A 46,300-nucleotide genomic window follows, 5' to 3' on the forward strand; every position below is an offset into this window, starting at 1 on the left:
AGCCGCCGCGCATCCGTCACCCGAACCCTCGCCACCATCACCCGATCATGCCACATTTGCCTTACGGATCAATAACCCGAATCGCCACTCACGACCACCTGGACCGACGACCTTGCTGGCGCCCCCATCGCGACTGGTGGTGCTGTCGAGGCTGGTGATGGCCTCACAGCCCAGCCGCTGCCCGCTCCCGTCAACTCCACCACGGCACGTTTGACTTACCGCTCAATAACCCTCTGAATGCGGGAGGGAAGACGTGGAGCGGGCCCGCACCGTGCAGCTTCGGTGCGGGCCCGCAGTTCGGGGATACTTCGGGGGAGGGACGTCAGAAGCCCGCGGTGATCCGCGTGAAGTCCCAGTCGTTCTGTGCGATACCACTGCAGTTCTCGGCGACGCCGCCACCGGGACAAGGCCGGTCACGGTTGGTCGACCAGAACGCGAGCCTGGCGATCTTGTTCGTCTTGGACCAGTTGGTGATCTTGGTCCAGGTGTCGAGACTCGTCAGCTCCTGCTGGTCCGACAGACCGTTCATCCCGCTGATGCCCAGGTGGCTGTACGCCGTGGCGTCGGTCCACCCGAACGTCGACTTCAGCTTGTCCCGCAGGCCGTTCGCGGCCTTGATGGTGTTGCCGTACATGTCCGCGCCGCCACCGAAGTCGAACGGCATGATCGTGTAGACGTCGATCCCGGCGTTCAGTGCCTTCGACTGGTCGATGAGCCGGTTGCCCCAGGAGTTCGGGCCGCTGGTCGTCGTGCCGAAGGTGAGAATGGTCTGGATACCGGGGTTGTTCGCCTTCACGATCTTCAGCGCGTTCAGGACGCGATCCTGCACGGTCGCGTTCTCGAACTCGTCGGTGTTCTCGATGTCGATGTCGATCGCCTTGAGACCGTAGGCGTCGATCACCTTTTGGTAAGCACCGGCGAGCGCTTCCGGCGTCGAGCAGTTCGGGCCGAGCTTGTTGCCGCTCCACCCGCCGAAGGACGGCACGATCTGCCCACCCGCGGCTTTGATCTGCGCGATCGCGTTCGCGTCGACGCCGCCCTGCAACGGCCTGCTGCCGTCCCAAGCGGGATTGCAGCCGCCGGACGACAGGATGAACGCCATCGTGAACCACTTGATCCCGGTCGCGTTCATGACCGTCTGCGGGTTCGGCGGGCTGCCCCAGCCCATGTACAGATACGGCGCGCCACGGCCGCCGGGCAGCGGCGGGTTGCTCGTGGTCGTCGTGGGCGGGTTCGACGTCGTGGTGGTCGGTGTGGTCGGCGTCGTGGTCGGGGTGCCGCCACCCGGATCGCAGGAACCACCGTTGATCTTGCAGTTCGCCGGGGCGACGTAACCCCCGGAGTACTTGACGTTGAAGCCGAAGCTGGTGGAACCGCCGTTGGAAAGGTTGCCGTTCCAGGTGTTCTTCACGGTCACGTGCTGGCCGGAGACGGAATAGCTGCCGTCCCACAGCGAAGCGATCGAATGTCCCGAGGGGAGATCGAATTCGACCGTCCACGCGGGAAGGCTCGATCCCGAGTTGTTGCTGATCGTGTACTTGCCTTCCCAGCCTGAGCCCCAGTCGGAACCCTTGCTGAAGGCCGCACCGATACCACCGGCCGCGGAGGCCGGCGCGATCACGAGGACCGCGCCGACCGTTGCGGCAGCGGCGGCCAGGCCGACGGCCTGGATCCAAGTCCGCTTGCCCACTGTCAAACCTCTCAGTTCAGGCCGTTGCGCATGGCCGTTACGAGTTCACCGTTGGAGGTGTCGCCACTGAGCTCCCAGAAGAACGCGCCGCCGAGACCCTGGTTCTTGGTCCAGCCCATCTTTCCGTTGATGGTCGCGGGAGTGTCGTAGCTCCACCAGTTGTTGCCGCACTTCGCGTACGCGGTGCCCGCGATCGTGCCGGTCGACGGGCAGCTGTTCTTCAGGATCTTGTAGTCCTCGATGCCCGCCTCGTAAGTGCCCGGTGCCGCGCCGGTCGCGGTGCCGCCCGGGGCGTCCTGCGTGACGCCGGTCCAGCCGCGGCCGTAGAAACCGATGCCCAGCAACAGTTTGTTCGCCGGAACGCCCTTGGCCTTGAGCTTCTGGATGGCTTCGTCGGAGTTGAAGCCCTGCTGCGGGATGCCGGGGTACGCGGTCAGCGGCGAGTGCGGGGCCGTCGGACCCTGCGCCGCCCACGCGCCGAAGAAGTCGTACGTCATGACGTTGTACCAGTCGAAGTACGCCGACGCGGGGCCGTAGTCGGCGGCGTCGATCTTGCCGCCACCGCTGGCGTCCGCGGTGATCGCGGCGGTGATCAGGAACGAGGAGCCGAACTTGGTGCGCAGCGCCTGCGCCACGTTCTTGATCGCGCCGGGGCCGCTGGTGTCACAGGTGAGCCCGCAGGCGTTCGGGTACTCCCAGTCGATGTCGATACCGTCGAAGACATCGGCCCAGCGCGGGTCCTTGATCAGCTTGTAGCAGGATTCCGCGAAGGCGGCCGGGTTCTTCGACGCCTGGCCGAAGCCGCCGGACCAGGTCCAGCCACCGAACGACCACAGCACCTTCAGGCCCGGGTACATCTTCTTCAGCTTGCGCAGCTGGTTGAAGTTGCCGCGCAGCGCGCCCGCGTCCCAGGTGTCCGCGACACCGTCCACACTGGACCCGGCGTCGTAGAACTTGTCGTAGTCGGCGTAGGTGTCGTCGTTCGCGCTGCAGGAGCCGTTGGTGACGTTGCCGAACGCGTAGTTGATATGCGTCAGCTTGGCCGCGGAACCGGAGGTGTGGATGTTCTTCACGTGGTAGTTGCGGCCGTAGACGCCCCACTGCACGAAGTAGCCGAGGTTCTTCTTCGCGCCCGGGTTCGGGTTCGAAGTCGTCGTGGTCGGCGGGTTGCTCGTGCTCGTCGACGTCGGGGGATTCGACGTGGTGGGCACAGTGGTGGTCGGTGTGGTCGGCGTCGTGGTCGGGGTGCCGCCGCCCGGGTCACAGGAGCCGCCGTTGATCTTGCAGTTGGCGGGCGCGGTGTAGGCGCCGGAGTACTTGACGTTGAAGCCGAAGCTGGTGGAACCGCCGTTGGAAAGGTTGCCGTTCCAGGTGTTCTTCACGGTCACGTGCTGGCCGGAGACGGTGTAGCTGCCGTCCCACAGCGAAGCGATCGAGTGTCCGCTGGCGAGGTCGAATTCAAGGGTCCAGGAGGTGAGGGCGGCCCCCGAGTTGTTGGTGATCGTGTATTTGCCCTCCCAGCCGGACCCCCAGTCCGACCCCTTGGTGAGTGTGGCGCCGACCCCGCCCGCCGCGTTCGCCGGGACGGTCACCAGACCGACGGCCAGCGCGGCGACGGCCGTGAACAGGCCGATCAGATGCCATCTTTTTCTCGACATTTCACTCCTTACAACCCGGTGCAGGGAAATGATCTTGGAGAGGATTTCGTCAATGCGAAATCAGCGACATCGCGTTGCCTCGGCCGAAGCCGGGCAGGCGGGGATGCGTCTTCATCGACCACCTCCATGGCGGAACGCTTTGTTGCCGGAGACGGTACGTGGTCTGGACCAATATGGGAAGCGACACTACGGAGAGTGGTGATTTTCCTGCGAACGGCCTAATACGTTCGACAGCGTTAGTCGTTCACTGGTTCGGTGCCGTTATCGGCGAGGTTCGTCCATTTCCCCGAGCCGGGCGATATTCGCCGATTCGTCGGGATCCGGCGTGATCCCGGAAAGGAACACGTCGGTGATTTCGACGGCCACATCGGGGGCGAGCCGTTTGAGGCTCAGCGCCAGCACATTGGCGTCGTTCCATTTGCGCGCGCCCGCGGCGATCCAGGTGTCCCAGGCCAGCGCCGCGCGGACGCCGGGAACCTTGTTGGCCGCGATGGCCGTGCCTGTCCCCGTCCAGCACATGACGATGCCGTAATCGGCCTCGCCGTCGGCGACCGCCTTGCCCACCGCCGCGCCGAGTTCCGGCCAAGCCTCCGACGTCACCGGCAGGAGCACCTCGTGACCGGCCTCGGCGAGGAAGGCCCGGACGGCGTCCGTGGTCGAGTTCCGGTCGTCGGCCGCGAAGGCGATCTTCATGCCCGGATCGTACGCCGCGTCGACAGGTGACGAACCGGAACTCGTGGGAGGATCGCGACGTGGACTCGTCTGCCGAGGAGCACCAGGTCCAGCGCGATCAGGAGATCGCGAGGAGGCGGATTCTCGACACCGCCGCCCGCCTCATCGGCGAGGGCGGATTCGCCCGGCTCAAAATCGGCATGATCTGCGCCAGGACCGGTTATCCCAGCGGTGTCGTCTACCAGCTGTTCGGCTCGAAGGAGACGCTGGTGCAGCGGCTCGTCGAGTTCGCCGCGGAGAAGTTCGCCGACGCGTTCAGCGCCGCCGTCGCCACGAGGACCGGCGGTCTGACGCCGAGCCCGATGGACATGCTGCGCGCGCTGCTGGACATCTTTTTCGAGCTGCTCACCGACATGCCGCCGCTGAACCGGGCGTTCGTGGTGCTGTGGACGGACGCGACCGTCGGTGATCCGGCGGTGCGGTCGGCGATGACCGAGGCCGATCGCCGCTACCGGTTCGCCATCGCGCAGACCGTCGCGGCCGGGATCGCGGACGGATCGATCTCGGGCGTCCGCGATCCCGACGCGTACTCGGCGGCGCTGGTCGGGCAGCTGCGGGGGATCGCCGTGGCCTCGATCATCGATCCGGGCGGTATCGATCTGCGCGCCGTTCGCGCGGAGATGGAATACGCCGTGGACCGGCTGGCGGCCTAGACGTTCTTCGTCAGCGACGCCGCACCGAAAGAGACGCTGAACCGCTCACACCAGATGGTCACGCTCGAATAGCGCGCCAGATCGGTGCCCGACGGCAGGGTGTAGTTCTGGCTTCCCTTGTTGCCCTTGAGTTTCCCCGCGCTCACGTACGCGCCGTCGTCGAACACGGACCAGCCGTCCTTGCCAGGCCGGACCGGCGCGTCGGTGAGCCAGACCCGCAGATCCGGGCCGTTGCTCGTGTCGAGGTTCTCGAGGCGCAGCACCAGTGATCCGTCGGCCGCGCGCAGGATCCTGACGCTGCCGCTGGTCGCGTGCTCGTGACTGATCAGTTCGCCGGTCGCGACGACGGCGGGCTCTTTCTGTGCGGGAGCGGCACTGGCGGAAGGCGGGGTGGCGGTCTGGACGGCGGGCAGCGCCTCCTGGACCGTCTCGTTCACCCAGAGCTTCCAAGGCTGGAACCAGTACAGCCCCGCCGCCACCACCACTACCAGTCCGGCCGCCAGGACGGTGAGCACCCGCTTGCGATTCATGGCCGTCATTCAACCGTGAGCGGCGTCCGGAATGCCTGGTTGGCGCGATTACCGATCTCTTACGGCGTGAGCGCGACCCGGCTCAGCGGCGCTCCTGCGGCTCCGGGATTTCGGCGTCTTGACGGCCCTGTCGCCGCTTGACAGGATGAGCGCCGAAAAGGGCATATCGGACGGAGGCCCCCTGATGGGTTCGGCGATGTTCTCGATCCTCCTGCCGATAGCGCTGGCGCTGGTCATGTTCGGACTGGGGCTGACCCTGACCGTCCGCGACTTCACCCGGGTGCTGAAATATCCGAAAGCGGCCGTGGTCGCACTGGTCTGCCAAATGATCTTGCTGCCGGCCATCTGCGTCGGCCTCATCGTGCTTTTCGGCCTCGACGGGGTGCTCGCGGTCGGGATGATGCTGCTCGTCGCCTCACCCGGCGGGACGTCGGCGAACCTGTTCAGTCACCTGGCGGGCGGCGACGTCGCCCTCAACGTCACGCTCACCGCGATCAACTCCGTGCTGGCCGTGTTCACCTTGCCCCTGGTAGTCGGTCTTTCGATGGCCGTATTCCTCGACGGCGACGCGTCGCTCGGCCTCCAACCGGCGAAATTCGTGCAGGTGTTCGCGATCGTGCTGATCCCGGTCGTGCTCGGGATGGCGGTGCGGGCCCGGTTCACCGACTGGGCGGAGCGGATGCGCAAACCGGTCAAGATCGCCTCCGCCGTGGTGCTCGTGCTGGTGATAGCGGCCGCGATCGCGCAGGAATTCCAGACCCTGCTGGACAACATCGGGACGCTCGGACCGGTGGCGCTGGCGCTGTCCGTGCTCAGCCTCGCGATTGGGTATTTCGTGCCCAGGCTGTTCCGGGTGGACCGTGGGCAGTCGATCGCGTCCGCCATGGAGATCGGCATCCACAACGCCACCCTCGCGATCGCGGTGGCGATCTCCGTGCTCGGCGACGAGGCGATGGCCGTACCCGCCGGGATCTACGGCGTGCTCATGTTCTTCCCCGCCGGGATCGCCGCCTTCCTGTTGTCCCGCAGCCCGGAGCGCGCGCCGGTCTGAGTTACTTTGGGGCGTGCGACGTTTCCCGATCGGCGACATCCTCGACGCGAACGGCGTCGCCGTCCACGTCCGACAGGACGGAGCGGGCGCGCCGCTGGTGCTGCTGCACGGCTATTGCGGCTCGGTGCACTGGTTCGACCGGCTCACGCGGGACCTGTTCTCGGAGCATCGCGTGATCCGGGTGGATCTGCTGGGCCATGGTTGTACCGGTGGTTCTTCCGGGCTTGACGCGGTATCGCAGGCACGCATGGTGGCGGACGTTCTCGACTTGCTGGGCGTCGACGACGTTCTGGTGGCCGGCCATTCATTCGGCGCGGACGTCGCCCTCGCGCTCGCCGGGATTTCGCCGCGCGTGCGCGGAATCGTCGTCATCGCCCAGGCGCCGGACTACAGCTACGCGTCCTTCCCGCCGGGCAGTTCGGTGCTGTTGCCGATGGCGAGCGCGGTGGTACGGATGATCGCTCATCGGCGATGGGCCCGGTTCGCGGTGAGGTTCCGGCGCGGGGTCTTGTTCGACGATCCCGCGCAGGATCTGGTCGATCACGCCGTCACGGCGCCCGCCATGGCCAGGGTCGTTCTCGTGGACCGGGCACGATTGCTGGCGGCGCGGCCCTTGGATGCGCAGATCGTCGAGCTCGGGTTGCCGTGTTTGGTCGTTCTCGGGCGGCGAGACCGTTTTTACGACTGTGAAAGGACTGCTGCCCGGTATTCGGCGGTGGGGGCTCGGGTGGAGATCGTGGAGGGTGCGGGGCATTCTCCGTTTTTGGACCGGCCCGGTGAGGTGGCTCGATTGCTCAAGGAGTTCTCGGTCTCTTGTAATAGATAGTGGTCATTCTGGTGGAGTGAATCACTCGGGAGTGGTATTCATGCTCCTTCGTTGTCGCGTAAAATTACGAATACATGTTCGAGCAGATTTGGTATTATTGGGTGGTTTCAACTGGTGAGTGCACCACCTCTAGTCCAGCAACACTTTACTGAACGCTTCGATCGGTTTAAGCCATCCCAGTGTTTGCCGCGGCCGGTCGTTGAGCTCGTCCGCGATGGCATCGAGTTCGTCCTGTGCCCACCGATCTGCGGAATCTCACCTTGCTGTGCGGTTCCCACCGTGTGTCTCGAATGCGATTGAGAGGTTCTGATGTAGAAGCCAGAGTCGCTTGAAAGCAATGCTGTGTCGAAGATGAAGGTAGGTCCTTCGGCATCGTTCTGCAGGGGATGATGTCAAACCGCCCTGAGCTGCTGCGGTGAATGAGTTGTGGTGGTGAGCGTCAGGGAAACGTCACGCAATGATGTGGCAGGTGCGGTCCGGGAAGGCGAACGACAGTGAACCATCGACGACGCGTCGTAATGCATGAGATGACATCAAAACCGGGGATTGGTGGTTTTCCCGGGATGAGCCAGGCGGGTGCCTGTTTATTGGCCTGGCGGTGTCCGGCGTATAGGTGGCGCGAGCCCGGAATCAGGCTTCGATATGGAACGAGAGAATCCCTCGCCCGGAAACAGTGATCGGCTGGTTGTGTCGATGACGAGAGGGAGAGTCTCAAGTGGTGAAGAGCTGTGAGAGACGTATGAGTACCGGTTGTCGGGCAGGGAGGCGGACCGGCTCGTAGTAGCGATGAAGTGCCTGTAATGGGTGTGGAGCGAAGGGGTCGGGTTGTCAGATGTGAATGTCGTTGATCAACCACAGGTTGGGATGAGTCAGATCGTCACATCAGGATCGTCGGGTAAGGCGTTTGATATTCCGAAAACGCTGGTATGGGAAGCATATCTGAAGGTGAGGGCCAACAAGGGTGCTGCTGGGGTGGATCGGCAGTCGCTGGCGGATTTTGCGCGGGATGAGAAGAAGAACCTGTACAAGATCTGGAACCGGATGTCGTCGGGAAGCTATTTCCCGCCGCCGGTCCGGGCCGTGGAGATCCCGAAAGCAGGCGGAGGGGTGCGGGTGCTCGGCGTGCCGACCGTAGCTGACCGGATCGCCCAGACGGTGGTGGCCATGGCGTTGGAACCGTTGGTGGAACCCGTGTTCCACGACGATTCCTATGGCTACCGCCCGGGGCGGTCAGCGTTGGACGCGGTCGCGGTATGCCGGGACCGATGTTGGCGAAGTCCATGGGTGATCGATCTCGACATCCGGGGTTTCTTTGACAACGTGCCGCATGTTCCGATCCTGCGTGCGGTCGGGAAGCACACGGATAAACCGTGGGTTCTGTTGTATGTTCAGCGGTGGCTCACGGCACCGGTCCAGCGGGCTGACGGAACCCTGGAAACCCGGGATCGGGGGACTCCTCAGGGGTCCGCGATCTCGCCGTTGTTGTCGAACCTGTTCATGCACTACGCATTCGATGATTGGTTAGCTCGGATGCAGCCGTTGGTCAGGTTCGAACGGTACTGCGATGACGCGATCGTGCATTGTGTGACCGAGAAACAGGCTCACTACATCCTCAGGTCGATCAAGGAAAGGCTGGCACGGCTTGGGCTGGAGTTACATCCAGAGAAAACCAAGATTGTGCAGTGCGTTCAAGAAGGCAGAGACCGCGCGCAGTATGGTGTGGAATTCACCTTCCTGGGATACACATTCCGGCCCCGATACGCTCGACTACGGGACGGTCGCTGGAAATCCGGGTTCTTACCCGCGGTGAGCAAGTCCGCCAAGAAGTCGATGGCGGCTGTGATTCGTGGGTGGCGACTCGGGCGCCGCACCGACTTGACCTTCAGAGAGATCGCCGCGATGATCAACCGCGTTGTGGCGGGCTGGATCAACTACTATGGGCGCTTCTACAAATCGGAGTTGATCAGCTTCCTCGGTAACCGGATCAATCCTCATCTGGTCCGGTGGGCAATGCGGAAATTCAAACACCTGCACCGGTGGCCATCGAAAGCCCGGAAGCGGATCGCCCAGATTGCTACGCAATACCGGAGCATGTTCGTGCATTGGCGACATGGTGCACTCCCGGCAGGTTCGACAACGGGAGCCGTGTGACGCGAGAGTGTCACGCACGGTTCTGAGAGCGGCGGCGGGGGAAGTTCCCGCCGCCGACTCACCACCGGCTGATCCACCACGGCGACTGGGAAGTCCGCATGGCCCCCGACGGACTACCGGAGTTCACGCCACCGCAGTATCTGGATCCGCTACGAAGACCCCGGCGCAACATCCTTCATCGCGCCGCCGCTTAACCCCGCGTCACCCGAGGAGCCCGCCAGCCACGTAGGCGACGGGCCCCTCGCTATGCCCACGTGCCGCACAAAGGTCGCGAGAAGCACGACATGAGTAGTCCGCATTTATTGAGGGGTAAGGCGAGGGTGGCGTGGTGGGTGGTAAGTCCGTGAAGGCCTCCTTGAGGGACTCTGGGTCCCTCAAGGAGGCCTTCACGGACTTCAAGACGGGACGTTGATGTCACAGCCGTCCCACTGTCACCAGGGATCACGCCTGACGGTAGTGAAGGGCTCCTTCACTACCGTCAGCGTAGGCAAGGAAGCCTTCACCACCAGGGAAACGCGTAGGCAGCAGCGACCACAGCCCGCGACACGACACGTTTGACTTACCCCTCAAATAAATGCGGAGTCAGCGGACACAACATTCAAGACTCAAAGGCCGAATTGAACGCAGGCGTCCCCGATGGCCTCATCCAGCACGGCGATCCCCTCCGCCAGTTCCTCTTCCGTCGCCGTCAACGGCGGAGCGATCCGGAACACCCCGCCCATCCCCGGCAGCTGCACGATGTTCATGTGCAGCCCCAGTTCCAAGCACCGTCGCGTCACCAGTGCGCCCAGCTCGTCCGAACTCCGCTTCGTCTCGCGGTCCACGACGAGTTCGACGCCGACCAGCAGGCCTCGACCGCGGATGTCGCCGATGACGGGATGACGGACGGCGAGGTCGTCGAGGCCTCGGCGGAGGAAGGCGCCCAGTTCGGTGGCGCGTTCGTCGAGACGGTCGCGGGTGAGGACGTCGAGCACGGTGTTCCCGACGGCCGCCACCAGTGGGTCCGCGACGTGCGTGGTGAAGAAGAGGTAGCCGCGGTCGTGCGCCTCCTGTTCGATCTCCGCGCTCGTGATCACCGCCGCCAGCGGGAGTCCGGCGCCCAGTGTCTTGGACAGGGTCAGGATGTCGGGGACGACGCCGTCGCGTTCGAAGGCGTACCAGTTTCCCGTGCGGCACAAGCCGGTCTGGGCTTCGTCGAGGATCAGCAGCATCCCGCGTTCTCGGCACTTCTCCTGCAGAGCGGCGAAATACCCCACAGGCGGTTCGACGATCCCGCCCGAACTGAGGATCGGTTCGACGACGCACGCCGCGAGACTGCCGACGGACTGGGCGTCGATCATTTCGAACCCGAAGTCCAGCTGGCGCCTCCAGTCGAGCCCGCCGTCACTGTCCACGAAGTCCGGACGGTAGGAATTCGGTGCGGGGATCGCGAAGTTGCCCGGCGCCGAGGGTCCGTAACCCTTGCGGCCCGCGCTGTAGGTAGCGCTCGCCGCCGCGTGCGTCATCCCGTGCCACGACCGGGCGAACGAGACGATCTCGTGTTTCCCCGTCACCAGCTTGGCCATCCGGATCGCGGCCTCGTTCGATTCCGCCCCGGTGGTCAGCAGCAGCGCTTTTTCCAGCGGTGACGGCACAGTCTCGGCCAGCCGTCGGGCGAGGTCGACGACGGGACGGCTCAGCATCCCGCTGAAGAGGTGGTCGAGCGAGCCGATCTGGCGCCGCACGGTGGCGACGATCTCGGGATGCGAATGGCCGAGGATCGCGCTCATCTGCCCGGACGTGAAGTCGAGGATCCGCCGCCCGGATTCGGTGAACAGATAGCTCCCGGCGGCGTGGTCGATGATCTCGCGGGTGAAGTCGCCGGCCCCGGCGTAGCGCACGAGGTGCCGGTCGGCGTCGGCCCAGAAACGGTCGGCGGTGGACAGGTCGGTGGTCGGAGCAGCCATGTCTCGACGGTAAGGCGCGGCCGAGCGACACGTCCAGCTCACAATTCCGGCTGGGCTGTTCGGCTGATCCGTACAACAATGGTGCGATGCTCAACCCGTGGAGGCTCAGCCTGCTGAGCCGGCTGGACACCCTCGGCACCGTCCGCGCGGTGGCGAAGGCGGCCAACCTGAGCGCGTCCAGCGTGTCCCAGCAGCTCGCGGTCCTCGAAGCCGAGACGCGCACGCAACTGCTGGAGCGCACCGGCCGACGCGTCCGGCTCACTCCGGCCGGGCTGATGCTGGCCCGCCGGGCGAGAGCGATCCTCGACCATATGGAGACCGTCGAGGCCGAGTTGCGCAGCCTCGGTGAAGCACCGGCGGGGCTGGTCCGCCTCGGTGCCTTCCAGAGCGCGATCCACACCATCGCCGTCCCCGCGGTGACCCGGCTGGCGCGCTCGCACCCGCAACTGGACATCGAACTGCTCGAACTCGAACCGCACGCCAGCCTGCCCGCCCTCCGGGTGGGCGACGCCGACGTCATCATCACCACCACGGACTTCGTCGAGCAGCCGCTGGGGCCGGACGTCGACCTCGTGCCGATCGCGACCGATCCGATCGTCCTCGTGGTCCCGCCCGGTCATCCGGCCGCCGGCCGTGGTCCTGCCGACCTTTCCGCCTACGCGAATGAACCCTGGGCGTTCGACATCCCCCAGTCGTACATGGCGAACCTCGCCACCCGGCTCTGCCGTGAAGCCGGGTTCGAGCCGCGGGTGGTGTGCCGGTTCAGCAATTACATGCTGACGTTGCAGCACGTCGAGGCCGGGCTCGCGATCGCATTGCTGCCCGGCCTCGCCGTCGACAAGCGCTACCGTGTCGCCACTCGCGAGCTCGCGACGCCGGTCACCCGCTCCATCACCGCGGCGATCAGGCGCGGGTCCGCGCCTCGCGCCGCTGTCGACCTGGTTCTCGAGGCGATCCGGAGTCATCCGGAACTGCCGCTGTGAACCCGTTCCGCCGTGCGAGCAGGACCACGGCCAGCGTCGGTACCAGCAGTACCAGCACGCTCCAGGGGAACGCCCCGGCGCCGAAGCCGTCGAGGAGGACACCGCCGGCGATCCCGCCACCCGCCATCGCGGCGTTCCACAGGGTGACGAGCATGGCTTGCGCGATGTCCGCCGCGCCGCCTTTGTCGCCTGCCTGCGCGGCCGCGGTCTGCAGCAGCGTCGGGACGCCGCCCCAGCCGAGCCCCCACAACGTCACCGCGACATAAACCAGAACCGGACTTTCGCCCAGCAGAGCCAAAATCGTCGCGCCGAGGGCGAAGAGGAGGGTGCTCGCGACGGTCAGGAAGCGCAGCCGCCGGTCGATGAAGAGCCCGACGACCCAGATGCTGACCATCGAAGCCAGGCCGAACACCAGCAGGATCCGATCGACCGCGCCACCCATCGACACGGATTCGAGGAAGGTGGCGATGTAGGTGTAGAGGACGTTGTGCGCCAGTACGAAAGTCAGCGTCACGAAGAGAACCGCGGCCACACCGGGCACGGCGAGGGTCGCCCGCACGGGGAGCCTGCCGCCCTTGCCCTGTCCCGGGAAGTCGGGCACGGCCAGCGCGATCCAGCCGAGCAGGCCGAGCGCGATCACCGACATGATCGAGAACGTCACCTGCCAGCCGAAAGCACCACCCAGGAACGTGCCGGCGGGAATGCCGAGCGAGAGCGCGAGCGGGATACCCGTCATCACGACGGCGATCGCCTTGCCCTGCACCGGCTCCGGCGCGAGCCGTCGCGCGTAACCGGCCAGCAGCGCCCAGACGACGCCTGCGGCGACACCGGCGACGAAGCGCGCACCGAGGGTCAGCGGGTAGTTCGTGGACAGTGCCGTGACCGTGTTGGCGACTGCGAACCCGGCCACTCCGGTCAACAGCAAGCGTTTGCGCCGCCAGCCCGACGTGGCCGCGGACAGGGGGATCGCGGTGAGCGCGGTGCCGATCGCGTACACCGTCACGAGCTGGCCGGTCGCGGCTTCGCTCACGCCGAGACCGGCGCTCATCGCGGGAAGCACGCCCGCGGGCAGGGCTTCGGTGAGAACGGTGACGAACGCCGCGGTGGTCAGCGCGAGAAGCGCGCCGAGCGGGAGTTTCGGAGTCATGATCCGTATGCTCGAACCATCACATAGATGTGAAGGTCAAGTCGGCCGGGGTGAGGTGGCGCACATGCGGATCGGAGAGCTTGCGGAGCGGACGGGGACGTCGCGTCGTTTGCTGCGGTACTACGAAGAACAGGGGCTGATCGTCTCGCAACGGCAGGCCAACGGCTACCGGGATTACGACGAGTCGTCCGTCGACCGGGTCATCCAGGTCCGCGGCCTGCTCGACGCCGGGCTGCCGACGCGGATCATCAAGCAGATCCTGCCGTGCCTCGACAAGCCCCGGCAGATCTACTTCCCCGACGCGACCCCGGAAATGCTCGAAACCCTGGAGGCCGAACGCGACCGGATGACCCGGCGCGCCGAATGCCTGCTCCGCAACCGGGACGCCATCACCGAGTACCTCGACGCCGTCCGAGCCTACGACCCCGCCGTTTCTTGACGGACCATCGTTGATCGTTATTCTCAGCTGAAACGGTCAAACGAACAGGCGGAGCGATGCGAGAGCTGGGTGGCGACCGGCGCCGGAGGATTCTGGCGGCCGTCGAAGCGCGCGGAGAGGCGCGGGTGGTCGATCTCGCCGCCGAACTCGAGGTCTCCGTGGTCACGGTGCGCCGTGACGTCGAAGGACTCGCGCGCGAGGGCAGGCTCCGGCGCGGGCATGGGGTGGCGAGGGCGCTGGTGCCGCATGTCGTGGCGCAACCGGCGCGCGAGGACGGCAGTGGCACGGTCGCGCTGGTGGTCCCGGAGCGGCACGCGTACCTGAACGAGGCCGTGCACGGCGCGAGGTCCGCGCTCGAAGAGGCCGGGATGCGGGTCGTCCTGCACATCGCGCCCCGGATCGAAGGCGGCGCCGAACACTCGATCGTCGAGCGGGTGCTGGCGGACGACGTGCGCGGCCTGCTGATCGCGCCCCGCTGGCTCACCGTCGAAGCGGAAGAGGCGGACTACGGCTGGATCGCGGAAATGCCGGTACCCACCGTGGTGATGGAGCGGCGGCCGCGCCCCGGCAGCGTTCTGCACGCGACGGATTCGGTCTGCACCGATCACTGGTACGGCGTCCATCTCGCGGTCGATCACCTCATTTCCTTGGGGCACAAGCGGATCGTCCTCGCCGCCCGCGACGACAGCCCGACCGCGCGCGCCTTGCGGACCGCGTTCGCCGAGATCGCGGTCAGGCCGGAGATCGAAGAGAGCACCGTGATCCTCAGTGCTCCGGACGCCGGGCCCGGCCATCCGGCGTCACCGCGTGACGAGCGGGAACTCGCGGAACTCGTCGGCGAGGGCGGGTTCACCGGCGCCGTCCTGCACGGGGACGTCGACGCGTTGATGCTCGTCGAGCGGCTGGCCGAAGCCGGTCTCCACGTGCCGCGGGACTATTCGGTGGTGGCCTACGACGACGTCGTCGCGGCGCTCGGCAGCACTCCGCTCACCGCCGTCGCGCCGCCGAAAGCCGAGGTCGGGCGGGTGGCCGCCGAACAGCTGCTCCGCAGGCTGGCCGTCGGCGGCCGTCCTCGGCGCGTCCAGCTGATGCCGGAACTGAAGATCAGGGGCTCCACCAGGGCGATCTGATCGTTTGACCGTGTTAACCGAAACTATTGACCGTAAAACGCTCAGGCGATCAGAATGCGCTATCCGAATCGCAGGAGGCATCGATGCCTGGTCGACCGAGCCGACGGTCCGTTCTCGCCGCGAGTTTGGCGCTCCCACTCGGAGCGGCACTAGGGGCCTGTACGTCGACGGCGGCGCCCACACCGGCCTCGGGACGGGCGACCAGGATCGTCTTCTGGTCCGCGCTGCGCGGCAGCCAGCAGGTCGTCGACGCGTTCAACAAGGCGCAGAACCGCATCCAGGTCGTCTTCCAGCAGATCCCGTCGGCCGACTTCGGCGGCTACGCGAAACTGAGCAACGCCGCCCGCGCCGGTAACGCCCCCGACGTCGCGACGATCGAATACCCGCAGGTGCCCGGGTTCGCGATCGACGGCGTGGCAAGGGATATCACCGATCTCGTCAGTGATTCCCTGCGCGCGAAACTGCTGCCGCAGGCGCTGAACCTGACCACGTTCGCGGGCAGGGTGTTCACCGTTCCGCTCGACATCGAGCCCATGGTCTTGCACTACCGCAAGGATTTGTTCGACCAGTTCGGCTTCGCGGTGCCGCGCACTTGGGACGAATACGCGGCCTTGAGCCGCAAGATCCGCGAGAAGCTGCCCGCCTCCCGGGTGGGTGTGTTCCCCACGGACGGCGCGACACAGTTCGCGGCGTTCTCCTGGCAGGCCGGCGCCCAGTGGTTCGACACCCGTCAAGGCGCGTGGAACGTCTCGATCGCCGACGCGCCGACCCGTAAGGTCGCGGACTTCTGGCAAAGCCTGGTCGAACGTGGCGACGTGTTCATCAACGCCGCCTCCGGCAGACAGTACGACGCCCAGCTCGCCCAGAACCTGGTGCTCACCAAGCTCAGCGGTGCCTGGGACGCGGGTGCGCAGATGAAGTCACGGCCGGGCCAAAAGGGAAAGTGGCGGATCGCGCCGATGCCCCAATGGGATCCGGCGAACCCGGCCGTCGGCACGCATGGTGGTTCGACGTTCGCCATCACCAAGGACAGCCGACATCCCGAAGCCGCCATGGAATTCATCGAGTGGCAGGTCTCGCATCCCGACGCCCTGCGCGCCAGGCTCTCCAGCGGTGCCAGCAGCCAGTACCCGGTGGCGCCCGCGCTCATCGACGTCGGCAGGCAGGCCTTCGACCGCGCCTACTACGGCGGCCAGGACATCTACAGCCTGTTCTCCGAGGAAGCGGGCAAGGTCCGGGACGGCTGGACCTGGGGGCCGCGGATGTCCGCGACGAACCGGGTCATGCAGGACGGTTTCGCGAAGGCGGCAGGCGGCGACAGGACGATCCTCGACGCCGTCCGCGACGCGCACGACGGCACGATGCCGGACCTCAAGGCACTCGGCCTTGCCATCACCGAACTCGGTTCCTGAACCGCCGGAAGAGAAAGGTGGTGCCCCCTCGATGACCGCGACCCTGTCCCCACCAGTCGCGCGGCCGCCCGCGAAGAACGGGCCACGCGTGAAATCGCGACGCCGCGAGCATTTCGCCGCCGGTGTGCTGATGACACCGTTCTTCGTCCTGCTCGTGACGATCTTCCTGATCCCGGTCGGCACCGCCGTCTGGCTGAGTTTCTTCGGCGACGACCAGCCAGGGCTCGGTTTCGGCCCGGAGGCCACGGTGTTCGCCGGGTTCCGCAGCTACGCCGCAGTCCTGTCCGATCCGACGTTCCTCAGCGGACTCGGCGTGGTCGCCCTGTACTGCTTGATCTACATCCCGCTATTGGTCCTCGGCTCGCTCGTGCTGGCGCTGCTGCTGGATTCCGGCGCGGCACGGCTGCGCGCGTCGGCGCAGCTCGCCTTGTTCATGCCGCACGCCATCCCCGGCATCATCGCCGCGCTGATCTGGGTCTACCTCTACACACCGGGACTCAGCCCGGTGGTGGAGCTGCTGGGCAAGGCCGACATCGAGGTGAACTTCCTCGGGGTGCACGGTGTCCTCCCGTCGATCGTGAACATCGCGCTGTGGAGCAACCTCGGCTACTACATGGTGGTCTTCTACGCCGCGCTGCAGGCGATCCCGCGTGAGGTGATCGAGGCCGCGGTGGTGGACGGCGCCGGCCCGGTCCGGACGGCGGTGCGCATCAAGGCGCCGCTCATCCGGTCCTCGGTGGTCATGGTCGTGCTGTTCGCCCTGATCTGGGCACTGCAGTTGTTCACCGAACCGATGCTGCTCAGTCAGTCGACGCCGATGGTCGGTGCCCGCTTCTCGCCGAGCATGTACATCTACGACGCGGCCTTCACCCGCAACAACTACGGGCTCGCCGCGGCGGCGTCGGTGATCCTTCTGGCCTGCACCATCGCGCTGTCCTACGGCGTGACGCGCTGGTCCAACCGAGACCGGGGAGAGAAAAGCCGATGACCGCTCCCGCCTTGAGGCCGCGTCTGCTCGGCCGGTCGGCCGTCAACGTCGTAGTCGGCGTCTCCGTGCTGTACACCGTGCTGCCGATGCTGTGGCTGGTGCTCGCCGCGTCGAAGGATCGCGACGCGCTCTTCGGCAGCGATCTCTTTTCCGCCAAGGGTTTCTCGTTCATGCAGAACGTGGGCGACCTGTTCGCGATGGACGGCGGGATCTACGGCCGCTGGTACGCCAACAGCCTGCTCTACGCCGTCGTCGGCGCCGCGGTCGGTTCGCTGGTGAGCGTCGCCTGCGGCTACGCCTTCGACAAATACCGGTTCCGGCACAAGGAGAAACTCTTCGGCCTGGTGCTGGCCGCGGTGATGGTGCCGCAGACGGTGCTCGCGCTGCCGCTGTACCTGATGGCTTCGGAAGCGGGTGTGGTCAACACCTTCTGGGCGGTGTTCATCCCGGTGCTGTTCAACCCGTTCGGCGTGTACCTCGGCCGGATCTTCAGCCAGGGCTACGTACCCGACGAGGTGCTGGAAGCCGCGCGGATCGACGGCGCGAGCGAGCTGAAGATGTACTGGACGGTCGCCCTGCGCATGCTGGCGCCCGGCGTGGTCACCGTCTTCCTCTTCCAGCTCACCGCGATCTGGAACAACTTCTTCCTGCCGATGGTCATGCTTTCCGACCAGAAGCTGTACCCGGTCAGCCTCGGCCTCTACTCCTGGAACAGTTCCGCGTCGGTCTCGCCCGAGTACTATCCGGTGGTGATCATGGGTTCTCTGCTCGCCGTCATCCCGCTCATCGTCGCTTTCGCGATGCTGCAACGGTTCTGGCGATCCGGGCTCACCGCGGGGGCGGTCAAGTGACCGTTCGCGCCGCGCTGGCGATGAGCAAGGAGGCCGCGACCGCCGTGCTCACCCCCGCACCACTGGCCGAACTGGGCCGGGTCTGCGACCTCGTCGCGGACCCGGTGCTCGACGACTTCACCACCCCCGAAGCGCTCGACGTGCTGCGGGACGTCGAGGTACTGGTCACCGGCTGGGGCTGTCCGCCGCTCGACGCTGCCGCGCTGGCGGCCGCGCCCCGGCTGCGCGCGGTCGTCCACACCGCCGGATCCGTGCACGGGCATGTCACCGGCGATTGCTGGGACCGGGGGATCGAGGTGTCGTCCGCGGCGTCGGCCAACGCGCTCCCGGTGGCCGAGTACACGGTGTCGATGATCCTCCTGACCGGCAAGCGCGTGTTCGAAAGCGCCCGTGAGTACCGGCGGACCCGAGAGCGGAAAGACTGGCTTTCGACTCCGGCCGACGTCGGGAATTTCGGCCGTACCGTGGGGATCCTGTCGGCCTCGCTGATCGGCCGCCGGGTGATCGACCTGCTGCGGCCGTTCGACCTCCGGATCCTGCTGCACGATCCCTACGTGACCGACGCGGACGCGGCGGCGCTCGGCGTGGAGCGGGTCGGGCTCGCCGAGCTGTTCGCGCGCGGCGACGTCGTCAGCGTGCACACCCCGCTCCTGCCCGAGACCCGTGGCCTGGTGAGCCGGGAGCTGCTCACCGCGATGCGCCCCGACGCCGTCCTGATCAACACCGCGCGCGGGGCGGTCGTCGACCAGGACGCCCTCGCCGACGTCACCGCCGACGGCCGGATCAGGGCCGTCCTCGACGTCACCGATCCCGAGGTGCTGCCTAGTGACCATCCTTTGTGGACCATCGAGAACGTCTTGATCACCCCGCATCTGGCCGGATCGCAGGGCAACGAATGGCGGCGGCTGGCCGATCTCGCCGTCGCCGAGGTCGCACGCTGGGCTTCGGGTGAGGGCTTCGCCCATCCGGTCAAGCGCGAAAGGCTCGGAAGGATCGCATGAAGCTCCCCGCTGAAGACAGGGAACTGAGCCCGCACACCGGGTACACGCGACGGCATTGGGAGGCGGCTGCGGACGGTCTGCTCGCGGCGGCGTGGCGCTGGGCGAGCCCGGGCGGCGCGTTCCTCGATCTGCCGGGCAGACCGTCGGGCAGCGGCGTCCGCTCGGACGGGCTGGAGGGGTACGCGCGCACCTTCCTCGCCGCGGCGTTCCGGGTGGCCGGTGCCAAGGGCGACGATCCGCACGGCTGGCTCGGCCGCTACGCCGAGGGGATCGCCGCGGGTACCCGCGAACCCGGCCGCGAAGACGCCGAATCGTGGCCGCTCATCCTGAACCACGACGTCCAGGGACAGCCGATGGTGGAATCCGCGTCAGTCGCCCTGGGGCTGCGACTGACCAGGGAATGGCTGTGGGACCGGCTCGACTCGGGCGTCCGGGACCGCGTCGAACACTGGCTGCGGGGCGCGCTGCGGCATGTGCCCGCGCCGAACAACTGGTACCTCTTCCCGTACGCCGTGGCGGGGTTCCTGGAGGCGGTCGGCCGGGGTGACGCCGAAACCGCCCGCGTCCGCGAACGGGCGCTGACCCTGCTGGAGACCTGGTATCGCGGCGACGGCTGGTACGCGGACGGCGACGGCCGCGCGTTCGATCAGTACAACGGCTGGGCCTTGCATCTGTATCCGGTGCTCGACGGGTATCTGGCGGGGGAGACGTCGGTCCACGGGCAACGGCTGCGTGAGCATCTCGAGGGTTCCCGGCTGCTCTTCGGCGGCGACGGCGCGCCTGTCTACTTCGGACGGTCGATGGTCTACCGGTTCGCCGCGGCCTCGGCGATCGGTCTCGGGGCGCTCACCGGGCATACGCCGCTCGATCCCGGTGTCTCCCGGCGCCTGATGAGCGGGACACTGAAGTACTTCCTCGATCGTGGTTCGGTGGGGGAAGACGGGCTGCTGAGCCTCGGCTGGCACGGCCCGCACGACGCGTCGTTGCAGCACTACTCGGGGCCGGGCTCCCCGTATTGGGCGTCGAAGGCGTTCGTCTGCCTGCTGGCACCACCGCATGATCCTTTGTGGACAGAGGTCGAAGGCAGAGCGCCGAGCGAGGGGCCGGATACGGTGCTCGCCGTGCCGTCCGCCGGTTTTCTGGTGCAGACGACGCGCGCCGACGGGGTCGTCCGGCTGTACAACCACGGCAGCGATCACGTCCGCCCGTACGAGCCGGACTCCGCCGAGGGCGAAGACCCGCTGTACGCGCGGCACGCCTACTCGACCAGGACGGGGCCGACGGCGGTGGGCAATGTCCGCGACAACCATTTCGCCGTCGTCCTCGGCGGTGTGCGCAGTGCCCGGCGCCGGATCCAGCCGCTCGGAGCCGGGAACGGGGACGGCTGGGGTTGGGCGGCGTCGTGGCACAAGCCGGTTTTCGTATCCGGTCCGCCGATGGTCCCCGGCCTGCGGGTCGAGAGCGTGACGGTCGCGCGAGGCCGGTACGAACTGCGGGCGCACCGCGTCCTCGGCGCGCCGCCCGGGGCCAAGGTCGAACTCACCGGCTGGGCCACCGACCCTGGCGAGTCGGTGCTGCGGCCGCTGCTCGGCTGGACCGGGCAGGACGAACTCCGCGCGCCACAGGGCACGGCGTTCACCCGGTGGGCCGTGGTCCCGCGGCTGACCGCGGAGGCCGAAGGCACCAAGATCTACGTCGCCCTCGCGGCTCTTTCCGCCGAACAGCCGGAGGACGTCGAGGTCGTCACCGGACCGGCCGGTTTCGAGGTCCGCTGGCCCGACGCCTTCGTCACCCGGGTCACCTTCGACCCGATCGAGGTGACCAGTCCCTCACTTGACACCATGAGAAAGCGCTTTCAAGATTGAGCGGCACCGGTCGAGGGAGGGTATGTGAACCGACGGTTCGCCGTGAGCACACTGGGGATGCCCGGTGTGCCCGTGGCCATGGCGGCCGAGGTCGCCGCCGCCAACGGCTGCCACGGGATCGAACTGCGGGCACACCCCGACGAAGCCGTCCATAGTGGACTTTCCGAACGCGGAACGGCGCAGGTACGGGCGCTGATCGCCGACGCCGGTCTGGAAGTGGCCTGCCTGGCCGGGTACGCGAAGGTGTGCGCTCCCGGCCCGGACGAGCCGGTGATCGCCGAACTGCGCGCGCTGATCGAACTCGCGCACGGTCTCGGTGCCCCCTCCATCCGGGTCTTCCCCGGCGGTGACGGCCCTTCGTACGACCGGATCGCCGCGGTGCTGGACGAACTGGCGTCCGCCGGCGTCCGCCTGCTGGTCGAGACGCACGACTCCCATCCGACCGGCAAGGCCGCGATGGGGCTGGTCGAACCGTTCGGCGACCCCGCCCGCGTCGCGGTGCTGTGGGACGCGCTGCACCCGTGGCGTTCCGGCGAGACACCCGCCGAAACCCGGGCGGCGCTCGGCGATCATCTCGGATATTTCCAGGTCAAGGACGCCGTCTCGGCCGTGGACACGACACCCGTCCCGCCGGGGGAAGGCGCGGTCCCGCTCGGCGAATGCGCCGGACTGCTGCGGGATTGGGCGGGCTGGATCTCCCTGGAGTGGGAGAAGGCGTGGTACCCGGACATCGCGCCGGTGGTCGCGCCGTTGCGCGCGGCCGCCACCTGGTTCTTGAGTCTCGACAGTGAGAAAGCGCTTTCAAAGGAGAACGGATGACCACGCGGACACTCGGCGTCTTGATGAACGGCGTCACCGGGCGGATGGGCTACCGGCAGCATCTGGTGCGCTCGGTCCTGGCGATCAACGAGGCGGGCGGGGTCGAACTGTCCGACGGGTCGCGGGTCCGGCTGGAGCCGGTACTGGTGGGCCGCAACGCGGACAAGCTCGAAGAGATCGCCACGCGGCACGGGCTGACCCGCTGGACCACCGACCTCGACGCGGCGCTCGGCGACGACGACCTCCCGCTCTACTTCGACGCGCAGCTGACCGCCGTCCGGGAGAAGTCGATCGTCCGCGCCATCGACGCGGGCAAGCACATCTACACCGAGAAGCCGGTCGCGGAATCGGTCGAAGGCGCGCTCGCCCTGGCACGGCACGCGGAGGCGGCCGGGGTCAAGAACGGCGTCGTCCACGACAAGCTGTACCTGCCCGGGCTGCTCAAGCTGAAGCGGCTGCTCGACAGCGGCTTCTTCGGCCAGGTGCTCTCCGTGCGCGGCGAGTTCGGGTACTGGGTCTTCGAGGGCGACTGGCAGAGCGCGCAGCGGCCGAGCTGGAACTACCGTGCCGAAGACGGCGGCGGCATCGTCGTCGACATGTTCTGCCACTGGAACTACGTGCTGGAGAACCTCTTCGGCGCCGTCAACGCCGTGACCGCGAAGGCCGTCACCCACATCCCGGAGCGCGTCGACGAGAAGGGCGAGCGGTACACGGCCACCGCCGACGACGCCGCGTACGCGATCTTCGAGCTCGAAGGCGGCGTCATCGCCCAGCTCAACTCGTCCTGGTGCGTGCGGGTCCACCGCGACGAACTGGTGGAGTTCCAGGTCGACGGCACGCGCGGGAGCGCGGTCGCGGGGCTGCACCGGTGCGTCATCCAGCCGAGGGAGGCCACGCCGAAGCCGGTGTGGAACCCCGACCTGGCCGAGACCCAGTCGTACCGCTCCCAGTGGCAGGAGGTGCCGGACAACGAGGAGTTCGGCAACGGCTTCCGCGCACAGTGGGAGCAGTTCATCCGGCACGTCGTGGAGGACGCACCGCATCCCTACGACTTCATGGCGGGCGTACGCGGCATCCGGCTCGCGGAGGCAGGCCTCGAGTCGTCACGGGAGAACCGCCGGATCTCGCTGGTCTAGCGACCGAACACGGCGTCAGGGTCTTCGGCGATCAGCCCCGAGATCTCCCGGATCTTCCGGTTCGTGTGCTGTGACGCCTCCGTGAGCCAGCGGAACGCCTCGTCGGCGTTCAGTCCCAGACGCGCCATCACGATGCCCTTCGCGGTGGCGATGGCGTCCCTGGTCTCCAGCGCGGCGACCAGGGTCTCCGCCTGCTTTTCGGCGGCGGCCCAGCGGGACGCGGTCAGGACGATCGCCGAGATCGCCGAGGTGAACATCGCGATCAACGCAGACTCGACCGGGGCGAACGCGTCCTCGGTATAGCTCCAGATGTTGAGCGCGCCCGAGAGCGGCTCGGTGTCACGCCGCCGGTAGCCGTGGCCGTCGTCGGGGAGGAACAACGGGCAGGCCAGTGCGGTCCGGACACCGAGTTGCTCGGCGGCGGCCGCGAAATCGGGCCAGCGGACGGACGCGGTCTCCAGCCGGGTGCGGACGATCGTCCCGGTTTCGGCCGCAGTCAGGCACGGCCCCTCGTCGGCGCTGTACTGGGTCTTGTCCAAGGGGAGCAGGGACTCGTCGGTGGCGGCGATGGTGCTCGGTTCGTCGTTCTCGTAGAGCGTGACGGTGGCCGCGTCCGCTTCGGGCAGCAGGTCGACCACCTTCTTCGCCACCCGCACCAGCAGTTCGTCGCGGGACTCGTCGAGCCGGATCGACTCGGTGAGCTCTCGCAACGCCGAAGTGGTGTCGCGAAACTGATCCATCATGTCCCTTTCCCATGGCCGGCCCGGTTGCGCCAGCCTTCCGAACCTACCCGGTCCGGGTCCGGGGGCATTGCACGATTCGGCCTAACCATCGGCCGGTGGCCGCCCGGCTCAGTGGTCAACAGACCCTCGCCGTGGGAAAGCCCGGGAAGTCGCCGTTCGAACCGGGTGACCTGCCCGGTCGGGAGAATTCCGGTCAGTTCGGCCCGGTCGCCGCGGAGCACCGAACCGGTGACGACCCCGCCGAGTTCGATCAGCCCGGACAGTGTCACGTTCACCACATCGGCGGGTAGTTCCAGTTCGACGCGGCTGATCGGTTCCAGTACCTCCGTCCCCGCCTCCTCCAGTGCCTCCCGCAACGCGAGCGGAGCGACCTTGCGGAAGTCGCCCGCCGCGCTGACCGGGCTGAAGTAGCCGGTGTGGGTCACGGTCACCGCGCAGTCGACGACCTCCCAGCCGGACGGCCCGTGCCGCAGCGCCGCCTCGACCGCCTCCTCGATGGCCTTGTGGAAGGCGAGGGGGAGGGAGCCGAGTTCGACGTCGAGGCCGAAGGTCAGTCCCGACCCGGGAGCGCCGGGTTCCACACGGAGGCCGAGCGTCGCGAAGTACGGGTTCCGCGGCTCGGTGATCTCCCACCGCGAGGATCCGGTGCCGACCGGCCGCTCGACACAGATCGTCCGCGTGGCGGCGAACCCGACGTCGAGGCCGTGCTGTCCGGAGAGTGTCTCCGCGATGATCTCCTTCTGTACCTCGCCGTAGAGCCGTACGGAGATCTGGCGTGTCTCGTCGTCCTGCCGGACGGAGATCAGCGGATCCTGTTCCGCCAGTTCCTGCAGGGCGGCGAAGACCGAAGGCGTTTCCCCGGGCCGGGCGGGAACGACCACGGTCTCCAACGCGGGCGGCGGGAACTGGGCCGCGGCCCCCTGGGCGTCGAAGACACCGACCTGGTCGCCGATCCGGATCTCCTTGAGGCCGGTGACCTTGGCGATCCGCCCGGCACTGGCGCGGGCCTCCACGGTGCCGTCGCCGATCTCGAAGACACGCACCGCGCTCACCTTCGCCTCCGTCGTGATCGCCCCGCCCGGGCTTCGGCGATGGAACCGGACGACGTCCCGCGCGCCGATCTCGCCGGAGAACACGCGGAGATAGGCGATCTTCTCGTGGGCTCGGCCGCGTTCGATCTTGAACACGGTGGCCCGCAGCCGGTCGTCGATCGCGGGTTTCGCCGTCTCCGCGAGGAATTCGCGGATGCCGTCGGTCAGCTCGGCGATCCCCTCGCCGCTGTGCGCGGATCCGAAGAAGACCGGGGAGACGACACCGCGCCGGGTCTGACGGACGACTTCGGCCCGGTAATCCTCGGCGGTCGGCATGCCGTCGAGGTACGCGGACAGGAAGTCGTCGCTGTGCTCGGCCAGCGTTTCGGCGAGCGCGGCCGACGGTGAGAGCGGTCGCGGCCGGGTCCTCGCGGCCGCCGTGCCGAGGTCGTCGACGTCGGACATCGGCACGCACGCGACGCCGAGGCGTTCGGTGAGGTCGGCGAGGAGCCCGTCGTAGCGGGCGCCGGCGCGGTCGATCTTGTTGGCGAAGATCACCACGGGGAGCCGCAGCCGGGCGAGGGCTCGCATGAGTACGCGGGTCTGCGCCTGCACCCCCTCGACGGCGGAAACGACGAGGACGACGGCGTCGAGCACCCGGAGCGCGCGCTCGACCTCGGCGATGAAGTCGGGGTGCCCGGGGGTGTCGATCAGGTTGACCCGCAGGTCACCGACGCGGAAGGCGACCACGGCCGAGCGGATGGTGATGCCGCGGCGGCGTTCCAGTTCCATCGTGTCGGTGCGCGTGTCCCCGGCGTCGACGCGGCCGAGGGTGCCGATGGCACCGGTGTGATGGAGCAGGCGCTCCGTCAGGCTCGTCTTACCGGCGTCGACATGGGCGAGAATTCCGATGTTCAGGTGTTCCATGGATGAACGGCTCCAGGGCTGTCGAAAGGTCCGTACGACTCGGGGACTCGACAGCGCACCGCACGCCGTTCTCCTTCTCTTGAAAACACCTGGCCGGGCCGGACGTTAGCAGTGTGTTTCCGGCCGGTCACGCGATTTACCGACGAAACGCGGCGTTGCTGAAGTGCGGAATCCGTGCTTCACTCCTTGCGTGCCGTACCGACGTACCCCGAAGACGCAGGCCAGGCTGGACTCCCAGCGAGGGGAGATCCTGGCCGCCGCCATCGCGTTGCTGGCCGAGACCGGCTACGCGGGCTGCTCCATGGCCGCGGTCGCCGCACGGGCGGGCGTCGGCACCGGCAGCGTCTACCGGCAGTTCCCGTCCAAGGCAGACCTGGTCGTCGAGGTCTTCCGCGAAGTGGTCTCCCGGGAGGTCACCGCCGTCGAGGCCGCCGCGTCCCGAGGCGACGTCCGGGAACGGGTGGTCGCGGTGATCGAGACGTTCGCCGGCCGGGCATTGAAGGCGCCGAGGCTGGCGTACGCGTTGCTTGCCGAGCCCGTCGACGCCGTGGTGGAGGCCGAACGGCTGGTGTTCCGCCGCGCGTTCCGCGAGGTCATCGCCAGGAACATCGCCGACGGCGTGGCCAGGGGATTACTGCCCTCGCAGGACGCGGAGGCGACCGCCGCGGCGCTGGTCGGCGCGGGCGCCGAAATGCTCGTCGGCCCGCTAGCCGGGGACGGCGGCCCGGACACGATCCCGCATCTGGTCACCTTCACCCTCCGCGCGCTGGGAGGCTCCGATGGCCTTTGAGACGCTCACTTATCGCGTCGAAGACCGCAAGGCCTACCTGACGTTGAACCGCCCCGAGCGGCTCAACGCGATCAACGACGTGATGCCCGACCTCAAGCAGTTCGCCGAGGGAGACCGCGAAGGCCGCTGGAATCAAGGCCCGGTCTGGGATCCGGTCAAGGACTACCGGGTGATGAAGCGCAACACCGACGACTTCTTCAGCCTGTGGCGATCGCTGAAACCCACGATCTGCATGTGGGTCTACCGCGTCGGTGCCCAGCGCGCGAAGCGGATGCTGCTCACCGGCGACACCATCGACGGCACCACCGCTGCGGACTGGGGGCTCGCGCTCGACGCGGTGGAACCCGATCGGCTCGAAGCCGCTGTCGAGGAACTCGCCGACCGCATGGCGGGCGTGCCGACGAACCAGCTGGTGATGCAGAAGCTGATGATCAACCAGGCCTACGACAACATGGGACTCTCCGGCACCCAGACCCTCGCGACCTTCTTCGACGGCGTCACCCGGCACACCCCGGAAGGCCGCTGGTTCCGCGAGTTCGCCGAACGCGACGGTTTCCACGAGGCGGTGGCCTACCGCGATTCCGGACAGGTCATCCCGGACGGCGGCGGACCGCTGCCGGACAGTACCGATTCGAGGAGGTCGTCATGACCGCGAACACCGAAAGCGAACGGGTCGCCGAACGCCTGCAACGTTCCTCCGCGCGGCTTTCCTACGATCCGGACATCGACGTCGACTGGCAGGCACCGCTGGTCGAAGGCGCGTACGGCAAAGCGCCGGAACGCTGTTCCTTGTACGGCACCGAATTGTGGGAACGCCTCGACGAAGACCAGCGAGGCGAACTGAGCCGTCAGGAGGCCGCGGCCGCGGCGGCGTCGGGGATCTGGTTCGAGCTGATCCTGATGCAAGGCCTGGTACGGCACGTGTACAACAGCGACCCGACCACGCACAACGCCCAGTACGCGCTCACCGAGATCGCCGACGAATGCCGTCACAGCACCATGTTCGCCCGCTCGATCGCGAAGACCGGCGGCGTCGTCCGGCGCCCCAGCCGGTCGGCGCACCGGGCGGGCAAGGTGTTCGGCGCCCTCTGCGGCCCGGCGTTGCTGTTCGCCGGAGCCATCTACGTCGAAGAACTCGCCGACGGCATGCAGCGCGAGATGATGCGTGACTCCGACCTGCAACCGATGATCCGGATGATCTCGCGTATCCACGTCCTCGAAGAAGCTCGGCACATCAGCTTCGCCAAGGACGAATTGGGCAGGGCCTGGGCCCGCCACGGCCGCGTCGGCCGCGAACTGATCCGATGGGCGATCGCCGCCATGGCCTATGTCGCGACGTCGGAGTTGTTGCACCCCAAGGCATACACCTCTGTCGGACTGGACCCCCGCGAAGCCCGCCAGGTCGCCGCCGCGAACCCGCACTGGCGCCGGACCAAGGCGACGTGGGCGGCCAAGGCCGTCGACCACTTCACCGAAATCGGCCTCATCGGTGGCCCCAGCCGTCGGCTGTGGCGACGCGCAGGCGTCCTCGACTGAACGCAAAACCCAGGAAGGTAGCCCATGTCCGCACGTACCGGCCAGGTCCTCGGCCTCACCATCGCCGCGACCGGTCTCGCCCACTTCGCCGCCCCGGCGGCCTTCGAACCCGTGACGCGGATGGCGTTCGCGGACGACGTCCGTAACTGGACCTATCGCAATGGCGCCACCGAACTCGCCATCGGACTGGCGATCGCGGCCCGGCCCACGCGGAAGGCCGGTGCCGCCGGGCTGGCCGTTTACGCCGGATGGCTGGCGAAGCGAGTGCTCGCCCGGCGCTGAGACCATTCAGGCGGAAGGTCCGTGAAGGCCTCCTTCCCTACTCTCAAAGTAGGGAAGGAGGCCTTCACGGACTTCGCAGGGAGAGGTCAGCCGGTGACGTCGAGGTGGGCCTTGGCCGGGGTGGGGGTGGGTGCCTTGCCGTCGGCGGTGGGCCTGTCGCCGGCGGGCTTCGTGGTGGTCGAGGTCGCCGGGGTGCCCGGCTTGGAGGTGGTCGGCTTGGCGTGGGTCGGCTTGCCGGAAGGCGGCTCGGTGGTCGAGCCGTCGCCGTCTCCGTTGCCCGCGGCGCAGGTCACCGAGGCGAGGTCGAGCGTCTGGATTCCGTCGACACTGATCGACAGCGCGGTGACGGTGAGCGAGCCGTCCTTGTGCTTGACCTGCTTGTTCAGCGTGACCGAGGCCAGTCCCTCGACGCCGACGGCGGTGTTCGGTGCGGCGGCGACGTCGAGCTTGGTGGCGCCGATGGACGCCTTGGCGAGCGACGAGCTGCCCTTGCCGTTCTTGCACTCCGCTTCGATGGCCGATGCGCTGACCAGCGGCTTGCCCTGTTTGCCGATGAGCCCGCCGGGGTTCACGCTGACTTCCTTGATACTGGCCTTGGCACTGTCCTCGCTCGCCCGCGCGTTGAGCAGGTTGAGCTTGACCAGCTGCATCGGCAGCGAGAACTCCGCGAGCGACTTCTGCTGGAAGCCGTCCGAGCCGTCGACCGCGGGGACCGGGTCGATCTTCAGCAGACCGGAGGCGGACAAGGCGAACGCCGAGCTGCCGTGGCCGGTGGCGCCTGCCGCGGGCGCGATGGCGGTGAGCGCCACCACGCTGAGGGCGACTCCGCCGACGAGAGCTTTTCTGGTGAACAAATCATTACCCTTTCAAGAATTGTTCAGACGATGTTGACAATGGCGCCCAAAGGAACCTTCGCGAGCTCGTCGAGCGCCGCCTTCGGGACGCGGATACAGCCGTCGCTATTCGCTTGCCCGAGGAAACTGTCATCCGGCCAGGTGTGGATGCCGACCGTGCCGGGACCGCCGCCGAAAGTCTCGTGTGATTCCGAATGCGCACTCAGCGGCAGGACTATCGGGCTGTACTTGTTCACGGTTTCTTCGATGGACGCCAAGAGGAATGCCCGGCCTCGCGGGGTCGGATATTCCGGTTTCCCGGTGCCGATGGTCCACTTGCCCAGTGCCTCGCCGGAACGCGTGAGCTCGAGTGAGAAGGCCGCCCGGTCGACGTTGATGGTGTAGTCGTTCTGGGCGATTTCGATCTGGGCCGGGTCGAGGTGTATCCAGCCCGCGGAAGCGTTGGGCCTGGTCGGGAGCAGGATCTCCGCCCACGGGCCCTGTTCTGCGATCACCGGGACCCAGGTGGGGGAGCCGACCTGGATCGACGGGAGCTTGGCGACGGCCTTGCCGCCGATGCTCTGGTAGACGACGAGGTCGTCCTTGGGGTGCACGACCTTGCCGGTGGCCGCGCCGCCGGAGTCCTTGGCCGCGTCGGCGAGCGTGCCGAACGTGGTGGCCTCGGGTAGCTGGGTCAGATCCTCTTGACCGACCGCTGCCGGGGCCGGGAGTGCCGGTTCGCTGCCGCAGCCCGCGGCCAGCAGAACGATCAGCGAGGCGAAACCGAGGATTCGCGCCCGGCGACGGTTTCGCGGCCGAGGGTAGGCGACATCACTGCTTTCCATACATCCCAATCCCTGAACGGTGAGAATTGACGAGCAGGCAAAGAAAGTGTGGCCTGATCAGGCGACGCGACGAGAGCGTAGCGCCATCGAAATCCGTGTCCAACCCGGGGCGCGTAAAAAGTGAAAGAAAGGTGTTTTTGTTATGTGTATACGAAAGCGCGGAGTGGAAATACGCACATCCGTTTGCTCATCGATCTTCTCGGGAAGGGCCGGAAGCGACGGCGTCGAAGATGAGGGGGAGGAACGCCCGGTCGAGGCTGCCCGGGGGCAGCTTGCCGGGTTCGACATAGCTCTGCGCCAGGCCACCTTCCCGGATGGCGATGAACAGCCGGGCGAGCTGCTCCAGGTCGACTTCGGTGGTCCGGCCGGTCCTGTTGAGCAGGGCCTCCAGGACGCGGACGATCTCGGCGCGGATGCGGGCGTCGTGCTCGGCGAGCCGTGCCGCGGCTTCGGGGTCGCGGATGGCGTGGAGGGTGAACTCGGTGCTGACCAGGTACCAGCTACGTTCCTCCTCGTCGGTGTGCGCGATGAGGGCCGCGAGTTCGTCGAGCGTTCGCGCTTCGAGATCGGTGGTGATCGCGGTCAGCCGGTCGATCTCCTTGGCCGCGTGCCGGTCGAAGAGGGCGAAAAACAGCTCGTTCTTGCTGGCGAAGTTGGAGTAGAAGGCGCCGTGGGTGTAGCCGGCCCGGCGGCAGATCTCCGGGATCGTGGCGGCGTGGAAGCCGAGTTCGGCGAAGGCGTCGAAGGCCGCGTCGAGCAGGCGGGCGAGCGTTTGCGGTCGCCGTTTGGTCGGTCCCTTCGGCACGGCGCCCTCCCTCTCGACTTGACAGCGGTGGCAGTACCGCTCACGATACAACAACCAATCGGATTGGCTTACCAATCCTTTAGCGCCGACTCTGAACCGGAGATCCGCTCATGACCGAATTCGAACCCGATGTCATCGTGGTGGGCGCGGGCCTGGCCGGATTGGTCGCGACGCACGAACTCGCACTGGCGGGCCGCCGGGTGCTGGTGCTCGACCAGGAGAACCGGGCCAATCTCGGTGGGCAGGCGTTCTGGTCGCTGGGCGGACTGTTCTTTGTGGACAGTCCCGAGCAGCGCAGGCTCGGCATCAAGGACTCCTACGAACTGGCGTTGCAGGACTGGCTCGGTTCGGCAGCCTTCGACCGGCTCGGCGATGAAGACGTTTGGCCGAGGAAGTGGGCCGAGGCGTATGTGCGGTTCGCCACCACGGAAAAGCGCCAGTACCTGAGGGACCTCGGCCTGCGGGTGCTGCCGGCGGTCGGCTGGGCCGAACGCGGCGACGGCAGCGCCGACGGGCACGGGAACTCGGTCCCGCGGTTCCATCTGACCTGGGGCACCGGCCCCGAGGTGGTGCGGGTGTTCGCCGAGCCGGTGCAGCGTGCCGAACAGCGCGGCCTCGTCAGGTTCGGCTTCCGGCATCAGGTCGACGAACTCCTCGTCGAGGACGGCCGCGTCACCGGCGTGCGCGGCACGCTGCTGGAAGAAAGCGACCGGTCGCGCGGTATCGCCTCGTCACGACGGAAGACCGGTGAGTTCGAGAAGCGCGCCGCGGCCGTCGTGGTGACCTCCGGCGGCATCGGCCACAACCACGACCTCATGCGGGCGAACTGGCCGGCCGAGCGGGTGGGCCCGGCGCCGGAACACCTGATCAGCGGCGTACCCGCGCATGTGGACGGCCGGATGCTCGCGATCACCGAACAGGCGGGCGGCCGGGTCGTTAACCGCGACCGGATGTGGGCCTACGTCGAAGGCGTCCACAACTGGGATCCGATCTGGCCCGACCACGCGATCCGGATTCTGCCCGGACCGTCGTCACTGTGGTTCGACGCGAACGGTCACCGGCTGCGGGGGATGTCCGGTGTCCCGGGCGCGGACTCGATCGGGAGCATGAAACAGATCCTGGCCACCGGATACGACTACTCGTGGTTCGTGCTCACCCAGACGATCCTGGAGAAGGAGTTCATGCTGTCGGGTTCCGAACAGAACCCCGATGTCACCGGCAAGGACGTCAAGGACCTGCTGCGCGCGAAGCTGGGCAAGGGCGCGCCTGGCCCGGTCGAGAAGTTCGTCCGGCACGGCGAGGACTTCGTCGTCGCCGACAACTTGGCCGACCTGGTCGCTCGCATGAACAAGATCACCCGCGGGCCCGAACTGGTCCTGGAGGACCTCGAACGGCAGATCGTGGCGCGGGATCGCGAGCTGGACAACCCGTTCGGCAAGGACCTCCAGCTGATGGCGATCCACAACGCCCGCCGCTCCCGTTCGGACAAGCTGGTCCGGGTCGCCAAACCGCACAAGATCCTCGACCCGGCGCACGGGCCGCTGATCGCGGTCCGGCTGAACATCCTCTCCCGCAAGACACTCGGCGGGCTGGAGACCGATTTGGACAGTCGCGTCCTGCGGGCGGGCGGGGACCCGGTGCCGGGGCTTTACGCGGCTGGCGAGGTCGCCGGCTTCGGCGGAGGCGGGGTGCACGGCCACAACGCGCTCGAAGGCACCTTCCTCGGCGGCTGCATTTTCTCCGGCAGAGCGGCCGGCCGCGCACTCGCGAAGGCTCTGCCCTGACAACGGTCTTGCCGGACGGTAAGGCGGCTGTGGAGACTGTCGGCCTCGCCCGTGAACTGAGGTCAGAGGGCGACGCTGCCCGGTCGGCGGCGACCGGGCGAGGGATAGGGACGTTAGTAGGTAGTCTTCGCCCATGAGCCGCGCCCGGCAGACAGTAACCCTCACCGCTGACCTGGTCATTCTGACCATTCGAGGTGGTGTGCTGTGCGTCCTGCTCGTGGAGCGGAAGAATGAGCCGTTCCGGGGTCGCATGGCGTTGCCGGGCGGATTCCTGCGTGGTGACGAGTCGCTGGAGGAGACCGCTGCGCGGGAGTTGGCCGAGGAGACAGGACTCGATGCCGGAGCGTTAAAGCTACAGCAGGTGGGTGTGTACTCCGCGCCGGATCGGGATCCCCGGCGTCCGCGGGTCGTAACTTGCGCCTACCTTGCGATCGCGCCGAACCTGCCGGTGCCGGTCGCCGGGTCAGACGCACGAACTGCTCGGTGGCTGCCAGTCGACGAGGCCGTTGATGTGGGCCTGGCCTTCGATCACGATCGTATTTTGGCCGACGCGGTAGAGCTGGCGCGTACGTTGTTGCAGTTCAGCACCATCGCCACGGCCTTCTGCGGCCCCGAGTTCACCATCGCCGACCTGCGCGAGGTCTACGAGGCCGTGTGGGGTGTCGTGCTGGACAAGCCGAATTTTCATCGCAAAGTCACCGATGCCGACGGCTTTGTCGTGCCTACCGGCGACAAGCGATCTTCCCTCACCGGCAGGCCTGCTGCCCTCTATCGTGCGGGCGAGGCGGCTGAGCTGGTTCCCCCGATGATGCGGTCGCGCTTCGGGGCTTGAGGCGGTTTTTGTCACGATGACTATTGGCTCTGTTTAGGGCTTGCCCTACTCGTCGATTCGTGTCACTCTGACAATAAGCGTGGTGGTGGGACTTCGGTCCAGTGCCGTTGCCGGGCCACGTCGATCTCGTCGGACGCCTTGTGGGGGAGTCCGTTCCTGAAACACCCTGACCGTGTTGGAGTGGAAATCAGTGAATGTGATCATGACTGCTTTGCCCGTGGAACACGCCGCCGTGCTGGAGCACCTTGTGGACGTGCACCCGCATCGGCACAGGTCGGGCACCGTGTTCGATGTCGGCACTGTCGCGGGTCATCCGGGACACCGCGTCGCGGTGGTCGAGACCGGCGCGGGCACCACGACCGCCGCCACCCTCACCGAGCGGGCCAATGTCGAGTTCGCCCCGGCGGCCATGGTATTCGTCGGCGTCGCGGGAGGGCTGCGTGACTGGCTTATGACCGGCGATGTGGTCGTGGCCACCAAGATCTACTCCTATCAGGGCGGCCGCATTGAGGACGACGAGTTCCTGGTGCGCCCCTCTGCTTGGTCTGTCTCGCATCGGCTCGACCAGGAAGCGCGACGGTTGCCGCGTGGTGACGCATGGCATTCGTTCCTGCCTGACCAGGCGGAGAGCGGCGCTCCGATGGTTTACTTCGAAGCCGTCGCGGTGGGCGATGTCGTCCTCAACTCCCGTGTCTCCGAACTAGCCCAGAGGCTGCACAAGTCGTACAACGACGCCGTGGCCGTCGATATGGAGAGCTCCGGTTTCGCGCATGCGGCGCATCTTGGCCACCAGGTCCACGCCGTGGCGGTGCGTGGTATCAGCGATCTCGCGGACGGTGGCAAGGCCGCAGCGGATCGTAAAGGTGGACAACTGCTCGCAGCTCGCAACGCGGCGGCGTTCGCGATCGCGTTGATCACCGCCCTCGAATCTGACGAGGACACCGCCGGAGGCGACGAGTCACCACCGTCCTCGGTCCCCGCCATTCGCAACAAGAACATCGCGCGGGGCAACGCCCGGGTGGGGCAGCAGAACGGCGTCAACTTTGGCTCCTTCCGGGGATTTCGATGAGCGGAGACACGATCGTCGAGGGCATCGAGAACGAGAATGTCGCTTCCGGCAACGCCCAGGTCGGCCAGCAGATCGGTGTGCAGAACGTGGAGAGCGTCTTCCACGACGCGACTATCTACACTGTTTCCGACGAGGATTCCGCCGAGCGCAAGCACGATGTCGCACTCGCGTATCTCACTGCCGGTTTGCCACGCCGTGCCGAAGAACTGTTCGGAGAGCTCGTCTTCAACGGTCATCAGTCGACCGAACGCATCTACTTCTACGTGCTCGCGGTCTTCAGCGAACGTGGTTTCGGGGATATACCGGCGGATCTCGTCAGAAGAATTCGCGAAGCAGGAAAACTCTGTGTCTCACTGCCGGAAGACGAATGGTCACAAGCTCACCGTGTTGTCCGGAGCCTCGTCGAGCTCGTCCGGTCCGATGCCGTTGACCGGTCGTTCACCACCGTGACGGCGTTCGGTGATCTTCCGGCCGAGCGGCAGGACGAGATTAGCCGGCACCTGGCCCTGTTGGTCACCGGTGTCATGGATCAACAGCTCGATGCTGAACGAAAGCACAAGGTCGGTATCGAGCGCTTCACTCGAGCCCGTGAGAAGCGGGCCTGGAAGTTCTTCGAACCCGATCCTGCGGAGCCCACCAGGTATCGAATCCGAACGTCCACTTCGGACGTTAATGACCGGCGGCCCGTAATCATCGGAGGCGCGGTCGCGGTGCTGTCCCTGGCTGGACTGTACTTCGGGCCGATGAGCCTGCTCTTCTGGGGCGGATTGGTCCTGCTGATCGCGGGTAGTGCCGTGACGACCCGCTATGGCATCGAGTACACCGGCCACGTACTGCACCTCGCCTCCCGGCGTGATGCGGCGCGGCCTGCTGACGTGCCAGCCGAGCCGAGCCAGGTCGACAAGCTCATTGACCGGTGCTTTCGTGACGCCTGCCCGCCGGATGCCCAAGACTGGCTTGAGCACTCGGCCGCACGCCGCTGGTACTTGCGGCGCAGGTTCAACGATCGGCTCAGGTACGACCAGGACTACGGTCAGACCGTCAAACGGCTGAAATGGCTTTTCGACTGGCACGCCCGCCGAGTTGCCCAGCAGTGGTCGAGCCTTGACTCGCAACCTCAGCCAGAGCCCGCTGTCCCAAGCGGGGCCCGTAGCAGGCAGGTGGTCGGCGTCTTGGTGGCCGTGTCGGGGTTGGTCCTGCTGGGTGGCGCTTATCGCTGGCAGGTCGTGCCGATCGCGGCGGGTGGCTGGTTCGTGTTGCCCGCGGTGATCGAATATTTCGCTGCCCGCAAGGCGACTCGACTCCTTTCGGCCGACGCGGACGCGCTGTTCGAGCAAGAGATGGCCGAGTACGTGCGATGGCGGGATGAGCTGTCCGATCGCCCGCAGGACACTGACATGGCCTGGTGGCTGGCTTTGGACAAGGCCTACATCAAGGCAGAAGCGTTGCGTAAAGGCGAGATCGCCGAACGGGATCTTGTCTCGCACGTCGTCCACAACGAGCGAGCTCCTGGGGCTCGGCGTGGGGTGGTCCCGCATGGCCCACCGCGCTACGAGGCATACCTGGTCACGGTCGTCTTGTTGACCCGGCATGGTGTCCGGGCATCGCGTGTATATCTGAACTTCAACACCGGAGAGGTCAAGAACGAGGACTGGAACGTTTTCGGCTACGACCGCATCGCGTCCGCTTCGCTGAAGGTCCGGGAAAAGACAGTCAAAAGTCGTGAAGAGTCTGAACGCAAGGTGCGCAATCGAGATTTCCGGCTTCGTCTGCTGGACGGCGTGGAGATCCTCGCCATCAGCGATCGAGTCGGCATCGAGAACGACACGGAAGACGACGACGAGGCAGAGCTGAACCAACTCGCCGCGTCGACGTCCGGGATGGACGCGGCGCTCCCGATACTGGAGGCCGTGGCACACAAAGGGCGCGACTGGATCGACTTCGAGAACGACCGCCGGACCATGTGGTCGCGGAACTGGTCGGAGTGACGGGTGCCCGACCGGGTCCTCCGGGCATGTGCGCCTGGAGGACCCGCCGGATGTCTTGGATCGACACCGAAGGAGTGACGACAAGCCGATGAACGTAGGCCAAGTTGCTGAAACCATGCCGGACGACTCGACCAGAGCTGTCTTGTTAGCGGAGTACGAAGCTCTCAAAACGGAGCAGACATCACGGATCGTGTTGCGGGACCGGCTGATGTATGCGGCACTGGCCGCGCTGGCGGCGACGCTGGCCTTGGTGGTCCAAGCGACCGGGCGCCCCAACCTGCTCCTGCTGCTGCCGTTGGTGTGCGTGGTCCTGGGCTGGACTTACTTCGTCAATGACCAGAAGATCTCGGCGATCGGCAGATATCTAGGACGGCACCTGGGACCTTCGCTCGTGGCGTCCACCCATCCTTCGGCACAAGTGCTCACCTGGGAGTCTGTTCACCGCTGCGCTCCGTTGAGACGGCTCGACAAGTTCATGCAGCTGGCAGTGGACCTGCTGATGTTCGCGGTCCCGGCACTATTATCGATCTTGCTCTACTGGACGGCCGACGGCATGCGAGCAGACCTGCTCGTCGTATCGATCGCTGAAGCCCTGGTCACCTTGGGGTTTGCGGCCCGGCTCATCGCCGCCGCTGACTTGTCGGAAACAGGGCGAGTTCCTTCACCATCAGGTTAGGCGTGCCTGCTTCCCTCGAAAATCTCCCGACCTGGTTGAACCCGACTTCCGGCCTGCTCTGCCAGTCGGGAATTTCACTGTCGTATGACACGACGGTGACAGTCGCGGCTCACACGCCTTCGGGGCGCTGTTTTGGTGAGGCCGACCTGCCGTCGATCAGGTCTCATGACGTGAGGCACGGCGAGGGCACGGTGTCGCTTGCGGCGGCCCTCGTTCGGCAGACGGGGTATGGGCTGGGTATCAGCGTCGCGCCAAGATCAACAGGGTAGTGGTGCCCCGACAGCGCAGCGGGTCATCGCGGGCGCGGCCGGTGGCGGTCGGTAACTGAATCGGGGGTGACACGTCGGCGCACCCGGCCTGCACATACGAGCAAAGCCCGCCAACGGCATCCGGAAATCCGGGATGAAACCGTTGGTGGGCTTTGCTTTCTTACTGTGCGCCATCAGGGACTCGAACCCCGAACCCGCTGGTTAAGAGCCAGCTGCACTCCGTGTCGGATGGTGCCGAGTGATGTCGAACAAGACCTTTTCGTCTGGTCACAGCACATCGGGAGTGTCGGGGTATGTCGCGTTGTGTCGGACTGTTTCGGACCTCTCGGGCTCGTCTCGGGCTCGTGGATGTCGGGTTCTGTCGCTTGGTCCAGCCGCATTGAAGGACTGCGTCGGTGGGTGGTGTGGACGATGAGGGTGGAGGATCGGCGCGATCCGGTTGTGTCGGCTGTGAGCACGATGGTGGGGACCGTGGTCGGCCTGACGTTCCTCTTCGGGTTCGGCAATGTCTTCGCGCTCGCACTCCGGTTGGGGGTTCCAGTGTGGGTCGCGCCCTTGGTCGCGCCCGCAGTGGACCTGACGGTCGTGGCGCTGCTCGTTGCGATCCGCCGCCTCTCGGCGTATGGAGCGGCGCCTGAAGTGCAGCGCTCGGCGCGACGGCTCCTTGTGCTCTCGAGCGCGGTGACGTTGGCGTTGAACGTGGCGGAGCCCCTGATTGCTGGCGAGATCGGCAAGGCGCTGTTCGACGCGGTAGGGCCGTTGTTGCTGATCGGCTGGTCCGAGGTCGGACCGGGCTTGCTTCAGGCGCTCGCTGACCTTCGGAAGGATGTTCAATCCTCTGCCGTCGTTGTGTCTATGAACTCGGCGAAGGAAGGCTCGTCGGATAGATCAATTACGAATCCAACAGGGCTCGACGACGGCTTGGTTGAGCGTGCGAAGCTGATGGATGCTCAGCATCGGGAGTTACACCAGCGGCCGATCTCAGCCGAAGCGCTTCGCAAAGCCTTGGGCGTGGGGGCCGAGCGCTCTCGCACTCTGACGCGTTTGGTGCGTGCTGAATGGTGCGGATCGTCGGACCTAGCTGAAGAGTCGGTTGCCTAGACCGAACTGTTCTGCGGCTCTCACTGTTCTTTCGCCTGCCTGAGTATGGCGATAGTTACATCCTGTGGGGCGCGTACGTTTCTCGCAAGGGCGTGAAGTACCGCTTCCTGGTCCCATCCATCTCGCCGGAGATGTCGTGAACCCCATCCACCGTGACCCACCCACCTCGGTTGATAGGTGATGCAGCCTGGATCACCTATCAACCGAGGCGTGCGGGGCGCGAGGCCGTCGGCCTGCGGTCTATACGGTCTCGATCTGCATCGGCGTTGACTCGTCCCGGTCGAGTTGTTCGCGCATCCGGGCGACCGCCTGATGCTGTATGACCCGTACGGCACCAGGCGGGAGGCCTAGCGCTTCGGCGGTTTCTCTGCCCGATAGACCGACCATCATCCGCAAGGTGATGACTTCTCGCTGGGTTCTGGTAAGTGCCCCGAGCGAACCGGAGAGACGGCTTTGAACGTTACGAGCGTGGTGTGAGCACAGCTCAATACCGGCTGGGTCCTGCGGCCGCGCAAGTCCGGATCGGCTATCTCGTTGAGCTGCGCGACGTACGTCGGTGACCTTGTTGTTCGCGATCGAGTAGACGAAGCGCAGGAACGAGTCACCGGTGCCGTGATACCGGGGCAGGGCAGTGAGGACCGTGATGCAAACCTCCTGGGCGACGTCGTCCGCTGTCACGGAAGAGATCGTGTGCCCGCTTAGCCGGGCGCGGCAATACGTGACGACCGCCGGCCGAATGACTTCGAGCAGGGCGCGGACCGCGAGCGGCTGACCGCCCTTGGCGTCCATCACCAACTTGGTGAGGTCCTTGGTGGACACTCGTCGAGTCGGGGAAGTGGATAGGGCCTCCACGCGATTGAGTGTGTCGATGGCGTTGGCGGCGCGGACGTACCCGTCGACGGGATCCGAGCTGTAGTGCCACTTGGTTTCGACGACGGCGAAGATGCTCATCTGGGAGACGTAGGCGAAGTCGAAACCGCCGTCGGATGGAGCGACCAGGTGATCTCGCACGACCCGCAACTTGATATCCGCCGCTAGATGTGCTGTTGCTAGCGCGTGGGCGAGGAGCCGATGTGCGACTTTCTCCCAGGTCCTTCCTGCCCGGCCCAAGAGCACGACGTCCCGACTCTCGTCCGGCACCAGCGTGGCGGAAGTGAACTCGTTGGGGCTGTTGTTCAGCTGGGCGGCAACGACTTGGTCGAAGATCGGTGTCTCCGCCTCGGACCGGTCTTCGGCAGGGGTAGCGTCCTCCGTGAGCTGGGTGGCCATGCTCGCCTCTTGCTCGTCGGCGTGCGCCTCGCGTCGCTGCGGGATCGGATCGGTACTCGCGACGCAGATGGCGTGCATCGGCTCGGCGTCGTCGATGCCGTAATCGACAGCGGTGGAGAGCCAGGGGATCGCGTCGGCGAATCGCTCGGTGGTCATCATCTGCATACCGATTTCGAAGGCCTGGTAGGCGATCTCGGCGACGTGGGCCATGGTGGGCATCACGCGGCCGTGCTCGGCGATGTCGGCGTCGTTGGCCGCTTGGGCGCGGTTCATGACGTGGTCGACGTCGAACCGGAGATCGTCGGGTACAGGGGGTGGGGTCATCGCTGAACCTCCGGTGCGGGACTGCGGTAGTGCGCAAGCAGGGGGGAAGCCTTGAGTTCGGCGAGGCCACGCTGGCGGAGTGCCTTGACGCTGGGCTTCGTCGTTGCGAGAAGCGCCGCGACCTCGTCGAGGCTGTCTTCGTAGCCGTAGAGCCGGATCAGCACCTGACGTTGCCGGGTGGGCAGCGTTCGGAGCGCCTTCACGAGGAGTTCGTCGGTGAACAGCCCGTTTGCGAAGTCGGGTTTGTCCTTGACGTTCGCTGCCGTAGCCCGCAGGATCGAGGCGTCTTCGGCCGCGTCCTTGGTCCTCACCGCATCACAGTGCAGGGCCGCCGAAATGTCCTCTTCGGTGCTCGGGATCGGACGCCGCGTCTGTTTGCGTAGCTCGTCTTTGACCCTCAACTCAACGATCTGGATCAAGAGAATCCGGGGCTCGCGCAGCGATCCCTGTTCCTGCCACCTACGGACAAGTTCATGGAAAGCGGTGGCCACGACCTCCTCGGCGGCCGCGTGGTCGCCGTGAAGGCGTTTCGTCGCGTAGGCGATCGCTCCGGGCACGCCGGCGTCGCGGACGCGGAGGACTTCGTCCCGGTCGTACCGGATCCGCGGCTGATGCTCGTACTCGCCGGGGTCCGTGTCGGGGCTTTCGTGATCGCCGCTCGGAGTGAGTTGGGCGCCCGTCATGCGGACTCCGAGGTCGTCGGTACGGCCGGGCCGAGAGTGACGGCCCATTCGTCGCCGGCCGGGTCGCGGCTGATCAGGTGGGCGGCGCGTCCGGAGTCGCTGAGGACCTGCGTGGCGTCGACGAGGGCGTCATGGCGGTCGCGGGCCATGGTTCGCCTGGTGCGCAGGGTGACGACGTCCAGGATCGCCCGGATCACCGAGCGGGGACGGGGGATCATGATGCAGTCTGCGTCAGGGGAGTTGGTGGGGCCTGTGTCCATTGTTGGCCTCCCTTCCTGCTCCCATACCGAACCGAACAGCGATGAAGAACCGGTACCGGCGAAAGACCTTGAAATTTCTTCCGGCCAGCCCAGAACTCACCCTTAGTGGGGAAGCTTTACCACTGCGCGTCGAGCGCTGCCACCCCGGATTCTTTCGTCACCGTGACGAAAGAATCCGGGGTGGATTCATCCTCTATTGCCATCGGCACCCTTCGGCGCGACCCGATGTTCTGATAATGCCTATTATCGAAACATCATCGACACGACCGGGGTGGCTCCTCCGCGGGGCTCGCGCCAGAAGTTCCAGGACATGCCTACACGTCCGACGCAACGCCGAGGTTGCTACCCGCCGGACATACTTAACCCGACCACGGAGCCTTCACCGCAGGCATCGATCACAGTCTCGTCAGAAGACCTCAGCCCGCTGAGGATCGTCGAGCAGGGGCGGCGAGGCCGGATCTCGCCGGTGGTGGGCGGCGGGTGCTGACTTGTGCGAGGAGCACGATCGCGATGCCGGAGTCTGTGATGATCCACAAGGCTGGATGGGCGGCGTCGGGGTAGCACCAGTGCGACCACGCCGCCGGTGTCGGTCCCGACTGCGAGACCGGATCTTGATCAGTTCGATCCTGTTCCTCGCGTCGCTGCCCGGGTGTGCTGCTTCCTCGACACGGTTGTAGGACTGGGTCATGTAGCCGTCTTGTGGAAGGTTGGGTTTCGCCAGAGCCGCGATCACGGAGTTGAACGCGTCGCGCTCACCTTGTCGATGCCACCCTTCAGTGTTCTCCTCCAGGCTGTCCGCGGCGCTGGCCGGATGCGTGTACGTGTGCCATAGCTGGCGGGACAGGCCTGTCAGCGTATCGGCGAGCCGGAGCAGGTCCTCATGCGCTGCGGCTTCGGAGAGTTCGGAGACGCTGGTCGCGACGCAGCCGAGCCCCGTGTCCCAGGTGCAGATCAGAACTCGACGCGTTGCGTCGAAGGCATAGACCGTCACGACTGCAATCCTGCCAGGTTGGGTGAGAACACACCTGAAGTGGAGGCCGCTGCTTCAGTTCGGTGGGTCGAAGTCGGCCAGCTTGGGCGTTTCCGTGGCGGGTGGGCGCTTCTTAGTGATCTTGTCGTCAGCCTCTTCGGCAGGCGGCGGCGACGCTGGCGGGCCGGTCTCGATGGAGAAGAACGGTGCCTTGATCCGGACGTGCTCGCCAGGCTTCGCCTTATGGAGGATCAGGCGGGTGACGAGCCAGATGCCGGAGATCACCACGGCAAGTAAGCAGACAAGAGCCCAAAGGCTCGACACGGACCATGTCGCGACACGAGCGAAGAATTCCACGCACAGCCCTCACCGCCAGCGGGGCCGAGGCGTCCCTACCAGCCGGTTAAGGGTGGTGTACGGGTTGAAGCTTTGGCCGACGGGGCATCGGCGGGTACTCCGCCGCGTTCCGGCCTCGGTGGCGCGCGTCACGGACGCCACACGGAACGCGGTTGACCGTGGACCGGTTCAGTGGTCACGGTTGTCGAGACCCCGCCTGATTGGATCAAGTCTTGGTTTCAGGGGTCGACGGCCCTGTGTGGAGGCTGTCGGCCCCTGAAACCAAACCTTTGATCCAATCAGGCGGGATCGCCCACTCCTCTAGGTGGACGGAAGCATACCCGGCGACCTTCGGCGATGCGTTGTGACTGGCCACGCCATCTGTCATCAAGACAAAGCCTGAACAGGAGATTTGAGAGCGGCTGACCAACATTTCTGTCACCAGCTGGCCACGATTTCTGTCACCGGCAGGGCCTACCGCCTTCTGAAGGGCGTCACCAACCGGCCCGCAGACCGTGCCACAGACTCTTTGGGGCTGATCGAGCGAACCAATGCCACAGGTACCTGGTCGCTCTGGCAGATCCTCGCTCACCTCACTGTCGTTCAGAAATCTATGTCGGTAGGTACAGACTGCGACACCCTCGGTGATACCGATCTTCGCTGGGAAGTTCTAGGCTGACGAAGTGAGTTGGGTCATTGCGGGACTGTGGGGGCTGGCCGGCGGCTTCGTCGTAGAAGGCCTGGAGCTCTACGCCGCGGTGCGTCGGCACGGGGCGTGGCCTTGGCGTGTCCACGGCCCCGGTGTGCGGGCCGGGCCCCTGGCCTACGCGATCGCCGAAGTTGTTCGGATGGTGATCGGCGGGATCCTCGCTGGTGCCACGGCCGCATCTGGCCAGGTTTCTGGGCCGCTCGCGGCTGTGGCGATCGGGGTGGCTGCGCCGGTCATGGTCGACCGCCTGACCGCTCTGCTGCCCATCCCGGCAGCGCCGAGCACCGACACCTCCTCGGACGTAGAACCAAGTCCGAGCGCTCGTGGCGAGTTCCCGTCGATACCGCATAACGGCTGCGTCCAGGAGGGCGTTGTTACGGACGCACCCGTGTACACGTCGGGGGATCAAACCCGGGTTGAGCGGGGAGAGCGATGACGCACCCCTGGCCCTTGCTCACTCAGATCTTGGCGGTGCTGTTCCGACGCACCCCTGCGTTCCAATCGGCAAGCGGCGAGCCCCGCACCTTCCCAGATCGCGTCGCCACCCTCGCGCAGAGTGGCGTCACTCAGTCAGAACCCTCCCCCGCCCCGGCCTCTGTCAGCGGCGACATCGCCAGTGCGACGCGTGTCGACCCGGCGGCGACAGACCCCAGCAAGCGCCTGCGAGGCGAGCAGGCTTCACCCGGCGCACAGCTGCAAGGCGCATACCTGCCAATGGTGAATCTCGCCATGAGAAACCTGTTCAAGATCAATCTGAGCGGGGCGGACCTGAGCGGGGCGAACCTGAGCGGGGCGAACCTAAGCGAGGCGAACCTAAGCGAGGCGAACCTGAGCGGGGCGGACCTGCTCGATGCGAACCTGAGCGGGGCGAACCTGAGCGGGACGAACCTGAGCGGGGCGAACCTGAGCGGGGCGGACCTGAGCGGGGCGGACCTAAGCGGGGCGGACCTACGCGAGGCGATCCTGCGCGGGACGTTCCTGATCGGGGCGAGCCTGACCGGGGCAAACCTGCGCGGGGCGTTCCTGAGCGGGGTGGACCTGGGCGAGGCGTACCTGACCGAGGCGGACCCGATCGAGGCGTTCCTGAGCGGGGCGAACCTGCGCGGGGCGGACCTGAGCGAGGCGTTCCTGAGCGGGGCGGACCTGGGCGAGGCGCACCTGAACAGGGTGGACCTGCGCAGGGCGAACCTGCGCGCGGCGAACCTGGCCGAGGCGCACCTGGCCGAGGCGAACCTGACCGGCGCGAGCCTGACCGGCGCGCACCTGACCGGGGCAAACCTGCGTGGGGCAATCCTGCATGGGGCAAACCTGACCGGGGCAAACCTGAACGAGGCGAACCTGATCGAGGCGGAGGTGCGCGGGGCGAACCTGATCGGGGCGCACCTGAACGAGGCGAACCTGCGCGGGGCGAACCTGAGCGAGACGGACCTGAACGAGGCGGACGTGCGCGGGGCGAACCTGAGCGGGGCGGACCTGAGCGGGGCAAACCTGCGCAGGGCGGACCTGAGCGGGGCGGCCCTGCGCGGGGCGTACCTGAGCGGGGCGGACCTGAGCGGGGCGGACCTGCGTGGAGCGAACCTAGTCGCTGTCATGCAACTGGACATCGATCGCTTGAGTGGCGTCCGCTGGGACACATCGACCAGCTGGCCAGCAGAGCACGACCAAGAGATCCATGAACGCTCTCGTCAGTTGGAAAACGGCGCGATGGAGATCGTCGACGACCCCCGCGACCGCGCAGCGCACGCTGTCCGCAGCTGATCGAAGACGTCACTTGCACTCGACACGCGCTCAACTGGCCAACTCTGGCGCTCAGTCACATTTTCGTATCCCCAACCAACTGCCGCAGGTGACAGTTGTCGTGGTCAGGTGACAAATAGCGTGACTCAGCACATGCGTGAAGCCTGGGTTGCCCCGAACCTCACGTCATGCATAATCGAACCCATGTTCGATAGCTCCACGTCAGACGGTCCACCGGGAGAGAAGACCTTCCGGGGATACCGGCCGCCTCGGAAAGTCTGGGTGGACTTGAGCCAGCTCTTCCCGGTCGGTCCGCCTAGAGGAGATATCCCGGACGGGCTCGACCTCCAGGAGACGGTCCGCGGCGAGCTGTCGATGTGGAAGGTCAGCACGACCGGATACTGGTTCGGCTGGGTCCAGTTCATGATCAATGAGGGGCGCGGTGGCGCGCGGGCGGGCCAGTGGGTACCGGGGTACGCGCTCCGGCCTCGCGAGGAGTGAACTCTGCCCCTGTTGTCCTCGCCCAGCCTGACGTTGCGGCGGTCACGGCGACGGCTCAAGTCGTAACAATCGCCCTGAGCAGGGTAAGGCGGTCGGTCGGGTCCTCACTGCTAGCGTCGAGCTCGACTACCCGGCAGAAGCACCTGCTCTGCACGGTCGGTGCCGATCCTGCGCTGGTGGGTGAACGCAGTCTCCGGCGAGGTTTGGAAGGCCCGGAACGTTGGTAACACACGCCGAACGCGCGGCGACCTAGGTAATGGCCCGGCGGTCCCTCCCCCTTCACTGCCGGGCCATTCCTGTGACCTGGTCGCATCAGGCTCCTGCGACTATGCGGTTCAGAAGTCTGTCGCAGAGCAGAGTTCTGGTGCTGGTCCGGGTGCCCTTAGCTTCTACTCGTCGACGTTGTCGAGGGGGAAGTGCTCTTTGTCCCAGAGTTGGCGCAGGGTGAGCATGGCGGCGCGGTTGATGACCGTGATCTTGGGCTTCGTCTGTACCTTCGTGCGGACGATGAGTCCTTGTGCCTCTAGGTAGGTGAGTGACCTGCTGAGTCGCTGGGTCGAGTAACGGCCGTTGCTTTTCGTTGCTGCGATCTTCGCGGCGGGTGATTCCAGCAAGTCTGAGGTTCGTTGGTGCCAGAGTTCGATGAGGTGGGTGCGGTCGCAAGTGGGCTGGGCGTGGTCGGTGATCTCGAGGATGAGGTCGGCGACGTCCACGGTTTCGCCGGTGACGTGTGTGCCTTGGAACTCGATGAGTCCGTCCTTGATGTGGCGGGCGGCTCCGCGGCGGCCGCGTTCGGCGGCGACCGCGTCTTCGAGCAGATAGCTTGTGTTGTCGGAGGTGGGCCAGGGGAGGAGTTGTAGCCGGGCCCAGAGTGCGGTGTCGGCGAGTGATTCCTCGTGGGGTTGACCCGTTTTGACGGACAGGGTCGATGAGGTGGTGTCAGGCTACCTGACGGCCGGTTGTGTAGTCGGTCGCGTGGTGGCTGGTTTCGT

Annotated in this window: 43 protein-coding genes and 2 pseudogenes; 27 read left to right on the forward strand and 18 right to left on the reverse strand. The window is 66.4% G+C overall.

The window, feature by feature from the left end:
• Positions 1–322 precede the first annotated feature (322 nt).
• From ACZ7KI_RS39385 to ACZ7KI_RS39395, 3 genes are all read right to left on the reverse strand, one after another.
• Positions 323–1,690, reverse strand: coding sequence for a cellulose binding domain-containing protein (locus tag ACZ7KI_RS39385; protein WP_470278095.1), 1,368 nt, complete (start codon positions 1,688–1,690; stop codon positions 323–325).
• 11 nt (positions 1,691–1,701) lie between these two features.
• Entirely contained in the window at positions 1,702–3,348 is a 1,647-nt protein-coding gene (locus ACZ7KI_RS39390) for a glycosyl hydrolase family 18 protein (RefSeq protein ID WP_470278096.1), read from the reverse strand.
• Positions 3,349–3,609: 261 nt separating this feature from the next.
• Positions 3,610–4,041, reverse strand: a complete 432-nt coding sequence (locus ACZ7KI_RS39395; protein ID WP_470278097.1) for an RpiB/LacA/LacB family sugar-phosphate isomerase — start codon at positions 4,039–4,041, stop codon at positions 3,610–3,612.
• A gap of 59 nt (positions 4,042–4,100) precedes the next feature.
• On the opposite strand from ACZ7KI_RS39395, the gene ACZ7KI_RS39400 reads away from it, so the two are divergent.
• A complete protein-coding gene (locus ACZ7KI_RS39400; protein ID WP_470278098.1) occupies positions 4,101–4,733 on the forward strand; it encodes a TetR/AcrR family transcriptional regulator in 633 nt (210 codons plus the stop codon).
• Here the strand turns inward: ACZ7KI_RS39400 and ACZ7KI_RS39405 are convergent.
• Complete coding sequence (locus ACZ7KI_RS39405) at positions 4,730–5,263, reverse strand: DM13 domain-containing protein (protein WP_470278099.1); 534 nt, start codon at positions 5,261–5,263, stop codon at positions 4,730–4,732. The genes ACZ7KI_RS39400 and ACZ7KI_RS39405 overlap by 4 nt on opposite strands.
• A 184-nt stretch (positions 5,264–5,447) precedes the next feature.
• On the opposite strand from ACZ7KI_RS39405, the gene ACZ7KI_RS39410 reads away from it, so the two are divergent.
• Both ACZ7KI_RS39410 and ACZ7KI_RS39415 read left to right on the forward strand, forming a co-directional pair.
• Positions 5,448–6,314: a bile acid:sodium symporter family protein gene (locus ACZ7KI_RS39410; protein WP_470278100.1), complete on the forward strand. Its 867-nt coding sequence runs from the start codon at positions 5,448–5,450 to the stop codon at positions 6,312–6,314.
• A gap of 13 nt (positions 6,315–6,327) precedes the next feature.
• Entirely contained in the window at positions 6,328–7,140 is an 813-nt protein-coding gene (locus tag ACZ7KI_RS39415) for an alpha/beta fold hydrolase (protein ID WP_470278101.1), read from the forward strand.
• Positions 7,141–7,269: 129 nt separating this feature from the next.
• Here the strand turns inward: ACZ7KI_RS39415 and ACZ7KI_RS39420 are convergent.
• Positions 7,270–7,380 (reverse strand): annotated as a pseudogene (locus ACZ7KI_RS39420) (IS30 family transposase); the annotation flags it as partial.
• Positions 7,381–8,004: 624 nt separating this feature from the next.
• Here ACZ7KI_RS39420 and ltrA point away from each other — a divergent pair.
• Both ltrA and ACZ7KI_RS39430 read left to right on the forward strand, forming a co-directional pair.
• Entirely contained in the window at positions 8,005–9,291 is a 1,287-nt protein-coding gene (gene ltrA / locus ACZ7KI_RS39425; RefSeq protein WP_470278102.1) for a group II intron reverse transcriptase/maturase, read from the forward strand.
• 59 nt (positions 9,292–9,350) lie between these two features.
• Positions 9,351–9,485, forward strand: a pseudogene (locus ACZ7KI_RS39430) (HNH endonuclease); the annotation flags it as partial.
• A 411-nt stretch (positions 9,486–9,896) separates the two neighbouring features.
• On the opposite strand, the gene ACZ7KI_RS39435 reads toward ACZ7KI_RS39430, so the two are convergent.
• Positions 9,897–11,237 carry an aspartate aminotransferase family protein gene (locus ACZ7KI_RS39435; protein WP_470278103.1) on the reverse strand — a complete coding sequence of 447 codons (1,341 nt, stop codon included), beginning with the start codon at positions 11,235–11,237 and terminating at the stop codon, positions 9,897–9,899.
• Positions 11,238–11,323: 86 nt separating this feature from the next.
• Here ACZ7KI_RS39435 and ACZ7KI_RS39440 point away from each other — a divergent pair, with 86 nt between their 5' ends.
• Positions 11,324–12,220: a LysR family transcriptional regulator gene (locus ACZ7KI_RS39440; RefSeq protein ID WP_470278104.1), complete on the forward strand. Its 897-nt coding sequence runs from the start codon at positions 11,324–11,326 to the stop codon at positions 12,218–12,220.
• Here ACZ7KI_RS39440 and ACZ7KI_RS39445 read toward each other — a convergent pair.
• A complete protein-coding gene (locus tag ACZ7KI_RS39445; protein ID WP_470278105.1) occupies positions 12,141–13,367 on the reverse strand; it encodes an MFS transporter in 1,227 nt (408 codons plus the stop codon). The genes ACZ7KI_RS39440 and ACZ7KI_RS39445 overlap by 80 nt on opposite strands.
• A gap of 64 nt (positions 13,368–13,431) precedes the next feature.
• Here ACZ7KI_RS39445 and ACZ7KI_RS39450 point away from each other — a divergent pair, with 64 nt between their 5' ends.
• The 9 genes from ACZ7KI_RS39450 (at position 13,432) to ACZ7KI_RS39490 (ending at position 23,008) form a co-directional block, all read left to right on the forward strand.
• Complete coding sequence (locus ACZ7KI_RS39450; RefSeq protein WP_470278106.1) at positions 13,432–13,806, forward strand: MerR family transcriptional regulator; 375 nt, start codon at positions 13,432–13,434, stop codon at positions 13,804–13,806.
• Between the two features lie 56 nt (positions 13,807–13,862).
• Positions 13,863–14,936 carry a substrate-binding domain-containing protein gene (locus ACZ7KI_RS39455; protein ID WP_470278107.1) on the forward strand — a complete coding sequence of 358 codons (1,074 nt, stop codon included), beginning with the start codon at positions 13,863–13,865 and terminating at the stop codon, positions 14,934–14,936.
• 83 nt (positions 14,937–15,019) lie between these two features.
• On the forward strand, positions 15,020–16,348 hold the full coding sequence (locus ACZ7KI_RS39460) for an ABC transporter substrate-binding protein (RefSeq protein WP_470278108.1): 1,329 nt from the start codon (positions 15,020–15,022) through the stop codon (positions 16,346–16,348).
• 31 nt (positions 16,349–16,379) lie between these two features.
• Positions 16,380–17,336: a carbohydrate ABC transporter permease gene (locus ACZ7KI_RS39465; RefSeq protein ID WP_470278109.1), complete on the forward strand. Its 957-nt coding sequence runs from the start codon at positions 16,380–16,382 to the stop codon at positions 17,334–17,336.
• A complete protein-coding gene (locus ACZ7KI_RS39470) occupies positions 17,333–18,187 on the forward strand; it encodes a carbohydrate ABC transporter permease (RefSeq protein ID WP_470278110.1) in 855 nt (284 codons plus the stop codon). Before ACZ7KI_RS39465 ends, ACZ7KI_RS39470 begins: the two co-directional genes overlap by 4 nt.
• Complete coding sequence (locus ACZ7KI_RS39475) at positions 18,184–19,188, forward strand: hydroxyacid dehydrogenase (RefSeq protein WP_470278111.1); 1,005 nt, start codon at positions 18,184–18,186, stop codon at positions 19,186–19,188. Before ACZ7KI_RS39470 ends, ACZ7KI_RS39475 begins: the two co-directional genes overlap by 4 nt.
• Positions 19,185–21,053 carry a DUF2264 domain-containing protein gene (locus tag ACZ7KI_RS39480; protein WP_470278112.1) on the forward strand — a complete coding sequence of 623 codons (1,869 nt, stop codon included), beginning with the start codon at positions 19,185–19,187 and terminating at the stop codon, positions 21,051–21,053. The genes ACZ7KI_RS39475 and ACZ7KI_RS39480 overlap by 4 nt, the downstream gene beginning before the upstream one ends.
• Before the next feature lie 24 nt (positions 21,054–21,077).
• Positions 21,078–21,872: a sugar phosphate isomerase/epimerase family protein gene (locus tag ACZ7KI_RS39485; RefSeq protein ID WP_470278113.1), complete on the forward strand. Its 795-nt coding sequence runs from the start codon at positions 21,078–21,080 to the stop codon at positions 21,870–21,872.
• Positions 21,869–23,008, forward strand: coding sequence for a Gfo/Idh/MocA family protein (locus tag ACZ7KI_RS39490; protein WP_470278114.1), 1,140 nt, complete (start codon positions 21,869–21,871; stop codon positions 23,006–23,008). The genes ACZ7KI_RS39485 and ACZ7KI_RS39490 overlap by 4 nt, the downstream gene beginning before the upstream one ends.
• Here ACZ7KI_RS39490 and ACZ7KI_RS39495 read toward each other — a convergent pair.
• Together ACZ7KI_RS39495 and ACZ7KI_RS39500 are read right to left on the reverse strand one after the other, a co-directional pair.
• Positions 23,005–23,751 carry an ANTAR domain-containing protein gene (locus ACZ7KI_RS39495; RefSeq protein ID WP_470278115.1) on the reverse strand — a complete coding sequence of 249 codons (747 nt, stop codon included), beginning with the start codon at positions 23,749–23,751 and terminating at the stop codon, positions 23,005–23,007. The genes ACZ7KI_RS39490 and ACZ7KI_RS39495 overlap by 4 nt on opposite strands.
• The gene (locus tag ACZ7KI_RS39500) at positions 23,748–25,709 is read right to left on the reverse strand and encodes a GTP-binding protein (RefSeq protein ID WP_470278116.1); all 1,962 of its coding nucleotides are present in this window, start codon (positions 25,707–25,709) and stop codon (positions 23,748–23,750) included. The genes ACZ7KI_RS39495 and ACZ7KI_RS39500 overlap by 4 nt, the downstream gene beginning before the upstream one ends.
• A 190-nt stretch (positions 25,710–25,899) precedes the next feature.
• Here ACZ7KI_RS39500 and ACZ7KI_RS39505 point away from each other — a divergent pair, with 190 nt between their 5' ends.
• Genes ACZ7KI_RS39505 through ACZ7KI_RS39520 form a run of 4 tightly spaced genes read left to right on the forward strand, consistent with a single transcriptional unit; the run spans position 25,900 to position 28,317 of the window.
• The gene (locus tag ACZ7KI_RS39505) at positions 25,900–26,499 is read left to right on the forward strand and encodes a TetR/AcrR family transcriptional regulator (RefSeq protein WP_470278117.1); all 600 of its coding nucleotides are present in this window, start codon (positions 25,900–25,902) and stop codon (positions 26,497–26,499) included.
• The gene (locus tag ACZ7KI_RS39510) at positions 26,489–27,148 is read left to right on the forward strand and encodes an enoyl-CoA hydratase-related protein (protein WP_470278118.1); all 660 of its coding nucleotides are present in this window, start codon (positions 26,489–26,491) and stop codon (positions 27,146–27,148) included. Before ACZ7KI_RS39505 ends, ACZ7KI_RS39510 begins: the two co-directional genes overlap by 11 nt.
• On the forward strand, positions 27,145–28,035 hold the full coding sequence (locus ACZ7KI_RS39515; protein ID WP_470278119.1) for an AurF N-oxygenase family protein: 891 nt from the start codon (positions 27,145–27,147) through the stop codon (positions 28,033–28,035). The genes ACZ7KI_RS39510 and ACZ7KI_RS39515 overlap by 4 nt, the downstream gene beginning before the upstream one ends.
• Before the next feature lie 24 nt (positions 28,036–28,059).
• The gene (locus ACZ7KI_RS39520; RefSeq protein WP_470278120.1) at positions 28,060–28,317 is read left to right on the forward strand and encodes a hypothetical protein; all 258 of its coding nucleotides are present in this window, start codon (positions 28,060–28,062) and stop codon (positions 28,315–28,317) included.
• A gap of 86 nt (positions 28,318–28,403) precedes the next feature.
• Here the strand turns inward: ACZ7KI_RS39520 and ACZ7KI_RS39525 are convergent, their stop codons facing one another.
• The 3 genes from ACZ7KI_RS39525 to ACZ7KI_RS39535 all read right to left on the reverse strand — a co-directional run bounded on the left by ACZ7KI_RS39525 (position 28,404) and on the right by ACZ7KI_RS39535 (position 30,800).
• Positions 28,404–29,171 carry a choice-of-anchor P family protein gene (locus ACZ7KI_RS39525; RefSeq protein ID WP_470278121.1) on the reverse strand — a complete coding sequence of 256 codons (768 nt, stop codon included), beginning with the start codon at positions 29,169–29,171 and terminating at the stop codon, positions 28,404–28,406.
• Positions 29,172–29,194: 23 nt separating this feature from the next.
• Positions 29,195–29,995 (reverse strand): L,D-transpeptidase, encoded by an 801-nt coding sequence (locus ACZ7KI_RS39530; RefSeq protein WP_470278122.1) that lies wholly within the window; start codon positions 29,993–29,995, stop codon positions 29,195–29,197.
• A 187-nt stretch (positions 29,996–30,182) separates the two neighbouring features.
• Positions 30,183–30,800, reverse strand: a complete 618-nt coding sequence (locus tag ACZ7KI_RS39535; protein ID WP_470278123.1) for a TetR/AcrR family transcriptional regulator — start codon at positions 30,798–30,800, stop codon at positions 30,183–30,185.
• A gap of 110 nt (positions 30,801–30,910) precedes the next feature.
• Here ACZ7KI_RS39535 and ACZ7KI_RS39540 point away from each other — a divergent pair, with 110 nt between their 5' ends.
• The 6 genes from ACZ7KI_RS39540 (at position 30,911) to ACZ7KI_RS39565 (ending at position 38,519) form a co-directional block, all read left to right on the forward strand.
• The gene (locus ACZ7KI_RS39540; RefSeq protein WP_470278124.1) at positions 30,911–32,584 is read left to right on the forward strand and encodes an FAD-binding dehydrogenase; all 1,674 of its coding nucleotides are present in this window, start codon (positions 30,911–30,913) and stop codon (positions 32,582–32,584) included.
• 133 nt (positions 32,585–32,717) lie between these two features.
• A complete protein-coding gene (locus ACZ7KI_RS39545; RefSeq protein WP_470278125.1) occupies positions 32,718–33,416 on the forward strand; it encodes an NUDIX hydrolase in 699 nt (232 codons plus the stop codon).
• Between the two features lie 202 nt (positions 33,417–33,618).
• On the forward strand, positions 33,619–34,485 hold the full coding sequence (locus tag ACZ7KI_RS39550) for a 5'-methylthioadenosine/S-adenosylhomocysteine nucleosidase (RefSeq protein ID WP_470278126.1): 867 nt from the start codon (positions 33,619–33,621) through the stop codon (positions 34,483–34,485).
• Positions 34,482–36,473, forward strand: coding sequence for a hypothetical protein (locus ACZ7KI_RS39555; protein ID WP_470278127.1), 1,992 nt, complete (start codon positions 34,482–34,484; stop codon positions 36,471–36,473). Before ACZ7KI_RS39550 ends, ACZ7KI_RS39555 begins: the two co-directional genes overlap by 4 nt.
• 88 nt (positions 36,474–36,561) lie before the next feature.
• Positions 36,562–37,149, forward strand: coding sequence for a hypothetical protein (locus tag ACZ7KI_RS39560; protein ID WP_470278128.1), 588 nt, complete (start codon positions 36,562–36,564; stop codon positions 37,147–37,149).
• 680 nt (positions 37,150–37,829) lie between these two features.
• The gene (locus ACZ7KI_RS39565; RefSeq protein ID WP_470278129.1) at positions 37,830–38,519 is read left to right on the forward strand and encodes a hypothetical protein; all 690 of its coding nucleotides are present in this window, start codon (positions 37,830–37,832) and stop codon (positions 38,517–38,519) included.
• A 240-nt stretch (positions 38,520–38,759) separates the two neighbouring features.
• On the opposite strand, the gene ACZ7KI_RS39570 is transcribed toward ACZ7KI_RS39565, so the two are convergent.
• From ACZ7KI_RS39570 to ACZ7KI_RS39590, 5 genes are all read right to left on the reverse strand, one after another.
• Positions 38,760–40,061: a sigma-70 family RNA polymerase sigma factor gene (locus tag ACZ7KI_RS39570; RefSeq protein WP_470278130.1), complete on the reverse strand. Its 1,302-nt coding sequence runs from the start codon at positions 40,059–40,061 to the stop codon at positions 38,760–38,762.
• A 47-nt stretch (positions 40,062–40,108) separates the two neighbouring features.
• Positions 40,109–40,795: an RNA polymerase sigma factor gene (locus ACZ7KI_RS39575; protein ID WP_470278131.1), complete on the reverse strand. Its 687-nt coding sequence runs from the start codon at positions 40,793–40,795 to the stop codon at positions 40,109–40,111.
• Positions 40,792–41,055 carry a hypothetical protein gene (locus tag ACZ7KI_RS39580; protein ID WP_470278132.1) on the reverse strand — a complete coding sequence of 88 codons (264 nt, stop codon included), beginning with the start codon at positions 41,053–41,055 and terminating at the stop codon, positions 40,792–40,794. Before ACZ7KI_RS39580 ends, ACZ7KI_RS39575 begins: the two co-directional genes overlap by 4 nt.
• Positions 41,056–41,461: 406 nt before the next feature.
• A complete protein-coding gene (locus ACZ7KI_RS39585; protein WP_470278133.1) occupies positions 41,462–42,046 on the reverse strand; it encodes a hypothetical protein in 585 nt (194 codons plus the stop codon).
• 54 nt (positions 42,047–42,100) lie between these two features.
• Complete coding sequence (locus ACZ7KI_RS39590) at positions 42,101–42,310, reverse strand: hypothetical protein (RefSeq protein ID WP_470278134.1); 210 nt, start codon at positions 42,308–42,310, stop codon at positions 42,101–42,103.
• 1,231 nt (positions 42,311–43,541) lie between these two features.
• Between ACZ7KI_RS39590 and ACZ7KI_RS39595 the strand changes: the two genes are divergently transcribed.
• Positions 43,542–44,828: a pentapeptide repeat-containing protein gene (locus ACZ7KI_RS39595; protein WP_470278137.1), complete on the forward strand. Its 1,287-nt coding sequence runs from the start codon at positions 43,542–43,544 to the stop codon at positions 44,826–44,828.
• A 267-nt stretch (positions 44,829–45,095) separates the two neighbouring features.
• Positions 45,096–45,308: a hypothetical protein gene (locus ACZ7KI_RS39600; RefSeq protein WP_470278135.1), complete on the forward strand. Its 213-nt coding sequence runs from the start codon at positions 45,096–45,098 to the stop codon at positions 45,306–45,308.
• 389 nt (positions 45,309–45,697) lie between these two features.
• On the opposite strand, the gene ACZ7KI_RS39605 is transcribed toward ACZ7KI_RS39600, so the two are convergent.
• Entirely contained in the window at positions 45,698–46,021 is a 324-nt protein-coding gene (locus ACZ7KI_RS39605) for a hypothetical protein (protein WP_470278136.1), read from the reverse strand.
• Between the last annotated feature and the right edge of the window lie 279 nt (positions 46,022–46,300).

The sequence above is a fragment of the Amycolatopsis sp. NPDC039088 genome (assembly GCF_055598845.1).

What these genes read in the sequence shown, in the direction of transcription:
- ACZ7KI_RS39560 (WP_470278128.1), top strand. Translation starts at nt 36,562, where the DNA reads ATGAACGTAGGCCAAGTTGCTGAAACCATGCCGGACGACTCGACCAGA.
- ACZ7KI_RS39395 (WP_470278097.1), bottom strand. Translation starts at nt 4,041, where the DNA reads ATGAAGATCGCCTTCGCGGCCGACGACCGGAACTCGACCACGGACGCC.
- ACZ7KI_RS39435 (WP_470278103.1), bottom strand. Translation starts at nt 11,237, where the DNA reads ATGGCTGCTCCGACCACCGACCTGTCCACCGCCGACCGTTTCTGGGCC.
- ACZ7KI_RS39490 (WP_470278114.1), top strand. Translation starts at nt 21,869, where the DNA reads ATGACCACGCGGACACTCGGCGTCTTGATGAACGGCGTCACCGGGCGG.
- ACZ7KI_RS39465 (WP_470278109.1), top strand. Translation starts at nt 16,380, where the DNA reads ATGACCGCGACCCTGTCCCCACCAGTCGCGCGGCCGCCCGCGAAGAAC.
- ACZ7KI_RS39550 (WP_470278126.1), top strand. Translation starts at nt 33,619, where the DNA reads ATGACTGCTTTGCCCGTGGAACACGCCGCCGTGCTGGAGCACCTTGTG.
- ACZ7KI_RS39545 (WP_470278125.1), top strand. Translation starts at nt 32,718, where the DNA reads ATGAGCCGCGCCCGGCAGACAGTAACCCTCACCGCTGACCTGGTCATT.
- ACZ7KI_RS39470 (WP_470278110.1), top strand. Translation starts at nt 17,333, where the DNA reads ATGACCGCTCCCGCCTTGAGGCCGCGTCTGCTCGGCCGGTCGGCCGTC.
- ACZ7KI_RS39520 (WP_470278120.1), top strand. Translation starts at nt 28,060, where the DNA reads ATGTCCGCACGTACCGGCCAGGTCCTCGGCCTCACCATCGCCGCGACC.
- ACZ7KI_RS39460 (WP_470278108.1), top strand. Translation starts at nt 15,020, where the DNA reads ATGCCTGGTCGACCGAGCCGACGGTCCGTTCTCGCCGCGAGTTTGGCG.
- ACZ7KI_RS39510 (WP_470278118.1), top strand. Translation starts at nt 26,489, where the DNA reads ATGGCCTTTGAGACGCTCACTTATCGCGTCGAAGACCGCAAGGCCTAC.
- ACZ7KI_RS39555 (WP_470278127.1), top strand. Translation starts at nt 34,482, where the DNA reads ATGAGCGGAGACACGATCGTCGAGGGCATCGAGAACGAGAATGTCGCT.
- ACZ7KI_RS39575 (WP_470278131.1), bottom strand. Translation starts at nt 40,795, where the DNA reads ATGACGGGCGCCCAACTCACTCCGAGCGGCGATCACGAAAGCCCCGAC.
- ltrA (WP_470278102.1), top strand. Translation starts at nt 8,005, where the DNA reads ATGAGTCAGATCGTCACATCAGGATCGTCGGGTAAGGCGTTTGATATT.
- ACZ7KI_RS39580 (WP_470278132.1), bottom strand. Translation starts at nt 41,055, where the DNA reads ATGGACACAGGCCCCACCAACTCCCCTGACGCAGACTGCATCATGATC.
- ACZ7KI_RS39410 (WP_470278100.1), top strand. Translation starts at nt 5,448, where the DNA reads ATGGGTTCGGCGATGTTCTCGATCCTCCTGCCGATAGCGCTGGCGCTG.
- ACZ7KI_RS39445 (WP_470278105.1), bottom strand. Translation starts at nt 13,367, where the DNA reads ATGACTCCGAAACTCCCGCTCGGCGCGCTTCTCGCGCTGACCACCGCG.
- ACZ7KI_RS39440 (WP_470278104.1), top strand. Translation starts at nt 11,324, where the DNA reads ATGCTCAACCCGTGGAGGCTCAGCCTGCTGAGCCGGCTGGACACCCTC.
- ACZ7KI_RS39495 (WP_470278115.1), bottom strand. Translation starts at nt 23,751, where the DNA reads ATGATGGATCAGTTTCGCGACACCACTTCGGCGTTGCGAGAGCTCACC.
- ACZ7KI_RS39540 (WP_470278124.1), top strand. Translation starts at nt 30,911, where the DNA reads ATGACCGAATTCGAACCCGATGTCATCGTGGTGGGCGCGGGCCTGGCC.
- ACZ7KI_RS39450 (WP_470278106.1), top strand. Translation starts at nt 13,432, where the DNA reads ATGCGGATCGGAGAGCTTGCGGAGCGGACGGGGACGTCGCGTCGTTTG.
- ACZ7KI_RS39455 (WP_470278107.1), top strand. Translation starts at nt 13,863, where the DNA reads ATGCGAGAGCTGGGTGGCGACCGGCGCCGGAGGATTCTGGCGGCCGTC.
- ACZ7KI_RS39390 (WP_470278096.1), bottom strand. Translation starts at nt 3,348, where the DNA reads ATGTCGAGAAAAAGATGGCATCTGATCGGCCTGTTCACGGCCGTCGCC.
- ACZ7KI_RS39405 (WP_470278099.1), bottom strand. Translation starts at nt 5,263, where the DNA reads ATGAATCGCAAGCGGGTGCTCACCGTCCTGGCGGCCGGACTGGTAGTG.
- ACZ7KI_RS39565 (WP_470278129.1), top strand. Translation starts at nt 37,830, where the DNA reads ATGAGGGTGGAGGATCGGCGCGATCCGGTTGTGTCGGCTGTGAGCACG.
- ACZ7KI_RS39515 (WP_470278119.1), top strand. Translation starts at nt 27,145, where the DNA reads ATGACCGCGAACACCGAAAGCGAACGGGTCGCCGAACGCCTGCAACGT.
- ACZ7KI_RS39570 (WP_470278130.1), bottom strand. Translation starts at nt 40,061, where the DNA reads ATGAACCGCGCCCAAGCGGCCAACGACGCCGACATCGCCGAGCACGGC.
- ACZ7KI_RS39480 (WP_470278112.1), top strand. Translation starts at nt 19,185, where the DNA reads ATGAAGCTCCCCGCTGAAGACAGGGAACTGAGCCCGCACACCGGGTAC.
- ACZ7KI_RS39530 (WP_470278122.1), bottom strand. Translation starts at nt 29,995, where the DNA reads ATGGAAAGCAGTGATGTCGCCTACCCTCGGCCGCGAAACCGTCGCCGG.
- ACZ7KI_RS39500 (WP_470278116.1), bottom strand. Translation starts at nt 25,709, where the DNA reads ATGGAACACCTGAACATCGGAATTCTCGCCCATGTCGACGCCGGTAAG.